31 protein-coding genes and 1 tRNA gene (1 of these 32 running past the window's edge) are annotated in these 57671 nt (G+C 43.0%); 20 read left to right on the top strand and 12 right to left on the bottom strand.

Annotated features, from left to right (window positions below; translation table 11 throughout):
* Positions 1-32, bottom strand: the 5' portion of a protein-coding gene (locus HMPREF9010_RS10810) for an RNA polymerase sigma-70 factor (protein WP_004309601.1). 556 nt of this gene lie to the left of the window's left edge; 32 of the gene's 588 nt are visible here — the first part of the coding sequence; its start codon is at positions 30-32; its stop codon lies beyond the left edge, outside the window.
* A gap of 301 nt (positions 33-333) precedes the next feature.
* Between HMPREF9010_RS10810 and HMPREF9010_RS10815 the strand changes: the two genes are divergently transcribed.
* The 17 genes from HMPREF9010_RS10815 (at position 334) to HMPREF9010_RS0124490 (ending at position 30500) form a co-directional block, all read left to right on the top strand.
* Positions 334-3678, top strand: a complete 3345-nt coding sequence (locus tag HMPREF9010_RS10815; RefSeq protein ID WP_008649442.1) for a PL29 family lyase N-terminal domain-containing protein — start codon at positions 334-336, stop codon at positions 3676-3678.
* Positions 3679-3708: 30 nt separating this feature from the next.
* Positions 3709-6129 (top strand): PL29 family lyase N-terminal domain-containing protein, encoded by a 2421-nt coding sequence (locus tag HMPREF9010_RS0124500; protein WP_225483921.1) that lies wholly within the window; start codon positions 3709-3711, stop codon positions 6127-6129.
* Between the two features lie 12 nt (positions 6130-6141).
* A complete protein-coding gene (locus HMPREF9010_RS10820; RefSeq protein ID WP_004309598.1) occupies positions 6142-7023 on the top strand; it encodes a PL29 family lyase N-terminal domain-containing protein in 882 nt (293 codons plus the stop codon).
* 13 nt (positions 7024-7036) lie between these two features.
* Positions 7037-7975 (top strand): glycerophosphodiester phosphodiesterase family protein, encoded by a 939-nt coding sequence (locus tag HMPREF9010_RS10825; RefSeq protein WP_004309597.1) that lies wholly within the window; start codon positions 7037-7039, stop codon positions 7973-7975.
* Positions 7976-8199: 224 nt separating this feature from the next.
* A complete protein-coding gene (locus HMPREF9010_RS10830; RefSeq protein ID WP_008649436.1) occupies positions 8200-9186 on the top strand; it encodes a FecR family protein in 987 nt (328 codons plus the stop codon).
* 23 nt (positions 9187-9209) lie between these two features.
* Complete coding sequence (locus HMPREF9010_RS10835) at positions 9210-12752, top strand: TonB-dependent receptor (RefSeq protein WP_004309595.1); 3543 nt, start codon at positions 9210-9212, stop codon at positions 12750-12752.
* A 22-nt stretch (positions 12753-12774) separates the two neighbouring features.
* Entirely contained in the window at positions 12775-14526 is a 1752-nt protein-coding gene (locus HMPREF9010_RS10840) for a RagB/SusD family nutrient uptake outer membrane protein (protein WP_004309594.1), read from the top strand.
* Positions 14527-14627: 101 nt separating this feature from the next.
* Entirely contained in the window at positions 14628-15956 is a 1329-nt protein-coding gene (locus HMPREF9010_RS10845) for an MFS transporter (protein ID WP_004309593.1), read from the top strand.
* Positions 15957-16091: 135 nt separating this feature from the next.
* Positions 16092-18737 carry a DNA gyrase/topoisomerase IV subunit A gene (locus HMPREF9010_RS10850; RefSeq protein WP_004309592.1) on the top strand — a complete coding sequence of 882 codons (2646 nt, stop codon included), beginning with the start codon at positions 16092-16094 and terminating at the stop codon, positions 18735-18737.
* Positions 18737-19597, top strand: a complete 861-nt coding sequence (locus tag HMPREF9010_RS10855; protein ID WP_008642868.1) for a DUF3316 domain-containing protein — start codon at positions 18737-18739, stop codon at positions 19595-19597. Before HMPREF9010_RS10850 ends, HMPREF9010_RS10855 begins: the two co-directional genes overlap by 1 nt.
* Positions 19598-19642: 45 nt before the next feature.
* Complete coding sequence (locus HMPREF9010_RS10860; protein WP_008649432.1) at positions 19643-20677, top strand: S41 family peptidase; 1035 nt, start codon at positions 19643-19645, stop codon at positions 20675-20677.
* Between the two features lie 73 nt (positions 20678-20750).
* Positions 20751-20835 (top strand) — tRNA-Leu (locus HMPREF9010_RS10865).
* A gap of 56 nt (positions 20836-20891) precedes the next feature.
* On the top strand, positions 20892-21782 hold the full coding sequence (locus HMPREF9010_RS10870; protein ID WP_008642866.1) for a carbohydrate kinase family protein: 891 nt from the start codon (positions 20892-20894) through the stop codon (positions 21780-21782).
* Positions 21783-21963: 181 nt separating this feature from the next.
* Entirely contained in the window at positions 21964-25029 is a 3066-nt protein-coding gene (locus HMPREF9010_RS10875; RefSeq protein WP_008649431.1) for a SusC/RagA family TonB-linked outer membrane protein, read from the top strand.
* Between the two features lie 64 nt (positions 25030-25093).
* Positions 25094-26626, top strand: a complete 1533-nt coding sequence (locus HMPREF9010_RS10880) for a RagB/SusD family nutrient uptake outer membrane protein (protein WP_008649430.1) — start codon at positions 25094-25096, stop codon at positions 26624-26626.
* A 142-nt stretch (positions 26627-26768) separates the two neighbouring features.
* On the top strand, positions 26769-29078 hold the full coding sequence (bglX, locus tag HMPREF9010_RS0124495; protein WP_004324488.1) for a beta-glucosidase BglX: 2310 nt from the start codon (positions 26769-26771) through the stop codon (positions 29076-29078).
* 18 nt (positions 29079-29096) lie between these two features.
* Complete coding sequence (locus HMPREF9010_RS0124490) at positions 29097-30500, top strand: glucoamylase family protein (protein ID WP_085939307.1); 1404 nt, start codon at positions 29097-29099, stop codon at positions 30498-30500.
* A gap of 27 nt (positions 30501-30527) precedes the next feature.
* Here HMPREF9010_RS0124490 and HMPREF9010_RS10885 read toward each other — a convergent pair whose 3' ends face one another.
* The 10 genes from HMPREF9010_RS10885 to HMPREF9010_RS10930 form a co-directional block, all read right to left on the bottom strand.
* The gene (locus HMPREF9010_RS10885) at positions 30528-33092 is read right to left on the bottom strand and encodes an outer membrane beta-barrel family protein (RefSeq protein ID WP_008649428.1); all 2565 of its coding nucleotides are present in this window, start codon (positions 33090-33092) and stop codon (positions 30528-30530) included.
* A 213-nt stretch (positions 33093-33305) separates the two neighbouring features.
* On the bottom strand, positions 33306-37286 hold the full coding sequence (locus tag HMPREF9010_RS10890; RefSeq protein WP_008649427.1) for a two-component regulator propeller domain-containing protein: 3981 nt from the start codon (positions 37284-37286) through the stop codon (positions 33306-33308).
* A 176-nt stretch (positions 37287-37462) separates the two neighbouring features.
* Complete coding sequence (locus HMPREF9010_RS10895; RefSeq protein ID WP_004322301.1) at positions 37463-38365, bottom strand: glycerophosphodiester phosphodiesterase family protein; 903 nt, start codon at positions 38363-38365, stop codon at positions 37463-37465.
* A gap of 27 nt (positions 38366-38392) precedes the next feature.
* The gene (locus HMPREF9010_RS10900) at positions 38393-40621 is read right to left on the bottom strand and encodes a fimbrillin family protein (RefSeq protein ID WP_008649423.1); all 2229 of its coding nucleotides are present in this window, start codon (positions 40619-40621) and stop codon (positions 38393-38395) included.
* A gap of 17 nt (positions 40622-40638) precedes the next feature.
* A complete protein-coding gene (locus tag HMPREF9010_RS10905; protein ID WP_008649421.1) occupies positions 40639-41538 on the bottom strand; it encodes a fimbrillin family protein in 900 nt (299 codons plus the stop codon).
* Positions 41539-41560: 22 nt separating this feature from the next.
* Entirely contained in the window at positions 41561-43021 is a 1461-nt protein-coding gene (locus HMPREF9010_RS10910) for a right-handed parallel beta-helix repeat-containing protein (RefSeq protein ID WP_004322305.1), read from the bottom strand.
* 52 nt (positions 43022-43073) lie between these two features.
* Positions 43074-44861, bottom strand: coding sequence for a RagB/SusD family nutrient uptake outer membrane protein (locus HMPREF9010_RS10915; protein ID WP_008649417.1), 1788 nt, complete (start codon positions 44859-44861; stop codon positions 43074-43076).
* A gap of 12 nt (positions 44862-44873) precedes the next feature.
* Entirely contained in the window at positions 44874-47870 is a 2997-nt protein-coding gene (locus HMPREF9010_RS10920; protein ID WP_032852734.1) for a SusC/RagA family TonB-linked outer membrane protein, read from the bottom strand.
* Between the two features lie 30 nt (positions 47871-47900).
* On the bottom strand, positions 47901-49076 hold the full coding sequence (locus HMPREF9010_RS10925) for a glycerophosphodiester phosphodiesterase family protein (protein ID WP_032852764.1): 1176 nt from the start codon (positions 49074-49076) through the stop codon (positions 47901-47903).
* Between the two features lie 200 nt (positions 49077-49276).
* The gene (locus HMPREF9010_RS10930; RefSeq protein WP_004316154.1) at positions 49277-50374 is read right to left on the bottom strand and encodes a family 43 glycosylhydrolase; all 1098 of its coding nucleotides are present in this window, start codon (positions 50372-50374) and stop codon (positions 49277-49279) included.
* A gap of 282 nt (positions 50375-50656) precedes the next feature.
* Here HMPREF9010_RS10930 and HMPREF9010_RS10935 point away from each other — a divergent pair, with 282 nt between their 5' ends.
* The 3 genes from HMPREF9010_RS10935 to bglX (HMPREF9010_RS10945) are packed head-to-tail and all read left to right on the top strand — an operon-like array spanning position 50657 to position 56097.
* On the top strand, positions 50657-51649 hold the full coding sequence (locus tag HMPREF9010_RS10935; RefSeq protein WP_004322309.1) for a glycoside hydrolase family 43 protein: 993 nt from the start codon (positions 50657-50659) through the stop codon (positions 51647-51649).
* A gap of 40 nt (positions 51650-51689) precedes the next feature.
* On the top strand, positions 51690-53801 hold the full coding sequence (locus HMPREF9010_RS10940) for a beta-galactosidase (protein ID WP_032852733.1): 2112 nt from the start codon (positions 51690-51692) through the stop codon (positions 53799-53801).
* A gap of 16 nt (positions 53802-53817) precedes the next feature.
* Complete coding sequence (gene bglX / locus HMPREF9010_RS10945; protein WP_008649413.1) at positions 53818-56097, top strand: beta-glucosidase BglX; 2280 nt, start codon at positions 53818-53820, stop codon at positions 56095-56097.
* A 216-nt stretch (positions 56098-56313) separates the two neighbouring features.
* Here bglX (HMPREF9010_RS10945) and HMPREF9010_RS10950 read toward each other — a convergent pair whose 3' ends face one another.
* The gene (locus tag HMPREF9010_RS10950) at positions 56314-56751 is read right to left on the bottom strand and encodes a hypothetical protein (RefSeq protein WP_008649411.1); all 438 of its coding nucleotides are present in this window, start codon (positions 56749-56751) and stop codon (positions 56314-56316) included.
* Positions 56752-57671 lie beyond the last annotated feature (920 nt).

The raw sequence follows: 57671 nt of genomic DNA, 5'->3' as shown, positions 1-57671 counted from the left end.
TCAGTAACAGAAGATAAATCAGTTTTATTCATCGTTTATTCCGAAAAAGATTTCTAGGCAACAAAGCTATAAATAATATAGAAGATATACCAAACCCTATTTAAAATCACATCATATTGTAATATGTAAGGGAGGAGTAAACAGGAAATAGTATGCTTCTGATGACAAAACTATGAAATTAATATGAAAAATTCAAGTCTTATTGAAAATAGTGATGATTAAAAAAAAAGTTCAAATCCGATTACGTACCCCCTCCAAGTGATGTGTTCTTCATTATAGAAACGAGTTATAAATAGCGCGCTATTAACCATTGAATCAAATTATTTAAAAAACATGAGAAATTTTCTACTTTTATTCTTGCTACTCATGCCTGTGATTGGCAGTTGCACCGATGACTATGATGACTCGGCTGCCTGGAAGGACATTGATGGAATCTACAAAGATCTCGATCAACTGAAAGAGAAGCTAAACAGTTTGCAACTACAAGCGAATGCGTTGAGCCAAATTGTGAAAGGAGGAGCAATCACCTCTGTCACAGAAGCTGCTAATGGCGGTTATGTCATTTCTTATAAAGGAAGTGACAATGTAGAGCATAGCTTCACCATCGCTACCACCGATCAAATGGTTTCCAGTCCGATTATCGGAATACAAGAAGAAGCCGGAACTTATTACTGGACTACTACCACCAAAGGACAAACAACTTTCCTGTTGGATACCAACAAACAAAAAATCCCAGTATCGGGTAGCGCTCCTCAAATACGAGTGGATGAGAATGGATATTGGGTTATCAATGGCCAGCAGATTCTCGACAGTAACCAAAAGCCGATTAAGGCCGAAGGTAAAACGGCTTCACTGATTACTAAAGTGGAAATGAACGATAACGGAACTGCCTCAATAACACTAGGCAACGGAGAAATTCTATCGGTCAGTACCTTTACGCTATTTAATGTAGAATTTAAAAATGCAGGCCAACCTGCCATTTCTCCTATTATTATAGAGGAAGGAACGAAAAGCCTTACCTTAAATTATAATATTATCGGGAAAAAGGCAGCACAAACACTGGTGCTCATCACACGTAGCGACGATGGAGTAGAAGTCAAGTTGAATAGCAGCAATAAAACACTGGCTATTACCTTTACCGATGATTTTGAAGAGGGAGTAACCATGATTATGCTCTATGATACTGAAGATAATGTATTAATCAAGCCGGTACGCTTTACTCTACCAATCGTCGAAAACGGAGGCATTGCTACTGCAACAGACTTTAAAGCATTTATAGATGCGGTCACGAATGGAGGTAGTTTACGTAAATTCAAAGACACAGAAGGAAACGTAATCCTACTGAATGATATCGATATGAAAGATATTACACTGACGAGCGGTGTAGGAAGTAAAGTTACAAGTAATACTACCAGTGCTAATACAAAAGTAGTTTATACAATCGGCGAGCAAACCTTCAACGGGGTATTTGACGGTAAAGGACATTCAATTAACAACCTAACTTGTACGTATAATCTTGAAGACGGCAATATCGCCCACGGATTATTTAATTCACTCGGCAGTTCGGGAATTATCAGAAATTTAGTGGTTTCCGGTAATGCCACCATTACAGGTAAAGCTCCGCAAGGGGCAGCTATTGGCGGATTGGTAGGCTATTGTGAAGGAAGCATACTGGCATGCACCAATAAAATAAACTTATCCTTTGAAGGAACAAACGCCGCTAATATCGGTGTTCGAATGGGAGGTTTGGCTGGTGTACTGTATGGAAATAAAATAGGCGACACAACACAAACAAATGGCTGTATAAATGAAGGCAACCTGACTTGCGGCAATATTGTCAACACGGGCTCCGGGGCCTATTCCGCTTTCAACCAAGGAGGAATTGCGGGATATATAGAAATTGATGAAGCCTATATCGGATATGCAATCAACAAAGGAAATATCAGTGCACCTTCCGGACGTGGCGGAGGAATCGTAGGAACTTTACAGGAAGGAACGATTGAAAACAGCACTAACGAAGGACTTATTCAGGATGACGTGAACGATGTATTTGCCTCAAACTCCAAACGATATAATGTGAAACGTATCGGAGGACTTGCAGGGGGAATCAACACAGATAAATACCTCAAGAATTGTATTAACAACGGAAACGTCTACTCTCAAAATGGAAGTCGTGCAGGCGGATTCGTCGGACACAACGCCGGATTTGTTCAATCATGTACAAACAACGGAATCATTCTGTCGGATGCAACCGCAGACGGAGCCAACAAACATGGACCCGGATGGGCTTGTGGCTATAGCGGTACAAAAACTGGCACAGACTATATCACAGACTGCCACATCGGAGGCAAAATCGGAGATTACAGTGTTTACAAGAACAATCCGGAAGATGCTCCGGTTGCCACTTACAGCAATGCCGTCCGCCACGGAGCTTTCTCCAAAGAAGCTAATAACTTCTCTAATCAGGATGAAGCATACTATGACTGGCAGGTGACCGAAGACCGCGAATTGGCATCGGGTATCGTATACAAACACTATTCTTTCACCAATTTCAATCAGAATATCTATGCTATCGAGATTGATATGAACAATCCGAAAGTGACGTTCGAAACAGTCATGGCAGATGAGATCTGCCCGAATCCTAATGGTAACAACAACTCTAATAATGGTAAAATTCTTCGCGAAACATTGTCAGAGACTTGTGTCAGACGAAGAGGAGAAGGAAGAAATATCGTCGTAGGTATCAATACCGGCTTTTTCAATTCTCACGACGGTTTCCCCAGAGGAATGCATATTGAAGAAGGAGAACCTGTATTCGTCAATAATCCGTATGTGCGTTCCACTTTGACCAATCATGTCTGGGGATTCACCTTCTTTGATAACCGTTCCATCAGTTTCGAAAAGAGAGACTTTACTGGTAAATTGAAAGTCGGAACCAAAGAATATGAATATTATTCAGTCAATGACACCATTGTCCGCTTGAATGGCAAGCCATCATACGATGCAAATTTATATACTTTCAGATATGTGAAAGAGCCTCATCCGGGGTTGACCAACCCAATAGGAACCAAAGCTTTGTTTATCATAGGCAAAAATAACCAACCATTGAAGGTTAATTCCGGTGATTTTGAAGCTACAATTACCCAAATCATTGACGGGCGAAGCACTACTGTAGAAGCTCCATACGTAATAGATAAAAATGAATGGGTGTTGCAAGTGACAGGTGACAAAGCCAATGAACTGGCTCAAAGTCTGAAAACAGGAGATAAAGTACAAATTAGTGCCGAACTTAAAATAGGTAGTTCTACCGATCCGATTAAAGTACATAATTCCAGCATGTATCGCTACGTATACAATGGTATATACTCCGCTCCTCCCAAGAAAGAAGATGCAGAGACAATCAACCCGACTACTAATCTTGGAATGACACAAGATAAATCGAAGGTAATTATATTCTGTGTAGACGGAAGAACAGATAACGACAGAGGACTTGATTTTTATGAAGCTTATCGTGTCTGCAAAAAGTTGGGGTTATATGATGTAATCCGTTTCGATGGAGGAGGTTCTACGGTAATGTGGACTTATGAAAATGGTATCGGAAATGTAATCAATCATGTGTCGGATGCGAATGGTGAAAGAAGCTGCATGAACTATCTGCATGTCAGAGTACTTGAATAATGAATCAAACGAATGTTAATCACTGAATATATGAAAAAGTTTATAAGTATATCATTATTTATATCTGCCTGCTTTCTAGGAAGTTGTAGTTCTTACGACGACGAACGAATTTGGCAGGACCTCAACGAAATAGAAAAAACGATTGGAGATTATGAAGCTCAAACCGAAACATTGACTGCACAAATGGCCTCACTGTCCAAAGTGCTCGGAAGTTCGTTTATCACTTTAATCAGTCAGGATGCTGATGGTAACTACATAATATCTTACAGCGACGGTGGTGGGGAAACCCACACCGTTACCATCGCCACCCAAGGAGATGTTATCAAATTCCCAATCATCACAGCAAAGCAAGATAGTGACGGTAAATTCTACTGGGCACAGACTACTGATAAGGGGAAGACTTACACATTCATCCTTGACGGTGACGGAAAGAAATTCCCGATTGGCGGAACGATGCCTGACGTTAAAATAAACGAGAATGGTTACTGGAGTGTGAACGGTAGTAGTACCGGTGTATTGGCTAATGATTTAAGTAATATGTTATTCAAATCAGCCTATATCGATGATAAAACAGGAGAAGCCGTATTTATTCTGGCAGACGGTCAGGAATTGCGGATGAGTTTGCAGGAAGCACTCAGCATCCGCTTCAACAGTCCGGTATACAACGCAGTAACAGACTATACCACTCCCGTAAGTATCCCATACGAAATATATGGTACACAGTCGGAAAATGCATATGTAGACTTGTTTACTGCCTACAATATGGAAGTCAAAATAGACAAGATCTCTTCCACCCTTATCGCCACCATGAAAGAAGGGGCAACTGAAGGGAATATCCTGTTACTGGCAAGTGCTGGTAATAATACCGTATTGAAACCGATATACTTCACATATGGTACTGCTATTCTGGACGAACCAATATATCAAGGTCATGTAGGACCTATCCAACTTAAAGGTACACAAATGAATATTGAGATGCAAATATCTGCGAACATATCCTATCAAGTCAATACAGAAAATGAGTGGATCACCTACAACGGGACCCGCGCACTGGTTACAACCACACACGCTTTCACCATTCTGGCCAATGAAACAGGCGACGAACGTACCGGAAAAATAACATTCTCCAACTCGCTGTATAATATTTCTTCAAGCATTGATGTGATACAGGAAGCAAAAGAAGTGGAAGCTAAGGGAGGAATCAGTACGGCCACTGATTTGGTTAACTTTGCGAAAGCCGTTAATAATGGAACAAATACTTCCCGTTGGCAGAATGATGCCGGAGAAGTAGTTTTGCTGAATGACATTGATATGTCATCCGTGACCAGCTGGACACCGATAGGCGACATAGATGCTTCCAACTATACAACTGCCGAACCTTACGTTTCCGTACATCCGTTTACCGGAACCTTCAACGGACAAGGTTACGCCATCAAGAATCTGAATTGCAGTGCAGATATAACGAACGGAGGGCTGGCATACGGCCTGTTCGGTTCAATAGAAAACGCAACGGTCAAGAATTTGGCTTTAGGAGATGCTGGTACCACTACTATTTGGATCATGAGCGGAACAGCACCTAAATATACTGTTATCGCTCCTCTTGTTTGCTTCGCCAAAAATTCAGTAATAGAGGGCTGTACTAACTATTATAATATCGACTTCACAGCCGATAATAAATCTGGAGAATTTAACGCACTTTCCGGTCTGGTAGGTGCTATTATAAATACGACGATCGGAGGAGAATCCAAAGCACAAGGTTGTGCCAACAGAGGATTTGTCCGCACAGGACACATCAGTAATACAGGCAATGGAGGTACGGGCATGCAGACTGCCGGAATCTGCGCCTTCATGGCTAAAGCAGAAGGTGGCAAACTGAATTACTGTACTAACTATGGTGATATTAGTTGTCCGAGTGGAAGAACAGGCGGAATTGTAGCAACACTGATGTATGGCAACATTTACAACTGCGACAATAGAGGAACCATCGAAGATGATAAGGTAGGACAATTCGAAGGTAAAGAAGCGAGCATAACCTACAATTACAAACGTATGGGTGGAATTGTGGGAGGTACGGATGACCTGAAAACGAAACCAGAATGTACAGTAGAGTCCTGCACAAATTATGGAAATGTCATGACTCACCTAAGTGTCCGCACCGGAGGTATCATCGGTCACTCCAACATACAGATTATCGGCTGTGTAAACAAAGGGGCTGTTCTGGGAGATGTATTTACCGAAGGAAATGGAACCAACAGACATGGTCCGGGGTGGTTATGTGGTTATTCGGGTGCTTCTACTGCAACCTGGACTAATTGCAAAGCTTGTGTATGCGGAGGTTATGTCGGTGATTACAGCAAGTATAAGGACGATCCCACTTCTGCACCGGATGCCACCAACGAGAATGCATTCTGCCATGCAAACCAGAATTTCGATCCCAGTATTAATTTCTAAAAGACACAAGATATGAAAAGAATATATTTTTTCTGTTCGTTGCTTCTTTCCCTCCTGCTAACCAGTTGTGGGGATTATGACGACTCCGCGATTCAGAATAAGCTCAATGATTTCAAAGAGCGAATAACTGCTCTTCAAACAAAAGCGAATAAACTCAACGAAGATATTTCAAAGCTGAGCTATCTGACGGAAGGAAATGTTATCACCTCCGTTACCCGGAACTCGGATGGACAATATGTCATTACCTACAAAGATAGCAATAATGAAGAAAAAGCAGTCGTCGTAGCAACCCAGGAAGATGTAATAGAAGCTCCGATACTAGGTGTACGCCTCAGCGATGATGACCAATTGTATTATTGGACTACAACCATTGACAATGAAACAAACTGGCTCACTGATGATGCCGGGAAAAAAGTCCCAGTCTGCGGCTATACCCCCGAAATGGGGGTAAACGCCGACGGTTACTGGACAGTCAACGGTGAAGTCCTTAAAGATAGCAAAGGCACTCCTATTACAGCTACCACCGACGCGACTGCCATTTTTAAGAATATATCCAAAACTGACGATGGATATCTCAATATCACATTGGGTAACGGAGAAACCCTTACATTGGAAGTATTCAATTCACTGAATCTCAAGTTGAAAGCTGAAGCGGTTACCAAGGTGACTGACCTTGCCAGTCCTCTGAAAATTGAATATGAAGTGACGGGAACATCAGCAGGAGACGCGATAATTACTATTGCTCAGGCAGTAAACGTTAAAGCAACACTCGACAAAGAGACTCATACTCTTACAGTGACATTCGAGAATGATTTTGACGAAGGCCATGTCATCATCACAGCCTACGATCTTCAACATCTTGTGCTTCGCCCTCTTTTATTCAAAAAGAATTAATCCTTAAAATGATATGAATATGAAAAAAAGAATTTTATTCGCCGGACTTCTGCTCTTGCTGACTCTAAGCACTTTTGCAGCCACTCCTGTCACTTCGGGCAAGACAAATGCGCAAAAGATAGTAGAAGCCATCCACAACCCGAAAACAGACTATGTAGTAGTAGTGTCTCACCGGGGAGACTGGAGAGATTACCCGGAAAACTCGATCCCCGCCATTGAATCAATTATCCGAATGGGAGTTGATGTTATGGAACTGGATCTGAAGCTAACAGCCGACAGTGTACTTGTCCTCTGCCACGACGGTACCATTGACCGGACTACTACAGGAAAAGGCAGAGTCAGCGACGTAACTTACGATTATATCAAAAACTGTTTCCTGAAAACTGGACATAACTGCCCTACCAAATACAAGATGCCGACTTTAAAAGAAGCATTGGCTGTTTGCAAAGACCGTATAGTGGTTAATATAGACCAAGGGTATCAATATTATGATTTAGTGATGGCTATTACAGAAGAACTGGGAGTCACAGAACAAATCCTGATTAAAGGCAAAAAACCGGTAGATTTTGTAGATGCACAGGCAAAGAAGTATAAGCACGCTATGATGTACATGCCCATTATTGATATTAACAAACCAAGCGGACAGGAATTATTCCGCCAATATATGGACAAAAAAATCGTCCCTTTGGCTTATGAAGTATGCTGGCAACAAGAAACTCCGGAAGTAAGAAAATGTATGAAGGATATCCTTGCCCAAGGTTCCAAAATCTGGGTAAACACCCTTTGGGCCTCGCTCTGCGGAGGTGAAGAAGCTGGTATATACGATGACTACGCTTTTGAACACGGGGCAGAAGTTTACCAAAAGGTGCTAGATTTCGGTACATCCATCATACAAACGGACCGACCAGAGTTATTAATCAGCTACCTGAAGAAAATCGGACGCCACGATTAGCCTCTCGAAGTTATTACTCTATTTATCAGATAAAGAAACATGAGAAATTTTATATTGCTCCTTCTGACTTCACTATATTAAATAAAAACAAGTGCTTATGAATATGAGATCAGATTAAGAATACGAATCTATCCCCAATAGAATATCTTATTCAGAAATAATCAACATAATATACTCACAGATAAAGAAAAAAAATGCATTTTTGTACTTTAAACAAATACGCTATGAAGATAACTAACGACATATTAAAAGATTATTTCTACGATAAGTGTTCTCACGAGGAAGAAATAGAAATCCAAAAGTGGTTGACAGAAAATGACAATAACCTGATGGACCAGAGTTTCCGTGAGATTATCTCTGAAATTCAAATAGAGGACCGTGAGTTATCTCAAAAAGCCTTTCAGAAATTTCAAAAAGCTATTCAACCCAAACAGGTTCGCATACTACGCCCAAGGCTTCAGCACTCAATCCGCTGGATGCAGCGTGTAGCAGCCGTCCTTTTTATACCACTTTTGTTTTTAGCCGGATATTTACTTCTTGACAAGAAGGCAAATACACACTGGAATGATATCACCGTACCACACGGTATGCATCAAACACTCACTCTTTCGGATGGAACGAAGCTCCACGTCAATTCAGGCACGCGGGTTATTTATCCTTCCGACTTCACAGAAGATAAAAGAGAAATCTTTGTCAGTGGAGAGCTCTTTGCCGATGTGGCAAAGGACCCGGACAAGGCTTTTATCATTTCTGCCGGTGACGTCCATGTGCAGGTACTGGGTACAAAGTTCAATCTCCGTGCCTACGAGAATATTGAGACGGTAGAAGTCGCACTCGTAGAAGGTTCGGTACTGTTCAAAACTCCGACTCATCCTAATGAGATTCTGAAAAAAGGAGAAATGATCCAGTACAACCGTGCCTCACAGAAAATTGTTCGTGAAACATTCCTTGCCAATCTGTACAAGTGTCCGTCAAAAAGCGAAGGATTCTATTTCAGTAATCTTCCCCTTAGTGATATTGTGAAGGAACTGGAATATTATTTCGATACCAGAATCATCATATTAGATCAAAAGTTAAGCGACAACACGTACATTGCTTATTTCACTAACGGGGAAACTCTTGACGAGATTTTATCCAATCTCAATACAGACGGACAAATGTCCATAACCCGGAGTCAGGAAGTAATCATGATTACTTCTGCAACTCCATAAATTTAGCAGTAGTATAACCTGATATGAAGCAAACTAATATTTATAAAAAATATATATCGACAATCTGGTTTGCTTGTGTGATGATATTTTTCTCTCAACCTATTCTAGCACAAGACATAACCTTACAATTAAAGAATGTTACTGTAAAAGAAGCGATAGAAGCTTTACATAAGACCAAGAATTATTCAGTTGTAATCAAATCTTCCGAGATCAACATGAGTAAGAAGGTGTCAATCAATGCCAATAATGCGCCTATCAAGGTCGTTTTGGATCAGATATTCGTGGGACAGAATGTTAGCTATACCATCAACAGACATAGCATCATCATCAGTAAAAAGTCCGATACCAGCCAGCAAAAGTCCGATGAGAAAAAGAAGCAGACAATCACCGGGGTTGTCTATGACGAAGAAGGAAATCCCGTTATCGGTGCTTCGGTGATGAACAAAGAAACCGCACAGGGAGCAATTACCGACTTGGATGGAAAGTTCTCTCTGGAGACTTCCATTCCTTCGACTATTGATATTTCGTATGTAGGCTATGAGGTAGCGACAGTTCATGTAAAAGACGGTCAGACTAAGACAATCCGTCTGGTACCTTCCAGTCTGATGATTGACGAAGTAGTTGTAGTGGGCTATGGTAGCCAACGCAGAAGTAATCTGACAGGTGCTGTATCCACCATTTCAAGCAAAGAACTGAACAACCGCCCGGTAGTATCTGCCGCCAATGCATTACAAGGAGCCGATCCGTCTGTAAATCTGACTTTCGGCACCGGTTCTCCCGAGTCCGGCTATTCATTAAACATTCGCGGAGGGATCTCTGTCAATGGCGGTACGCCATTAGTACTTTGCGACGGTGTAGAAGTTCCACTGAACCAAGTCAATGCAAATGACATCGAGTCGATTTCCGTATTGAAAGATGCATCTTCATGTGCCATTTATGGAGCAAAGGCCTCTGCAGGTGTGGTACTTATCACCACCAAATCGGGAAGTGCTGCAACAAAAGGAAAAGCCAAAATCAGCTACAACGGTCGATTTGGATGGACACAGAACACGACTTCCACTGATTTTATCCGTACCGGATACGATTATGTCACTTTCGCCAACAAGTTCTACCATGCATACAATGGCGTGAATATGTACTTGTACGAAGATGAAGAGCTCCAGAAACTCTATGACCGCCGGAATGATATGACTGAGAATCCGGAACGTCCATGGGTGGAAATCGGAGAAGACGGGAAATATTATTATTATGGAAATACGGACTGGTATGGATACTTCTACAATCGTACCCGCCCACAGATGGAACACAATGTCTCTATCACCGGAGGTGGCGAAAAGGTGAATTACTATATCAGTGGACGTTACTACCAGCAATATGGTATGTTCAACATCGACAAAGACCTTTATAAGGATTATTCGTTCCGTGCCAAAATGGATGCTCAACTAAACAAATGGATCAAATGGTCGACAAATATCGGACTGGATAATAACAATTACAATTATAACGGTACTTCCAACTACGCAATGACTATTGCCCGCCTAGAATCAAATATCAGTCCCTCATTCGTCCCCTTCAATCCGGATGGAACGATTGTGCAATATACCAACCAACTTTATGCCAACTCTCCCTTGGGAGCCGGTGACGGCGGATACCTAACGTCACGAAGAGGTCATAACAGCAAATCCAGAACACTCTTGTCCGTTGTCAATCAGATTGACATTACGTTACTACAGGGACTGACTCTGACCGCCAACTACAGTTACCAACAAAGAAAGCAATTGTACCGTTATCGCAACAATTCATTTGAGTATTCACGCAGTCAGGGAGTGACACAAACTTTCACTTCCGGAAGTATCTTTAATAATTATGAGGAAGACGAATCTTTCCCTGTTACTCACATGTTGAACTATTATGCAACATTTGAACATTCATGGGCAAAGAAACACAATCTTAAAATAGTGGCAGGTAGCCAGTATGAGACTTACCGCAATGTCAACAAAAACACTTCTATGACTAACCTGTCCAATGATAACCTCGACTCCTTCTCGGCAGTAACTCCTGAAAGTGTACTTACCGTATCACAAGATATCAGCGCCTATAAAACGCTTGGTTTCTTCGGCCGTATCAATTATGATTACATGGGTAAATACCTGCTCGAAGTATCCTGTCGTGCCGATGGTTCTTCCCGGTTCGCAGAAGGAGACAGATGGGGAGTTTTCCCTTCAGTATCTGCCGGATGGAGAATCTCCGAAGAGAACTTTTTCAAACCGGTAAGCGACTGGTGGAGCAGCCTGAAGTTACGCGCATCCGTCGGTAGCCTGGGGAACCAGCAGGTAGATTATTACGCTTATCTGCAGACAATCACTTCGGACAATCAGTTCAGCTATACTTTCGACGGAGAAGGCAAAGCATATTACGCAAAGATTTCCAACCCGATTTCTTCCGGACTGACTTGGGAAACCGTTACAACCTACAATGTCGGATTGGATATGTCATTCCTTAGAAACCGTTTAAGTATGAGTGCCGACTATTACGTTCGTAAAACAACAGATATGCTAACTACTTCATTGACGTTACCGGATGTATACGGTGCTTCCACCCCAAAAGCCAACTGTGCCGACTTACGGACAAACGGATGGGAATTATCCGTTTCATGGAACGACTCGTTCAAAGTGGCCAATAAACCTTTCAGGTATGGAATACAAGCTACATTGGGAGATTACCAACGGACAATCACCAAATACAATAATCCGGACAAACTGATCTCCGACCATTATGTAGGCAAGAAGATGGGAGAAATCTGGGGATACCATGTAGACGGATTGTTCAAAACAGATAAGGAAGCAGCAGAATATCAGGCAAAGATCAATGACAAAGTCGTGAACGGACGTGTTTATAGCAGTAAGGTCGACGGTTATCTGCGTGCCGGTGACGTACGCTTTGCTGACTTAAACGGTGACAATGTGATTGGGGCCGGAGCTGGAACAGTAGACGATCCTGGTGATAAACAAATCATTGGAAACACAACTCCCAGATACAGTTATTCTTTCCGTCTGGATGCGAGCTGGAACGGTTTCGACGTATCCGCTTTCTTCCAGGGAATTGGTAAAAGAGACTGGTACCCATCTTATAGTACCACCTCACAGGGAGCAAATTCATTCTGGGGACCATATTCTTTCCCTTCTACCTCATTTGTAGAAAAATCATTTCCGGAAGACTGCTGGACAGAAGACAACAGAAATGCTTTCTTCCCACGTATCAGAGGTTATCAATCCTATTCAGGCGGTTCACTCGGCACCGTAAACGACCGATATATACAGAATATCGCTTATCTGCGTTTCAAGAATCTCTCTATTGGATATACACTGCCTATCAGTAAACGTATTTTTGAAAAGGTTCGTGTTTACGTATCGGGAGAAAATCTATACTATTGGTCGCCTCTGAAGAAGCATAACAAAACTATCGACCCGGAATTGGCAATCTCCAGTAGCACTTACTCATCCAACACGGGTTCGGGATATGCTTACCCGCGTGTTTACACTGTTGGAGTAGATATAACTTTTTAATTAATGACTAATCAGATATAGTATGAAAGCTATCAACAAAATAATAATTCTGGGAATGGCCGTAGCCCTATTCAATAGCTGTGACCTGACACTCCTACCGGAAAATGCAGTGACACCAGAGAATTACTTTCAAAACAAATCCGATCTGGAATTATGGACCAATCAATTTTATACCTTACTGGACGAGCCAGATGCTTCAGCCGGTACAAATGCAGATGATATGATCGACAAAGGCATGGGACAGGTAATTGAAGGAACCCGTTCGGCTGCCAGCGAAACCGGATGGTCATGGACCAAACTCCGCCACATTAATTACTTCCTGCAACATTCTTCCAACTGTGATGATGAAACCGCCCGCAATCAATATAATGGAGTGGCCCAATTCTTCAGAGCTTATTTCTATTTCGTAAAGGTACGCCGTTATGGAGATGTACCCTGGTACGATCAAGTGCTGGGTTCGGAAGATCAGGAATTATTAGTCAAAGCCAGGGATTCCCGCGAGTTTGTGATGAATCAAGTACTCAAAGATTTCCAAGATGCCGCTACCAGTTTGCCGACCAAAAGCACAGAAACTCGGAACACAAGAGTCACTAAATGGGCGGCATTGGCATTTGCCAGTCAAGCTGCACTTTATGAAGGGACTTATCGGAAATACCATGGACTGGATAATTATGAGAAATACCTGGAAATTGCAGCAAGCACTGCCCGGCAGTTTATTGACGAAAGCGGCTTCAGCCTGTATAAAGAAGGAACGGAACCTTACAGAGATATGTTCTGTGCCGACAACGCCAAAACCACAGAAGTCGTACTGGCAAGAGCTTATAACTTCGAAGGTTTGCAATTATCACACTCCGTACAATTCAGCATCGCTAACCTGCAAATGGGATTTACCCGCCGGTTTATGAATCACTACCTGATGGCGGACGGAACACGTTTCACTGATAAACAAGGATATGAAACAATGTTTTACACAGACGAGGTGAAAAACCGCGATCCACGCCTGCAACAAACCGTACTTTGTCCGAACTATATCCAAAAAGGAGAAACAACCGTGACCGCCAATGACTTAACTGCTTATTGCGGCTACAGACCTATCAAATTTGTAGGTACCAAAGATCATGACGGAGCCGCTAAAAGTACCTCCGATTGGCCTTTGATGCGAGCAGCGGAAGTCTACCTGAATTATGCCGAAGCCAAAGCCGAACTGGGAACACTCAAACAAGAAGACCTGGATATCTCTATCAATAAAATTCGAGAACGGGCTAAAATGCCGGATCTGAATCTTACGGATGCCAACAGTAACCCTGATCCTTATCTGGCAGCTTGCTATCCGAATGTTGAGCAGGGAACGAATAAGGGCGTCATTCTCGAAATCCGTCGCGAACGTACAATTGAACTAGTAATGGAAGGGTTGAGACAATGGGATTTATTCCGTTGGAAAGAAGGTAAACAAATGTTCAATCATTACGTACCTTACTACGGTATTTATGTTCCCGGAGTAGGAACATACGATATGGATGGTGACGGGAAGCCTGATCTGGAAATCTACGAAACCACAGCGACCTCCCAATGTGATAATAAAAAGAAACTGGATAAGGATATCTATCTCTCCAACGGAACATCCGGTTATATTATCGGATTCCCCAAAGTTACTTATGGCAAAGACTGGAAAGAGGAAAGAGACTACTTATGGCCTATCCCTGCTGACCAGCGCGTACTTACACAAGGCATTCTAACCCAAAATCCGGGTTGGGAAGATGGACTAAGCTACTAACTAACTCTTTATTTATTTCTTCATCAGAAGGTGTATCGGAAGATAATCGATACACCTTCCCATTACTATCGCCTTTCACTAGGCTATCAAATCCTACCACCATGTTAAAACAACTTATCAAATTTTATCACATCAGCACTCCTGCGACTCCTCTTAAAAAAGACAAGAAAAAACTTAAAAGATTGCAGTGGGCTACCTTTCTTTCCGCCACAGCCGGATATGGTATTTATTATGTCTGTCGGCTAAGCCTGAATGTAGTAAAGAAACCGATTGTTGAAGAAGGAATCTTTTCAGAAACAGAGCTCGGTATTATCGGAGCAGTGTTATTTTTCACCTATGCTATCGGAAAATTCACTAACGGATTTCTGGCAGACCGCAGCAATATCAGGCGTTTCATGTCCACCGGACTGCTAATTACAGCCCTGGCAAACTTATGCCTAGGATTCACCCACTCTTTCATTCTATTCGCCATATTATGGGGAATCAGCGGATGGTTTCAGTCAATGGGGACTGCTTCTTGCGTAGTCGGATTATCCCGTTGGTTTGAAAATAAGAAACGGGGATCGTTCTATGGCTTCTGGTCGGCAAGCCACAACATCGGGGAAGCAATGACTTTCATTATTGTCGCCTCCATTGTCAGTGCTTTAGGATGGAGATACGGTTTCATTGGAGCCGGAAGTATCGGAATAATCGGGGCATTAATCGTCTGGAGATTCTTTCATGATTCTCCGGAAAGTGAAGGGCTGCCTGCCGTCAATCATCCACAAATGCAAAGTGAAACAGGTGATGCTGCCGATTTCAACAAGGCACAACGGCAAGCTCTAATGATGCCCGCAATTTGGATACTTGCCATTTCGAGTGCATTGATGTACGTCAGCCGCTATGCCGTAAACAGCTGGGGAGTCTTCTATCTGGAAACCCAGAAAGGATATTCTACACTGGACGCCAGTTTTATCATTTCTATCGGTTCGGTTTGTGGAATTATCGGTACAATGTTTTCCGGTGTCATCTCCGACAAGTTTTTCAGTGGGCGCAGAAATGCTCCTGCACTCATCTTCGGTCTGATGAATGTAATGGCACTTTGTCTGTTTCTATTAGTTCCGGGTGTCCACTTTTGGGTAGACGCGTTATCCATGGTACTGTTCGGTACTGCGATCGGAGTACTCCTCTGTTTCTTGGGCGGATTGATGGCAGTTGACATTGCTCCCCGGAACGCTTCAGGTGCAGCATTAGGAATCGTAGGTATTGCCAGTTACATCGGGGCAGGTATACAGGATATTATGAGCGGTATTCTCATAGGAGGGCATAAAAGCATTGTCGATGGCAAAGAAATCTATGACTTTTCTTATATCAATATTTTTTGGATCGGAGCCGCATTACTCTCCGTCTTTTTTGCTTTATTGGTATGGAATGTGAAATCAAAGGATTAACAGAACTGTCAGTATCATAAAAAACGTGAGTTCTTTTCGTCCTCATATGAATTTATTTCGTATTTTTGCGTGGACATCCCCTTTTTTGATGTTCAGGAAGATAATTTGTTGTTAAAGCAAAGCGAAGATTGATATATGAGTGACGAAATCAACGAGATAACGGAAGGACATTCAGACTACAAACCGGCGGACACGCGGGACGAAAACGTAAAGCATCAGTTAACAGGCATGTACCAGAATTGGTTTCTGGACTATGCTTCATACGTTATACTGGAACGTGCCGTGCCTCATATCAATGACGGTTTAAAGCCTGTGCAACGACGTATTTTACATTCAATGAAACGTCTGGACGACGGACGGTATAATAAAGTGGCTAACATTGTGGGACACACCATGCAGTTCCACCCTCACGGTGATGCTTCTATCGGAGATGCCCTGGTACAGTTGGGACAGAAAGACCTGTTGATCGATTGTCAGGGTAACTGGGGTAATATCCTCACCGGAGACGGCGCAGCTGCTCCCCGTTATATCGAAGCACGCTTGTCCAAGTTTGCGCTGGATGTTGTCTTCAATCCCAAAACTACCGAATGGAAACTTTCTTATGACGGACGAAACAAGGAACCGGTCACTCTTCCTGTGAAATTCCCGTTATTATTAGCACAGGGAGTGGAAGGTATCGCCGTGGGACTTTCTTCAAAAATTTTACCACACAATTTCAACGAACTTTGTGATGCCTCTATCAGCTATTTACGCGGAGAGGAATTCCAACTATATCCTGATTTCCAGACAGGAGGCTCTATCGATGTAGCCAAATACAACGACGGAGAGCGTGGCGGAGCCGTGAAAGTACGTGCCAAGATCAACAAGATTGATAATAAAACGCTTGCTATCACAGAAATTCCATACGGAAAGACGACTTCGACAGTGATCGACTCTATCCTGAAAGCTGTTGATAAAGGAAAGATCAAAATTCGTAAGGTAGACGACAATACGGCTGCCAACGTAGAAATATTAGTGCACCTCGCACCCGGCACCTCATCAGATAAAACGATTGATGCTCTGTACGCTTTCACTGACTGTGAAGTAAGTATCTCGCCCAACTGCTGTATTATCGATGACAGTAAGCCACATTTCCTCACTGTGAGCAAAGTCCTGAAAAAGTCGGCAGACAATACGATGGATTTGCTGAAGCAGGAGCTGGAAATCAAGAAAGGAGAAATTCTGGAATCCCTGCATTTCTCTTCTCTCGAAAAGATATTTATCGAAGAACGCATCTATAAGGATAAAGAGTTCGAGCAATCCAAAGACATGGATGCAGCCTGTGCACATATCGACGAACGTCTGACACCTTACTATCCGACATTTATCCGTGAAGTTACGAAAGAAGATATTCTCAAGTTGATGGAAATCAAAATGGGGCGTATCCTGAAATTCAACTCAGACAAAGCAGATGAACTGATCGCCAAGATGAAAGAGGAAATTGCCGAGATTGATAACCACCTGGCTCACATCGTGGATTATACCGTCAACTGGTATCAGATGCTGAAGAACAAATACGGCAAGAATTTCCCGCGCCACACGGAATTGCGAAACTTCGACACCATCGAAGCAGCCAAAGTAGTAGAAGCAAACGAGAAACTCTATATCAACCGTGAAGAAGGATTTATCGGAACGACCTTGAAGAAAGATGAGTTCGTAGCCTGCTGTTCGGATATCGACGATGTCATTATCTTCTTCCGTGATGGTAAATATATCGTCACCCCCGTTGCCGATAAGAAATTTGTCGGTAAGAACGTTCTTTATGTCAATGTATTCAAGAAGAACGATAAACGTACAATCTACAACGTAGCCTACCGCGACGGAAAAGAAGGAACGACCTACGTAAAACGTTTCGCCGTAACTTCCGTGGTCCGCGACCGCGAATATGATGTGACACTGGGAACTCCCGATTCACGAATTACCTATTTCAGTGCCAACCCGAACGGAGAAGCCGAAATTATCAAAGTGACATTGAAGCCGAACCCGCGTGTACGCCGCATCATCTTCGAGCATGACTTCAGCGAAGTCAGTATCAAGGGACGCCAGGCACGGGGGATAATTCTCACCCGCTTGCCGGTACACAAAATATCCTTGAAACAGAAAGGCGGCTCTACTCTCGGTGGACGTAAAGTCTGGTTCGACCGTGACATACTTCGCCTCAACTATGATGGACGCGGCGAATACCTGGGAGAATTCCAAAGTGACGACTCCATACTGGTTGTACTGAACAATGGTGATTTCTACACCACCAACTTCGATTTGAGCAATCACTACGAAGACAATGTGAGCATCGTTGAGAAATTCGATCCCCATAAGGTATGGACCGCTGCACTTTATGATGCCGATCAACAGAATTACCCGTACCTGAAACGTTTCTGCTTCGAGGCCTCCAACCGCAAACAGAACTATCTGGGAGAGAATAAGAATAACCGTCTCATCTTGCTGACCGATGAGTACTATCCGCGTCTGGAAGTTATATTTGGCGGACACGACAGCTTCCGTGATCCGTTGGATATCGATGCAGATGAATTCATAGCTGTCAAAGGGTTCAAAGCCAAAGGAAAACGCATCACGACCTATACCGTGGATACGATCAACGAACTTGAACCGACCCGCTTCCCCGAACCTGAACAAGAGCAGCAGGAAAGCCCGGAAGAGGAACCGGAAAATCTGGACCCGGACAGTGATAAGAGCGAAGGCGATATTATTGATGAGATCACCGGGCAGATGAAATTATTCTGATGAAGAAAAAACTAATATATCTGGGGCTGACAGGATGCATCCTGTTCGCCCTTTGCACCAGATTACAAGCGCAGATTGACAGTCTGCAAACCCATCGGTATGTAACACGTGCCACCATGTACGGTGTAGGATTTACCAACGTATTCGACACCTATCTTTCACCGCAGGAATACAAAGGAATTGACTTCCGTATTTCCCGCGAGACGATTCGGATGACTAAGTTATTCGATGGAAATGTGTCTGTGCAGAATTTCTTTCAGGCAGACATCGGTTATACCCATAACCGTGCCGATAACAATAACACCTTCTCCGGATTAGTCAACTGGAATTACGGATTACACTACCAGTTTCGACTGACGGAGAATTTCAAATTATTAGCCGGAGGATTGATAGATGCCAACGGAGGCTTTGTCTATAATCTCCGGAACACCAACAATCCGGCATCCGCACGGGCATACGTCAATTTGGATGCTTCCGGAATGGCTATCTGGCATTTGAAAATCAAACGGTACCCGATGGTATTACGCTATCAAGTCAATCTACCGGTGATGGGAGTAATGTTCTCACCGCACTACGGACAATCTTACTACGAGATATTCTCTCTGGGAAATTCGAGTGGAGTGATAAAGTTCACCTCCCTGCACAACCAGCCTTCACTGCGGCAGATGCTCTCGGTCGACTTACCGATAGGATATACAAAAATGCGATTCAGCTATCTGGCTGATTTGCAACAATCCAATGTAAACAATATCAAGACACATACCTACTCGCACGTATTCATGGTAGGATTTGTGAAAGACCTATACCGTATCCGAAACAAAAAAGGAACAGCTTTGCCTTCATCGGTCAGAGCCTACTAAGAGAACAAAATTTAATGTTGAAACTTCAAGTGAGATCAATTAAGAATGAGAAATAAGATTAGACAAATGCTTTGGCTGCTCTGCTGTCTTCCGGTATTGACCGGTTGCATCGGAGAAGAAGACTACGCCAATGATCCTGTAGGAAACTTCGAACAACTATGGAAGATCATCGACGAACAGTATTGTTTTCTGGAAGCAAAAGGTATTGACTGGGATGCCGTTCACGACAAATATAGCCCACTGATTATTCCGACAATGTCTAATGACGACCTGTTCGACATCCTAAGCCAGATGCTATACATTTTAAAAGACGGACATGTCAATCTATCCTCTGCCAAACGTACTTCTTTCTACGATGAATGGTATCAGGGTTACGACTGGAACTACCGGGAAGATATTCTCTATCAAACTTATCTGGGCAGTGCCAGCACAGGATACTATACATCCGCCGGTTTAAAGTATAAAATATTCGATAATAATATAGGATATATTCGTTATGAAAGTTTCAGTTCCGGAGTGGGCGATGGCAACTTGGATGAAGTTCTCCTCTACCTGGCCACCTGCAACGGATTAATCATCGATGTACGTGATAACGGAGGCGGAAACCTGACCAACTCCACCCGCATTGCCGCCCGGTTTACCAACGAGAAAACACTTACCGGATATATACAGCACAAAACCGGACCGGGACATAATGATTTCTCCAAGATGGAGCCGATCTATCTGGAACCATCCAACAGCATCCGGTGGCAGAAGAAAGTAATCATTCTGACCAATCGTCGTTGTTATAGTGCCACCAATGATTTTGTGAATGCGATGCGCAGCTTAAACAAGGACAACGAAGAGAAAAGAATCATCCAGTTAGGTGACTGGACCGGAGGTGGTTCGGGACTTCCCTTCTCATCGGAATTACCTAATGGATGGAGCGTCCGTTTCTCCGCCAGTCCGCATTTCGACAAAAACAAGCAACCCTTGGAAGAAGGTATTGAGCCGGACATTGCCATCAATATGTCTGAATCAGATCAACTTAAGCACAAAGACACTCTGATTGAAAAAGCATTCGAAATCTTAAGTGAATAACTTTATTGTCGAATTATTTGCCAAATCAGAAAATCTTCCTATCTTTGCACCGCTAAACAAAAAAGCTACACATGCGGATGTGGCGTAATTGGTAGCCGCGCCAGACTTAGGATCTGGTGCCGTGAGGCGTGTAGGTTCGAGTCCTATCATCCGCACCAAAAATAAACTATAAGCCTTCAAGATACTATCTTGGAGGCTTTTTAATTAGTTAAACATGAATAAACATCAACTTTGCTGCATCGGTCACATCACATTAGACAAAGTAGTCACTCCTCAAAACACTGTCTACATGCCGGGAGGAACAGCTTTTTATTGCTCACATGCCATCCGCCATTTTAATGATATCGATTATGCGCTGGTAACGGCAGTAGGTGCCACTGAAATGAAAGTTGTAGAGCAGCTGCGCAAAGTGGGTATTAACGTAACTGCCTTACCGAGCAAACACTCCGTATACTTCGAGAACATCTATGGAGCCAATCCGGACGACCGTACCCAACGGGTATTAGCGAAAGCCGATCCGTTCACAGCCAGTCAGTTGAAAGAGATAGATGCGCAAATCTACCATCTCGGCTCTCTGCTGGCTGACGACTTCTCATTGGAAGTAATCAAAGAACTATCTCAAAAAGGGTTGATTGCAGTAGACTCACAAGGCTATTTACGTGAAGTGCGTGACACCCACGTCTATCCGGTGGACTGGACAGATAAGAGAGAAGCCTTGCAATATATTCATTTCCTCAAAGTCAACGAGCATGAAATGGAAGTACTGACCGGTCTTTCCGACCCGCATGAAGCTGCCCGCCAATTATATGAATGGGGAGTGAAAGAAGTATTAGTCACATTAGGCGGCATGGGCTCACTTATCTTCGACGGAAAAGACTTCTATCGTATTCCGGCTTATAAGCCCAGAGAAGTGGTAGACGCAACGGGATGTGGAGACACGTATACCATCGGCTATTTATATCAACGGGTATCAGGTGCCGGCATCGAAGAAGCCGGTCGTTTTGCAGCCGCCATGTCTACATTAAAAATAGAGAAATCAGGTCCTTTCAATGGCAGCAAAGAAGACGTCATTCAATGTATGACCACTGCGGAACAAATGTTTTAAAACAGGAAAGGCATGAACCACACCGGTTCATGTCTGAACTTTTTCAACAGTCTCCTCACCCTTTTGTGTTAAAAACAAGCATCCTCTCTTTTTTCCCAAATCTTTTTTGAATTTCGTTTGTTTCCTTTGTTACTCTCGCCAAAAGACGGCAGAAAAAAGACTTCAACCTAAATAATAACAAATGGAAAAATTTAATGCAATGAGGACTAGACTTTTACAACATCTTCAGAAAAAAGCCATCAGGTCAAAGAGCATCATGACGCTTGTTTGCCTGCTACTGGCCTCTGCATCAGCCTTTGCACAGACAAAGACGGTGACAGGAACAGTGACGGACGCTGCCAATGAACCATTGATCGGCGCATCGGTACTCGTACAAGGAACTTCCACCGGAACCATCACGGACATGGACGGTAAATATTCAATCTCTGTCACTCCGGAGGACGTACTGGCATTTTCATACGTGGGGATGACTTCGCAAACCATTAAAGTGGGGACACAGAACGTCATCAATGTCACTTTAAAAGAAGATTCACAAGTACTAGCCGAAACAGTCGTTATCGGATACGGTAGTGCAAAGAAAAGAGACTTGACAGGTTCTATCACCAATATCAAAGGAGAAGAGTTAGCCAACAAACCGGCAATGAATCCGCTGTCTTCCCTTCAGGGGAAAGTGGCAGGTGTGCAGATTGTAAACTCCGGACGAGCCGGATCGGACCCGGAAATCCGTATTCGCGGAACAAACTCCATCAACGGATATAAACCGCTGTACATTGTCGACGGATTATTCAATGACAACATCAATTTCCTGAATCCGGAGGACATCGAATCCATGGAAATCCTGAAAGACCCGTCATCTCTGGCTATCTTCGGTGTTCGCGGTGCGAATGGTGTTATCATCATTACCACAAAGAAAGCCAAAGAGGGACAGACACTGGTCAATATCAATACTTCTTTCGGTTTCAAGAAAGTGGTAGATAAAGTGAAATTGGTGAATGGTTCACAATTCAAGGAACTATATAACGAACAGCTTGCCAATCAGAAAGATGACCCTTTCGATTATACCGGCTGGGATGCCAATACCGACTGGCAAGACGAAATTTTCCAGACTGCTTTCATTACAAACAATAACATCAGTATTACAGGGGCTTCGCCCAAACATAGTTTCTACCTGGGAGTGGGCTACTCTTACGAACAAGGAAACATCGAGCATGAAAAATTCAGCAAGGTAACCATCAACGCAAGTAATGATTATAAGATTACGGACTTTTTGAAAGTCGGTTTCCAATTCAACGGAGCACGTATGCTTCCTGCAGATTCCAAACAGGTGTTGAATGCCCTGCGTGCAACTCCTATCGCTCCGGTATATAACAACGAATACGGATTATATACGGCTCTGCCCGAATTCCAGAAAGCGCAGATCAACAACCCGATGGTAGACGTCGAATTAAAAGCGAATACTACCAAAGCGGAAAACTACCGGGCATCCGGTAATATTTATGGTGAGGTAGACTTCCTGAAACATTTCACGTTCAAAGCGATGTTCTCCATGGATTATGCGTCGAACAACGGACGGACATATACACCGATCGTAAAAGTATACGATGCCGCTGTCAACGGAGGGATCTCTACTTTGGGAACAGGCAAGACCGAGGTCAGCCAGTTTAAAGAGAATGAAACAAAAGTTCAGAGTGACTACCTGTTGACATACACCAACAGCTTTGATAATGGAAATCATAACCTGACAGCTACCGCCGGTTTTACTACCTATTATAATTCGTTGAGCCGATTGGACGGAGCACGCAAGCAGGGGGTCGGACTGGTTATTCCGGATAATCCGGACAAATGGTTTGTCAGCATCGGCGATGCAGCTACCGCTACCAATGGAAGTACTCAATGGGAACGCAGTACATTATCCGTACTTGCACGCGTGATCTACAACTATAAAGGCAAATACTTGTTCAACGGTTCTTTCCGCCGGGATGGTTCTTCCGCTTTCTCCTACACAGGAAATGAATGGCAGAACTTCTTCTCGCTGGGTGGAGGTTGGCTGATGTCCGAAGAAGAATTTATGAAAGACATCAAATGGCTGGATATGTTGAAAATCAAAGCATCTTACGGTACGTTAGGAAACCAGAACCTGGATAAAGCCTACCCTGCCGAGCCCTTATTGACCAATGCTTATTCGGCCGTATTCGGTAAACCGTCCATCATTTATCCCGGATACCAGCTTGCCTATCTTCCTAATCCTAACCTGCGTTGGGAAAAAGTAGAAGCCTGGGAAGCCGGATTTGAAACGAACCTGCTTCGCAACCGCTGGCATTTTGAGGGTGTTTACTATAAGAAGAATACCAAAGATTTGTTAGCCGAAGTTCCCGGAATTTCCGGAACTATCCCCGGTATCGGAAACTTGGGAGAGATCCAGAATAAAGGAGTGGAAATGGCTGTCACCTGGCGCGATCAGATTGGTGATTGGGGATATTCCGTCAGTGCCAACCTGACTACTATCAAGAATGAGGTAAAAAGTCTTGTTCAGGAAGGATACTCCATCATTGCCGGAGATAAGCAGCAAAGTTACACAATGGCAGGTTATCCTATCGGATATTTCTATGGTTACAAAGTGGCAGGCGTTTATCAGTCACAAGCAGATATTGACGCATCACCCAAAAATACATTGGCTACCGTTACCCCCGGTGACCTGAAATTCGCCGATGTGAACGGTGACGGAGAAATCACCCCGGAAGACCGTACCATGATAGGTAACCCGACTCCAAAGGTAACTTACGGTTTTTCTCTCGGAGTAGACTATAAGAATTGGTCGTTAGGCATCGACATGATGGGACAAGGTGGAAACAAGATTTTCCGTACATGGGATAACTACAATTTTGCCCAGTTCAACTACCTGGAACAACGTTTGGACCGCTGGCACGGAGAAGGTACGTCCAACACCCAACCGTTGCTGAACACCAAACATTCTATCAATAACTTGAATTCCGACTATTACATTGAGAACGGTAGTTTCTTCCGTATCCGCAACGTACAGTTAGCGTATACGTTCGACAAGAGCTTAATTTCCAAAATACGTCTGCAAGCTCTGAAAGTCTATGTCAACATACAGAACTTGAAGACATGGAAACATAACACCGGATATACTCCTGAACTTGGAGGAACTGCCACCGCATTCGGAGTAGATAACGGTAGTTATCCTGTACCTGCAGTCTACACCTTCGGCATTAACCTAACATTCTAGTGACAAGGTGCCACTGCCAGTTTTCCATGCGGAACACAACTTTAATCTTTAAAACTATCATTATATGAAACTGAATAAATATATATTTGCAACCCTTATTACTTCAACTACATTATTTCTAGGTAGCTGTAGTGACTTTCTGGATCGTAGTCCGCAAGGACAGTTCACGGAAGATGACAATCCGAACGCTCTGGTCAACGGTAAGATTTATAATGTCTATACGATGATGCGTAACTATAATGTGACAGCCGGCCCTCCTGCTTTTGCCATCCACTGTTTTCGTTCGGAAGATTCGGAAAAAGGAAGTATTGCCAGCGATGGCTCTGATGTAGCCGAAATGTATGATGATTTTGTGTATACACCGACCAACGGCCTACTGGGTGCTTATTGGGGACAGAATTATGCCATCATCTACCAATGTAATGAGATTCTTGATGCCATTGCAGAAAAAGAAACAGCCGGACAAACAGAAACTGAAGACATCATCAATAAGGGAGAGGCCTCTTTCTTCCGTGCTTATTGCTACTTCAATCTGGTAAGAGCTTTCGGCGAAGTTCCTTTGGTAACTTATAAAATCAACGATGCTTCGGAAGCCAATATCCCGAAGACAAGTGCTGATAAAATCTATGAGCAAATCGACAAGGACCTGAAAACAGCAGAAGAGTCATTGCCAGAAACATGGAGCAGCGAATACACCGGACGACTGACTTGGGGAGCTGCCCGTTCCTTACACGCGCGTACTTATATGATGCGCAACGACTGGAACAATATGTACACAGCCTCCACCGACGTCATCAAAAAGGGGCTCTACAACTTAAAGACTCCGTATAATGAGATTTTCACGGATGATGGTGAAAATAACGGAGGTTCTATATTCGAGTTGCAATGTACAGCTACTGCCGCTCTTCCTCAAAGTACCGTTATCGGTAGCCAGTTCTGTGAAGTACAAGGTGTACGCGGAGCAGGTCAATGGGACTTGGGATGGGGATGGCACATGGCAACAGAGTATATGGCGCAAGCATACGAACAGGGTGATCCACGCAAAAACTCTACCCTACTCTACTTCCGCCACTCGGACAGCGATCCTATCACACCGGAAAACACCAACGAACCATACGGCGAGTCTCCGGTTTCTCCGGCAATAGGTGCTTACTTTAACAAGAAAGCCTATACCGACCCGGCTTTGCGCAAAGAATATACCAACAAAGGATTCTGGGTAAACATTCGTCTGATCCGCTACGCAGATGTACTGCTGATGGGAGCCGAATCAGCTAATGAAAAAGGTATTCCGGGTGAAGCAATCGACTATTTGGAACAAGTACGCGCACGCGCCAGAGGCACCAATAGCAATATATTGCCTAAAGTGACGACTACCGATCAGGGAGAATTGCGTGAGGCCATCCGCCACGAACGCCGTGTGGAATTAGGGTTGGAATTCGACCGTTTCTATGACCTCGTTCGTTGGGGCATTGCAAAAGAAGTGTTACACGCAGCCGGTAAAACCAATTATCAGGACAAAAACGCACTGCTTCCACTGCCACAGACAGAGATCGACAAGTCTAAGGGAGTGTTAGTACAGAACCCCGACTACCAATAAGAAAGTTCCTCGGTGCCGAACGGTTGTTTCCTCGGTGCCGAAACTACTGTTCCTCGGTGTCGAACAATGTCCTCCTCGGTGCCGAACATTCAACGCATCAGGAGGACTTTATATGAATAGAGATAAAAGTAACTATAATAATATGATATACAAAAAGTTAAGTCTATCCGTCCTGTTGTTTGCCGCAGGTTTTCTAACCGCGTCGGCACAAAAGTCGCCACAGGATATGGATCGTTTCATCGACGTATTGATGAATAAAATGACGCTGGAAGAAAAAATCGGACAGTTAAACCTTCCTGTCACCGGAGAGATCACTACGGGACAGGCTAAAAGCAGCGACATCGCCGCAAAAATCAAGAAAGGCGAAGTGGGAGGATTGTTCAATCTGAAAGGAGTAGAGAAAATACGTGAAGTACAGAAACAGGCTGTGGAAGATTCCCGGCTGGGTATTCCGTTATTGTTCGGGATGGACGTTATTCACGGATACGAAACGATGTTCCCTATCCCGCTCGGTTTGTCTTGCACCTGGGACATGACAGCCATTGAAGAGTCTGCCCGCATTGCGGCTGTAGAAGCGAGCGCCGATGGGATCTCATGGACTTTCAGCCCGATGGTGGATATTTCACGTGACCCTCGTTGGGGACGCGTATCCGAAGGTAGTGGCGAAGACCCGTTTCTCGGTGCCATGATTGCCGAAGCGATGGTGCGCGGCTATCAGGGGAAAAACATGGAACGGAATGACGAAATCATGGCCTGCGTAAAACACTTTGCGTTATATGGGGCAGGCGAAGCCGGCCGCGACTATAACACCGTGGATATGAGCCGCCAACGAATGTTCAATGATTATATGCTACCGTATGAAGCAGCCGTTGAAGCGGGTGTAGGTAGCGTGATGGCTTCTTTTAATGAAGTAGACGGTATTCCGGCCACTGCCAATAAATGGCTGATGACGGATATTCTCCGCGGACAGTGGGGATTCAACGGTTTTGTGGTAACTGATTATACCGGCATTTCAGAAATGATCGATCACGGTATCGGTGATCTTCAGACAGTATCCGCCCGTGCCATCAACGCCGGAGTGGATATGGATATGGTAAGCGAGGGTTTTGTAGGGACACTGAAGAAATCCGTTCAGGAAGGAAAAGTCTCTATGGAAACATTGAATACGGCTTGCCGTCGTATTCTGGAAGCCAAATATAAACTGGGATTGTTTGATAATCCTTATAAATATTGCGATCCGAAACGTCCGGCACGCGACATCTTTACCAAAGCCCATCGTGATGCAGCCCGCAGAATTGCAGCAGAAAGTTTCGTTCTTCTGAAGAATGACAGTCCCGACGGTAATCCGAACGGAAATCCGTTGTTGCCTTTCAACCCTAAAGGAAATATTGCAGTAATCGGTCCGTTGGCAAACAGCCGTAGCAATATGCCGGGTACATGGAGCGTAGCAGCTGTGCTCGACCGTTGCCCTTCTTTGGTAGAAGGATTGAAAGAGATGACAGCCGGAAAAGCGAATATCATGTACGCTAAAGGAAGCAACCTGATTAGTGATGCAAGTTACGAAGAACGGGCAACGATGTTCGGCCGTTCCCTGAACCGTGACAACCGCACCGACCAGCAGTTGTTGGACGAAGCATTGAACGTAGCCCGTCGGTCGGATATCATCATCGCAGCGCTAGGCGAATCTTCTGAAATGAGCGGTGAAAGCAGCAGTCGTACAGACTTGAATATTCCCGACGTACAACAGAATCTGTTGAAAGAACTTTTAAAGACAGGCAAACCGGTGGTACTGGTGTTATTCACCGGACGTCCGCTTACGCTGAACTGGGAACAGGAGCATGTGCCTGCCATTCTGAATGTATGGTTCGGAGGTAGTGAAGCCGCTTACGCCATTGGTGACGCCCTCTTCGGTTACGTCAATCCGGGTGGTAAACTGACTATGACTTTCCCGAAGAATGTCGGCCAGATACCTCTTTATTATGCGCACAAAAATACCGGACGCCCATTGAAAGATGGCAAATGGTTCGAGAAATTCCGCAGCAACTATCTCGATGTGGATAATGATCCGCTTTATCCGTTCGGTTACGGCCTTTCTTATACGACGTTCTCTTACAGCGACATCGACTTGAGTCATTCTTCCATGGACATGAACGGTTCGTTGACCGCGGCAGTGGAGGTTACCAATACCGGAACATGGCCCGGCTCGGAAGTGGTACAGCTTTATATCCGCGACGTTGTGGGTAGCAGTACCCGTCCCGTCAAAGAGCTGAAAGGTTTCCAAAAGATATTCCTGGAACCGGGAGAAATGAAGATTGTCCGTTTCAAGATTGCTCCGGAAATGCTTCGATACTATAATTATGACTTGCAACTGGTTGCCGAACCGGGCGACTTTGAAGTGATGATCGGTACGAACAGCCGTGATGTGAAAACCGCGAAGTTCACGTTAAACTAAACTTTTATCACCTTGATTATGAACGATAAATATAAAAGAATAATAGAAATGAGTGCACTTCCGCTCATGTTACTATTTCTATCCGCCGTTGCCCTGACTTTCCAGAGCTGTAAAGGGAAAAGCAAAAGCAACAACCTTTCCGCAGCCACCGACTCGTTATCGGACGACGCCCTGATGAATACCGTCCAGCGACGGACTTTCCTCTATTTCTGGGAAGGTGCCGAGCCGAATAGCGGCTTGGCTCCCGAACGTTATCATGTGGACGGCGTTTATCCAGAAAACGATGCCAACGTAGTCACTTCCGGCGGCAGCGGCTTCGGCATCATGGCTATCCTTGCGGGAATCGACCGCGGTTACGTCACCCGCGAAGAGGGACTGGCACGAATGGAACGCATCGTTTCTTTCCTCGAAAAGGCAGACCGTTTCCATGGAGCCTACCCTCATTGGTGGTATGGTGATACGGGCAAGGTGAAACCATTCGGGCAAAAAGATAATGGGGGCGATCTGGTAGAGACCGCTTTCCTCATCCAAGGGCTGCTGGCCGTACACCAATATTACGTCAACGGAAACGAGAAAGAGAAAGCCCTCGCCCAACGGATCGACCAGATTTGGCGGGATGTCGACTGGAACTGGTATCGGCAAGGCGGGCAAAACGTTCTTTACTGGCATTGGAGTCCGACGTATGGCTGGGAAATGAATTTCCCTGTACACGGTTACAACGAATGTATGATTATGTATATTCTTGCCGCCGCTTCTCCTACACACGGAGTACCTGCGGCTGTCTATCATGACGGTTGGGCACAGAACGGAGCCATCGTTTCTCCGCATAAAGTGGAAGGAATCGAGTTGCACCTCCGCTATCAGGGCACCGAAGCCGGACCGCTTTTCTGGGCTCAATACTCTTTCCTCGGACTTGACCCGGTGGGACTGAAAGATGAATACTGCCCCAGCTACTTCCACGAAATGCGCAACCTGACACTGGTGAACCGTGCTTACTGCATCCGCAACCCTAAACATTACAAAGGTTTCGGACCGGATTGTTGGGGACTGACCGCCAGCTATTCCGTCGATGGATATGCAGCTCATTCGCCCAATGAGCAGGAGGACAAAGGAGTAATCTCCCCTACCGCCGCACTTTCATCCATTGTCTATACACCGGAATATTCCATGCAGGTAATGCGCCATCTGTATGGTATGGGAGATAAAGTGTTCGGTCCTTTCGGATTCTACGATGCTTTCAGCGAAACGGACAATTGGTATCCGCAACGTTATCTGGCTATCGACCAAGGTCCTATTGCTGTCATGATCGAAAACTACCGGACCGGATTATTGTGGAAACTCTTCATGAGCCATCCCGACGTACAGGCCGGATTAACCAAACTTGGTTTTAACACCAACAAGCAAGACGTGAGACAGAAATAAGAGGAAATCTCGGTGTGCGGAAGTGGTCTACTGACCACCTCCACCACCGGTGTTTCCACCTCCTCCGCCGCCACCTTTCACATCGTCATTGTCGATGCTTCGTGCGGCTTTCTTCACACTGGCTTTCAACTCTCCAAGCCGATAGCTGATACTGAAACCGTAATACCGGCTCGGATATTTGCTCGAACTCTTCGAAATAAAGTTAGCTCCTTCTGTGTGGTTATTGTAAGTTCTGTATTTCTCCAGAACATTGCTGCAATAAATATTCAAAGAAAGACGTTCTTCTTTCAGGAAAGAACGGCTCAATCCCAAACTATAATAACTATATCCTGAACCTTTTCCCTGCAAACTGATTCGGGGTGTGCTACCTCCGCCGTTCAGGCTCAAACGTACTTTTCCCGGTAAGGTCTGCTGAATTCCTCCATAAGCAGAAGCATTCCATCCATAATTGTGCAACTCTTGGGCAGGACTCCGCAAATCGCTATAATTGCCACGTCCATTGACGTAAATTCTCGTTTTAGGAGAAGCGTTCCAGTTCAAATAAAAGTTCAATCCTGTTTCCCGGCTCTTTCCGATATTACCGTATGTGCTATACAGTGCACCGTAGGGAGCTTTATGCCCATCTTCAAAGATTTCTCCGTCTTTATCAGTAATCAAACGGCTGATTCTTTCAATTCCATTGTTATTGAAAGAATGACGCAAAGAAAGATTGATGTTGAACTTGGACGTAAAACTGCTGTAAGACAAGTCGAACGAATGACTCTTCTCACTCTTCAGGTTCGGATTTCCCTGATTGATAAACATCGGATTCTGATTATCGAAATAAGGATTCAAATTCCAGATACCCGGACGCCAGATACGCATATTATATCCACCACGCAAATTCTGCGTCTTTCCTAGTTTTATTCCCAAGGAAACGGAAGGAACCAGATCACTAAAATTCGAATCAAAGTTCTCGCCCGGACCCACCAGATACTTCACCTCTTGTATGGTTTGCTCATAACGTAATCCCGGTTTGAAAGTAAATCCCTTGTATTTCAGCGTATATCCGGCATAAGCAGAGAGAATATGATTCAAATGACGGTACTCGCTACTACGATTCTCATTATATGCATAGTTTTCACTTGCTCCCTCGGCTTCATAAAACCGATTATCACTGGAGTTACGTCGGAAAATATATTTGGCACCGGTTTCAATTGTATGCAGCTTTCCAATCGGAGTAGTATAGTCCACCTGGAAAGTCTGCTCCATCGTATTTGTCTTTCCGTCCGAATGGAAATTCTTTAATGACAATTCTTTAATGATATCCAGTTTATTCTCATCAGGCTCGATGTCCAGATAAGTATTATATGAATCATTCGTTTGGGGTTGGGAATTGATTTTATAAGAAAACGTAATCATCCGTTCTTTATTTTTTCGGGAAGTACGTTGATAGTCTATATTTCCGTTGATAGAATACCATGACCCTTTTCCATGATTGTCGGTTCTATAACGGTACGCAAAATCCTGTCGATCAGCTCCGTGCATAATCGTATTTCCGCCACTGTTACTTTTGTCACTGCTACCGTACATTCCGAAAGCCACGGTCAGCAACCTCAACGTATCAATCTCGTAACTGGCTTCCAAATTGCCATACTGGAAATTCCCTTTCGACTTGGAGCTACTTTCCGATTCCAGATATTTTTCATTCTCTTTATCCGGTTCGTAGTTTTCGCGATAACTGTCGGAATAGCTGCGCGGGCTATTATTATAATTGTAGTTATAGTTGGCAGAAACAGTCAGTTTACCTTGTTTCACCATTGCGTAAGTGCCGGCACCTACTCCGTTATTATTAGCATTTCCTCTGAAAGTAGCCGTGTATCCTTCAAATCCGGAACCTACTGTGACGATATTCAGAATACCTCCGATACCTTCCGCATCATATTTAGCTCCCGGTGAAGTTATCACCTCAATATATTTGATCGTGTTTGCCGGCATACTTTTCAGTACTTCCTTCGGATTATTACTCATCATATTATTGGGCTTTCCATTTACATGTATCTTGAAACTGCTACTGCCGTTTACTTGTACATTGTCTTCTCCATCCACCGTTACCAAAGGCACTTTCCGAAGCATCTCCAATATACTGTTCGATTTTGAGTCCGGGTCATCTTCAATATTATATTCAATCTTATCCACATCTACCTTTACCAAAGGTTTTTGTGCAACTACCTCCACTCCTTTCAATACGTTATTGGCCTCTGAAGAAATCATTGTGCCCAAGTCAACCTCCTTCACGGACGGTTTTAGAGTAAATTCCTTTACTATCGGCGCTTTACCAATCGAAGAAATAGTGATGATGTAATTGCCCGCAGCGACATTCAGTTTCTCCTGAAATTTACCATTCGCCCCAGTCACCGCCATCTTGACTGCTTTATCCGGAGCATTTTTCTTTGCTATTTTGATGGTAGCATACGGTTCTCCCTCTTGTGTTAAAGAATCAATAAGTACTCCTTTGACTGTATAAGAAGGAGCTGTGGATTTTTGTGCCCACCCCGCCGCCACGGAGGTAGCGAATACGAATAGAATTAGTAGTAACAGTCTGTGTTTCATGACTAGAAATATATTAGTTTATGTTTATTAGACGCAAGACATTCAAAAATGCTGCAAATTCGAGAGCCAAAAGTAGTTGGTTTATCTACACTTACGAATTTTTCGGAGTTAAGAATATAAAACGAATGGATAAAAAATCTTACTACAGTATATTTCTTGCATTTTTAAACTTCATTTACCCTCCCCTTATTTTTCCTATCATGAAAAGACTTGTTATCTATAATCTTTTGGCAACATTCCGAATTTCTCTTTAAAACATTTTGCAAAATGGGAAGAAGAAGCAAAGCCTAACCGTTCTGCAGCTTCAGCTATTCGAACACCATTTGCTATTAATTCAGCTGCTTTGTTTAAGCGGAAATTCTTAACATAGTTATTAGGAGGCATACCAAACAAACTTTTCATCTTCCGGTAAAGATTAGAATGACTCATATTCATTTGATCTGCCAATGTTTCAATTGAATAATTTTCATTAACAACCTGCTCCAATAAAATTGCATTGATCTTGTCTATAAATTCTACATCTTTTTGAGAAATGGCAAAATCCGAAAGTGAAGAGGATGAACCAATTGTGATGTCCGTCATCTGTTTATGAAACGCCAATCGCAGTTTTAATAAATTCTCGATCTGTTTATGGAGCTGCTTAATAGAAAACGGTTTCTCTAGATATACATCAGCACCACTTTCAAGTCCTTCCACTTTAGATTCCAATGTCGTTTTTGCAGTCAGCAAAACAACAGGAATATGAGAATAAGCCATATCGGATTTTACATGATTACAAAGTTCAAGTCCATCCATTTCAGGCATCATAATATCACTGACAATAACATCTACACCCTGGTGTGCAAGTATTTCCAGTGCTTCTTTTCCATTACCGGCACGTATCACCTTGAACCAAACACTTAAAGCTTCTCGAGTTAAATTTAACAATTCAATATTATCCTCCACCAATAAAACTGTGAATTTCCTATTACCGAATTCAGAAACAGAAGTCACTTCTTCTCCAACACCTACAACATCCGTTTCAGTCAATCCATCAGATGCATCTTCCGTTTCTACAACTCCCAATGGTAAAGATAACACAAATGAAGCCCCCTCCTCGGAACTATCTTCCAGAAACAAATTCCCATGATGGGCTTCTGCCAAGGATCTTGCAAATGCCAAACCAATTCCGGTACCCTTAGATGATGCCACCGGATCGTCAGGCAATTGATAAAAAGCTTGAAATATTTTATCGTGTTGGTCCTCCGGGATGCCGGGGCCATCATCAGTAACCACTATCCTCACCTCGTCATCTACTGATAATACTTTCAATTCAATCCTGGATTTCGCATATTTCATCGCATTTCCCATCAGATTTACGAGAATCTTACTTATCTTCTCCGAATCAATCATCGTATTAATTTCTTCACGAGGCAAGCAAAGATGTAATGTCAGTCCTCTCAACTCCGCAGAACCGCTGAATTGATTAAAAATATCACTTACCAATGCATTAACATTGCATTTCCTCAAATTCAACTGCAAAGCACTACTTTCCAACTTCTGAAAATCAAGTAACTGATTGATGATTCCCAATAGATAATCTACATTCTTTTCTATCACAGAAATATACTTGTTCTCTTTCCCTTTGATTTCCTCTTCTCTCAATTTCTCCAACGGCAAACGAATCAAACTTAGCGGAGTACGTATTTCATGTACCAGATTAATAAAAAAATTGATTTTCGATTTATACATTTCTTTTTCTTTGGTAGTCTGATACTCCTCCATCCGACGTTTATACTTACGCCTGACATACAAATTCCAACGCCAACCAAGAAATACGATGACGGCAAGTAACAACAATGCATATACGACATAAGCAATAGTAGTCCGCCACCAGGGAGGAGTAACCACAATCCATAAAGAAATTGCCTTTTCATTCCAATAATGGTCATTATTCGAACCACGAACCAAAAACTCATACTCCCCCGGAGGAAGATTGGTATAGGAAGCCGTATTATTAGAAGAGTTGTTAATCCATTCCTTATCTACTCCGTTCAAAATATACGCATAACGGTTTCTAAGAGGATCTTCATAGCTAAGTGTCGCAAAACGGATGGTAAGACTGTTATTCTTATAAGGTAATCTTATCTTATCAACTGTATAAAAAGGCTTATCCAGCTGGAGCAGCCGCCTCACTTCCCGCTCATTATTCAAATTAGGAAAACTGATATCCATAACATAAACAGGAGGAAGGTAGGTGTTATCTGCAAATTCTTTCGGTTCAAAAACATTAAAGCCGTTCACTCCTCCAAAATACAACTTCCCTGTCGATGAAGCCAATGAAGATTGCGCCGTGAACTGATTCCCCTGCAAACCGTCATTTATAGTAAAAAGCCGGTTCTCATTCTTATTTATCGGATTAAACTGATATAACCCGGAATTACAGGAAATCCAAAAATTACCTGCCTGATCCTGCTCTATCGAATAAATAACCTTATCCGGCAACCAGACATTTTCCGGATCAAAATCAACAAAAGTTTCTGTTTCTTTGGAAAAAGAGCATAATCCTCCACCATTGGTTCCAAACCACATCGTACCTTTCCTATCTTCAAATAATGTTATCACGGAGTTACTAGTAATAGTAGTCAGGTCCTCCCGGATATGTTCAAAATGCTTCCACTCTTCACCAACTGTATTATAACAGAAAACGCCACGATTTGAGGTCGCAATCCAAAGATTATTGTACATATCCTCATAGATATCAGTTACAGAAGCCATAGCACCGACATTAATCACAGTTATAAAATTATCCGATTGCGGATTATAGCGACATAATCCCCAGCTTGTTCCGATAAAGATTTCTCCTTTACGGTCTTTAAAAAGGCTTAGTACATCATTACTGCAAAGCGTATTCGGGATATTACGGGAATAAGTATAACTTTTAATATTCCCGGTTTTCAGATTCAATACATGCAATCCTTCAGCATAAGTTCCCACCCAAAGATTATCGCCCTCCAACAACAAGCTACGTACATCGTATCTTATATTCGATTTCTTCAAAGAATACTCATAAAAAGAATGAGTTTGTGAATTGAAAAACCACAATCCATTCCGGGTTCCCACCCAAACATTCTTCTCCCGATCTTCACAGAAAGGTCCTATCCCCCTATCTGCTTTTTCCATCCCCGTCAAAGACAGGGAATAAGTAGAAAAACGCTTCGACTGTTTAGACATATAATTTATTCCGCCGGAATTAGTCATTACCCAAAGCGTGCCTTCATTATCCCACATCATCGCGTGTACAGTCGGATCACTCAAAGTCCATAAACCAAACGGAGAGTCTCCCCTACGAAATGTTTTACGCTCACGGTCAAACAAATAAACGCCATTGTCCGTACCAACCAGCATTTCTTTCTCGCTATAGTCCATCAGACAAAGAATAGAACTGAAACTCTCTGCAGATGTATCATATATTTTTAATTCCCGACTTCCTTCCTGATAACACCCTAACGAATTCGTCCCCACGCCACACCAAATCTCATGTTCAATACTATGGAGACAGTTAATCCTTTGATTGCCAATACTCAATTCGGATGAAACCGGATAGTTCTGCAGAAAAGTTCCCTCTTCATCAAAGCAAAGTAACCCCTCCTGCATAGAAGAAACATAGACAAGAGAATCCGTACCCTGGCAAATATCCCAAGCAAAAAAAGTCCGAATACTATTTTGAGTCAAAACATCTTTTGCCGGATCATAAATAAAGATGCCTTGCCCCAAGGTAGCGATCCAGATCAAGCCATTTTTCGTTTTTACAATTTTCTTGACTTCGCAACTAATAAACACTCCATATTTGGTTGTCTTATCAAAATACAAGAAATGATCGTCAGAGCGATCATAAATGTATAGTCCGGAACTTGTTCCTATCCAAAGGTCTTCACCCTCTTCCATCAGAGAACTGACAAAGTTGTTCCCTAAAGAATATTTGTCATTTAAAACATTCCGATAAATTTTATTTCCGCTACCATAATAGCAGTTCAGCCCGTTACTTGTCCCTATCCATAAAAAGCCATAGCTATCTTGAATTGCACACCAGGTTGTGTTATGAGACAGTCCGTTTTCTACCTGATATTTCTTAAAGGAAAACTCGGCAGATGCCATTAATGGCTCAATACAAAGAGTAATAAAACTGATAAATGCTATTATTGACTTTTTCATATTATATACCCATGTCGATTCAGTGAGCCAAATATAGCTATTTTAGTAACCTAAGCCAAATCTCAAATTTATTTTCATTTGGAGAATAGATAAAAGCAACACAGATAACGTCTGTTTATATCATCGACGTTATCTGTGTGCCAAACAATACATTTTACCTCATTGTCTTCAGACGATTAATCATGCAATCCCTTTTTTCTCAAATAATCCAGCATGAATCCCGGACGATCAGTCTGAAGAATCCGTGCCCCTAGCTCTTCAATCAGATATCCATAGTTTCCATCCGGATCTTTTAAAGCCTGATCGTCTTCATGCCCTCCCGCAAGAGAAGCCCACAACGTATTGTACCAGATCCGACTCTTTCCCAGAATAATCGATTTCACTTTTCGAGGCAAAGGACTGGAAGAATCCGAATAAACCAATTCGAAGGCAGCAGGATGCAGCTGTGTCATATAGTCCCTGACCTTCTTTTCGCCATCCTTTCCGTCAAGTCCTATCACCGGTATGTAAATCACTTTATCCAGATAATCTCCAAACTCACTTTTGACAGTTTCCACCGGCTGGCCTCCTTTCATTATCACCAAACTGGCAGTTCCGGTTTTCTCGAGCACAGCGTATACCTCGTCAAACACAGAATACGCCTTATCCAAGTTAAACATAATCTGACCTTTGCCTGCCAACAATGCCTCTTCCAATGTTGGAACAATATGTTCTGTCAGATTTCCATCCTTATCTTTCAGTTTCAACTTCTTGATTTCTGCCAATGTATAATCCTTAATCAATCCTTTACCATTGGTTGTCCGGTCTACACGGTCATCGTGCATCAATATTAATTGTCCGTCTTTAGTCTTGTGAATATCAATCTCCACAATATCCACTCCCATTTGTATGGCACTATCAATTGCCGCTACGGAATTTTCCGGTGCACTCCGCCAGTTCCCCCGATGTGCCACGACTAACACCTGATCGGACTTCGGATCTAAAAATGCCTTACGGATCGTTTCTCCCCGTTGTGCAAACAATATAAGAGGTTGCAAACAACAGAATATCCCTAACCATATCAGTTTGTAGTTTTTCATTGTCATTCGTTTAAATAAATTGTATCATTATTCTTGATAAGCTCCCGGCCACATCGCATTTTTATCACGCGGATTCCCCAACTGGTCAGTGGAAAAAGCATCCATCTCTTCCAACCATTTTCCAAACTCCTCACCTAAATTCTGGAAAGGACAACTATCCGGTTTAAAGCCGGTTGTGATCGCATTCTTAACAGCGTCGGAAGCAGTCCGGGTAAACTCATTCACATTCCCGTCCCAAGTATAGACAGAACGATTGGCATCCCATACGACATTTAAAGAGCTAATCGTACTGTTATACTTATCAAACTCTGATGTTGTAAACTTGTTGGTTGATGCAGGCATGATCGTACCGCCCATCAGATTATACCCTTTGGATGTCAAATGGCGAGTATCATCACCGGACATTTCAACAACCGGATTAGCTGCATTTTTATTCAGGATGATATTATTCATCAAGAATGATTGCCGGGCCGGCCAGGATTCACAACGAATAACAGCCCCGCTATTTTGAGCACCATCCTCGATAATGGTAGAGTTTACAATCAACATACTCCCCGCGCCGTTAATGGTTCCATCTCTACCACTATTATTGGTAACAGTTGTATTATTCATACATAAATGACCGTTTGACATTTGAATAGCATAACCGAACTGTCCGCCTTCATTGCCTGTAATGGAGCAATTATTCATAAAAAGAATACTCCCACTGTCATTGACGCGAATTGCGCCTCCACGCGAAGATGCCTTGTTGTTTCTCAACTGCACATGATTTAGTTTGGCTGTCCCCTTATACATGAATATACCGGAACCACCAGCCTCACCTGAACCATTTACTCCCGCATTATAGCACTTTTCAATGATACAATGATTCAACTGTAATGTTGCATTGCCACTGCTACCATTCGCAATCAGGAATCCACCGCTATAGCCATTTATTTTCTCATTGGGATGATAACCGCAAGAGAACGTACAACCTTCAAATGTAATATCTATCTGGTTTCCTAATGTAAACAAGGAATAATCACCCGCATCCGCAATGCCGTTATTATTTGCATCTCCTGTGAAAGTAGTCAGATACCGGACAGGATCACGCTTGCTTAAATCCTTCCGGGTACTTTGAGGATCATATCCACCCACAACCTTTATTTCGACTTGTTTGCTATATCCGCTATACTCTATTTTCAGACCGGCTTCCTGATCTGCTATCAAATAGGTACCGCCTGCCACATAGATATTCTTACCATCCAATTTCTTAGCATTCGCAGTCGTGATCGCACTGTTAGTGTTAGTTCTCAATAGATTGCGTAACCCGTCTACTCCCATTGCATTATCCCAATCCATACCGGTAGCATTCCCTGTAGCATGCTCTTTCACATAATAAGCGTCCAATTGCAATTCCGTTGCATCTCCCCCATTGATTGTACCAGTCTCCCATGGAGTGACAATCGGTTCACTCAATCTAATGACCGAACCTTCTACTTTCAAAGTAAATTCATAACAAAATCCGGCCTTTATTGCAGGAATGCCCGGCAATACCAGATCTTCCCCCTTGTAATTTAAAGAAACGAAAGTACTATTAGGATTTGCAGCTCCCGGAGCTACGATCGCCGTATATTTACATCCGCTTTGTCCGGCTTTCCCTCCTTCAGGAATGGTGACATACGGTGAAACAAGTGCAGTTCCCGATGAAACATTTCCGTCCGTATATCCCTGATAGGAACCGATTTTAACTCCTAGAGCTTTACTTTGTGAGTCTATATCGTCCAATGTCATGATAACTTTCGCCATTCTCCGGTTCATATTCAGATGAAGGACACCTGCTCCCTCATTTACAGCATCCTCTACTGTGCAAGTCATGTAGTCTGCGCTCGCCAGATTTTCCAAACTCTGCTGATTAATAGGAAGAGAGAAGTTGGCTACGCTTGTTCCTTCAGTCACCGGATAAAAGGCAGAATAAGTAACAGGTTCATTTCCCCACCTAAGATAATAGTTATCCGTAGGAGCCCATTGCCCTCCAGACAACATATAAGTCACACTACCATCTTCGCAACTCAACAGAATCTGGTCTCCATTATTAAATTGCATTTGCTGTTCATTTGTTCCTGTAGGATTACTACGGGTATATGCAGCATCAATAACAGCATTGATCTTGATTGCACCGGAGTCTTCATTGAACACGGCTATCTCTTTATCCGTATCACAAGCTGCCATACCCGTTAATATACATGCAGCCAATATATGTTTAGTAATTTTCATAACTCATCTCCTCCTTTTTATTTCTGATCGATAATCTGACCGGTTGCCCGATATTTCATTTGCATGGTAGCCAACCGTGCCGTTTCATTTACATTCAGTGTCAGCGTATGCTCTACTCCCTTTTGCAACTCAATGGGCTCTTCGGCAGTCCATATATACAATTTTCCGTCATAACTGAAATTGACAGAAAAGCCTTCTATTATTGTTTGCGGGAGAAGAATGCATTCATACCCATCCGTACCCTTATAGGGGGCGATAGTTGTAGCTACAGCATCTTCCCGTGGAATGACTACCGGTTCCGGCACTGACAAATCACAAATACCACCCGCTATTGTACCATTTACAGCCATATCGCCCAGTTTACTGATCGCCGCATCTTCCATACCATTATTTACCGTCACTTTTATAATCAGCTTGCTCATGGCATGATCCAAAGTAACTTTCAATCTACCATCTGCGGTGAGATCCTGTTTCGGATCAACCGTTGATTTAGTCAACAGGAAATCAGAAGCAATCACCTTTTCTTCGGTAGTCTGGTTGCTTTGTATGTTGATAGCTAACGGAGTGTCCAAACCAGCTTCCGAAATGTAAGGAGCATACGCTATTACTGTTACCGGAGTTCTTGCGTTATCCCAAAGCATTTGTTGCCCGTCCGCCGTATTCCAGTCATTATTAGATTTTACCATTTGCGAATTATAATCATAAGCAATGTTTTCACTGTTATGAATGATCAGTCCGAAACTCTCCAGATTACTTGCATCATATCCGGCACGCGACACAGGCGCATTCACTTCTGTCACAATACGGATTATATGATCTTCGGGAAAGTTGCCGGTCGGCTGCGTCCCGTCTTCAATGTTTGAACAGCCTGTCAGACTAATGACCAAAGCGGTCATTATATAAAATTTGTTTTTCATATCACAATTACTTTTTAAAGATTCAGTTGGACAATACAGCATCATAAGCTCCCATTTGCATCTTATCAGGATTGCGTGTCACGCCACGCTGATCCAATCCGAAAGCATCTTCACCCATCCATTCCACGAATACCTCACCTAAATTAACCATAGGAGAAGCAGCAGGATTGAAACTTTTCACAGCATTGATTACAGCTTGTTTGGTAGCATAACCACCCACCTGTCCGATCTGGTCAATATTCCACTTATAAACACCCTCTTCCGTCAGGTTGCCATTCACGAGGGTAGGATAAGCAGTATCAGAAACGCCCATTGTGAAATTATTAACTCGCTGATACAAGTTATATCCCATGGAGTAAGCTTCTTTATTCGCTCCGTTCAAAATGAAGCTTGGAGCGGTAGAATTCTCGGAAATCAACAGGTTATTAATAAACTTAGTATCACCATCAATAGAGGTTTCACATCGAAAGGCGCCATACTCCTGATCAATATCATGCCCTACAATCGTACTATTAGCGAGCATGAAACTACCTCCCCCGTTTAAAGCAGCACCTTTTCCCGGATTTCCGACAATGGTTGTGTTATTCATACAAATATGTCCCGATGATATCTGAATACCGACCCCAAAAAGTTCTCTTACTGAATTGCCAGTTATCAGGCAATTATTCATAAACACAACAGCCTTATTGCTGTTACACCGTATTGCTCCGCCACGGCTATCCGCCGCATTATCCAGGAACTTCACATTGTTCAGTTTCGAGCTCCCGGAAGCAATAAGAATAGCTGTACCTCCCGCTACTCCTCCTTGCCCGTTGACAGCTTCCGTTTTACAATCCCTGATAATACAATCCGTTAATTCGACAGAGGTGCTATTGACGTTACCATTGATATAAATTCCGCTACCACACTCGTTAGACTTGGCATCATTATTAGAAAGGTACCCATATTGAAAAGTAACTCCTTCAATCCCAATAATCCCTCCTTTCACCAACAATAGTCCGCAATCACCGGAATCAGCCTGATTATTACCGTTTACATCTCCGCTGATCACTGTCTTATACGTATCAATACGACGATTAGTCAGATCTGTCCCTTCGCTCAACAAACTATATCCTCCTTTGATCGCTTTAATGTCTTTGCGGATAATCACCCCGAGTCCTCCGGTCTCGGACATCACATATTTTCCCTGGCTCATGTAAATAGTACTCTTGGACAGATCGATAGATCCACTCAATAATTTGCGAAAACCAGCTACATCCATTGCCTGATCCCATGAAGTACCATCCATGTCCCCTTCACCGAATTGAGTTACAAAATAACTTTCCAGTCCTTTTTGCAAGACAACTTCTTCATCCAGATCATCATCATAATCAGTAATCATCGGAGGATCAACCATCTCATAATCTTCCTGACACGCCTGGCTCACTAAAATAGTGAAGGCCAAAAGCCCAATCTTTGATATTGTGAGCAACTTATTTTTCATTTTTCTTCATTTTAAACTTGTACACTAAATTGAAATAATTACAGTTCACCGCTTAACGGGCAATATCCGGATAACCGGGATTCTGTTTCAGATATTCATTCTGCTCCAATTGGGTCTGTGAAAACGGGAACAATTCATAATGAGTATCTGCATCCCGTTTCTTGTCCCACCATGCATCCTGAAATCTTCCGAAGCGGATCAAATCCGTCCGACGACGGCTCTCCGCAAGAAATTCCCGTCCCCATTCATCAAGCATTTCTTTTAGATCAAGTACCACGTTACCTTCCGGCTGATAAGCGATATCTGCAGTAAAGTTTTCATAGTTGCGTTTACGCACGCTGTTCAACAGCTTGCCGGCCTCGCCTGCCTGTCCGAGACGAAGAAGGCATTCCGCCTGCGAATAAATAATCTCCGCCAAACGGATTTCCGTATAATCCGACTCTATAAAATATCCTCCATCAAACGGATAGAAAGGATACTTCACACAGTAAAGCCCCGAGTTGAAATCTCCGTTTCCCAGTTTAGACTCCTGATAATTCGGGTTGGCAATATAACCGGATTCTGCGTTACCTTCAAAACGTCCCACTTGATCAAGTAGGTAAAGGACATATTGATTATCCGGATTCTTGGCATATCCCCCACTTATACTGGAATTAGCGATTTTCCCTTCCATGAAGAACATACCTTCCCGTGTATTATTACTCGTATTTACATATTGTTTATAACGTTTATCGCCCGCATACTTGGCGAATTTCTGCGTAACCATGCCCAATTCATAGTCGAATATCTGCCGGGGACGTTGGTTATCAAAGCTTGGTGAAATTGCATATTTCGGATTACGGCTCCCATCGCCTTCTATTTTTAGGAAATACTGACAACCATACGGAAGTCCTCGTCCATAAACAGTTCTGTTGTCACCGTGTTCCCCACTTTTCAGATGCCAGCTGGTTGTTCCATAAGAACCGGAGAAACCAAAGATTACTTCATTACACATTTCATTGTTCCAGTCGAAGGGTTCGTACCAGTTATCCGCAATTGCATAATAACCAAATTCTCCTCCGATGATACGTTTACACATATCAATACATTCTTGCCATTTAGGCTGCCCAATCCATTTTTCTGCGTTCAAATAAAGGCGTACCAGCAATGAAGCGGCAGCAGCTTTGGTAAACTGTCCTTGCTGATTGCCGTTACCGGATTGTCCGGTCTTGGATGGCAAACTCGGTAAACAGAAATCTTTTAATTCACCCTCGATGAAATCAAACATAACTTGTGGAGATACCTGTTTCCGATTCTCCGGTCGTTCATTTACAGCTTGATCGGAGCTTGTTGTTAGAACACAGTTACGGTAGCTATTGAACAGACGAAGATAACAGTAGGCCCGCATACAACGTAGTTGTGCCTTAAAACTATCAAATTCACTCTCACTTAGATTGAACTTGGAAGGATTCAGTTGGGCCAGTTCATCCAACACCAGATTACATTGACCAATACCAGCATACATGGACTCCCATCCGGATGTCCAATCTCCGGAATTAATGTCATCGTACTGATGATAATGATATTTTTCCCATTTACCGCCATCATACCACCAAGTTCCCCGAGTAGGCGTTATCAACTGATCCCCTGTCAGTTCTTCGTGTTCATGACGTCTGACAATGGATTCATAGATATGCTCAAACGGACGAAAAACGGCGTTGATAACATCCTGTTTGGTATTATAATAGTTTTGAGACATGACCTGATCATACACCGTTTCCGACAGATCTGTACAGGATGGCAAACTAATGACTGTACCTGCCATTATCCCTAATCCAATGATATATTTTGTTATTTTCATAATCGTCTTTTATTAGAAACTTACTTGTAATCCTAAAATAAACTGAAAAGCAGACGGATAATAGTTATATCCTCCTCCGAAAGTACCCGGTGTCAGTCCGTTCACTTCGTAGGTAGAAGGATCTACACCGGTAAACTTCGTAAACGTATAAAGATTGTTGGCCGTACCGAACAAACGTATCTTTTCAATATATTTCTTATTCAGGTTCATGGTATATCCTAAAGTGACGTTGTCTATCTTCAGATAATCACCTGGTTCAATGAAGTAGTCGGTAATCACATTCTTACCTGTCGTGATATGTGCATTCTTCGAATAAGCGGTCGTCAACTGGTTGGTAGTCATGCTCTGCAATCCGAAATAGAAATCATGCACGTTGAATATGTCAAACCCGGCAGCACCACGGAAGGCAACAGACAAATCAAAGTTCTTATAAGTGAAGTTATGCGTCATAGAGCCGGTGAATTTCGGCAAACCGTTTCCGGTCACAGACTTATCCTCTTCCGTACCTTGGGCTACAGGAATCACATTCCCCTTTTTATCATAAATCAGCCAGTCACCTTTTTTATCCACTCCTGCATAACGATATGTAAAGTAGTTACCAATACGTTCCCCCTCTTCAATCCGCTGCAAATATCCCGGATTATTCGGATTCGCCATGCTACAGGTAGAGTAATATTTTTGTCCTTTATATATATCGTTGGAAAAACTGACAAACTTATTGTTATTAGTAGCCCCCACTAATGTGAAACTATAAGTGAAATCCTTTGTCCGGACAGCATTTACTGTAACATCAAGTTCGAAACCGGTATTACGCAATGTACCTACATTGGTATAGATGGTGGAGAACAAGTTAGGTGGTACCGGTACAGAATAATCTCCGAGCAAATCACTTTGTTTACGATGGAAATAGTTAAATGAACCGGTCACTTTGTGTGAGAAGAGTGAGAAGTCCAAACCCACATTCTGATTATGTCCTTTCTCCCAGCGCAATTCCGAGTTCGTATTTTTGCTCGGTCCCCATACATGAAAACGGTTACCATTGTATTGATACCAACCGAAAGCCCGGTAAGTAGCCAGAGAATTATAATTTCCTATTTCCTGATTACCTGTCACCCCATAATCATAACGTACTTTCAAGTCATCAATCCATGAAAGTCCTTTCATAAACTTCTCATCCGAGATACGCCAACCGACAGATACAGCCGGGAAATTACCCCATTTATGATTCTCGCCAAAGCGGGAAGACCCTTCGTGGCGTAAAGAGAAAGTAAACAGGTAGCGCTCTTTCCAATCATAATTAACACGTCCGAAGAAGCTGATTAACTTATGGTCATTCTTATAGGAGCCCATCATTGTTTTTCCATCTTTTGCCGCTTCCAGCCCGGAACCCAGATTATTATACGTCAATCCATCCGAAGAGAAATTCCAGTTTTCAGCAGACATTCCGGAATTTACACCATAATTATAGCTATACCCCACCATTGCACGGACCTGATGATTCTTGATACGTGTAGAGAAATTTGTTACCCATTCCAGATTGTTAGTCGTACTTTTGTCGAAGTCACGGCTGGCTTTTCCGGTGACACCATCATTTACATTAGAACCATAAGTAGACGGTATAAACCATCCGTTAAATTTATCAACTTGATATTGAGAAATAGTGACCTGCGACTTCAATACCATGTCCGGATTCTTCGGATTAAACAGAGGCAGCAGATTAACGGCAGCCGTAGCATTCCATTCCAGCAACTTAATTTCCGTACCATTCTCTTCTTCATTCAATTGCTCTACGATATTAGAACCTTCCGTTCCACTGGGAAAACGATAGTACCCATTAGCCGATTCCGAATCATAAATAGGCATTGTCGGATTGTTTTTAATAGCATTGCTATATACATTGGCTGATTTGTTCCGGTCGATAACACGAGGAGTTATATTAGCAGAGAACGTGAATAGCCCGTCTTTGGTTGTATGGTTAATATTGGCACGTGCTCCATATTCACGACGGTCGGAACGCAAATCAATACCACGGGCATTACGATAGTCGGCGGTCACCCGATAGTTGGTTCTCGCATTACCGCCGGAAAATGTCAATGTATGCATGTGAGTCACCCCCAATTGAGTAACGGCATCAAACCAGTCTGAATCAGCTCCCATATCGGAAAGCGGATTAGACACTGTGCGATAAGCACGGTATTCTTCCGCATTCATTATGTCGAGTTCTTTTTTAGCTTTATTAAAAGTAACGGAAGTACTATAGGTTGTATGAACCTGTCCATCTTTGGTCCCTTTCTTTAGATTAATCAGGATAACCCCGTTACTACCCCGCGTACCATAGATCGCAGAAGCAGCACCGTCTTTCAATACATCAATCGATTCAATATCGGCAGGGTTAATATTCGTCATATCACCTCCCGGCACTCCGTCTACCACAATTAACGGTCCTAAACCTGCATTACGGGAAGAGACACCACGAATCTGAATACTTCCTTGATTGTTCGGATCGGCCAGAGCTGTGTTAGAAACCGAAACGCTGGAAACTTTCCCCTGCAAAAGCATGGAGGCATCGAGGCTGGATATCTGATTCAGATCTTTCGCACCTATATGCGAAATAGCCGAAGTCATTTCTTTCCGTTTCATCGTACCGTAACCCACCACTACCACTTCATTCAAAGCGGTCGATTCTTCTTTCAATACGATCTTCAATAACTGGCGGTTTTTAACAGCCACTTCTTGTGTTTCATAACCGATATAAGACACTTTCAGGTGTCCATTCTTAGGTACGTTCACCAGAAATTTACCGTCTATATCTGTAATAGTACCCTGTTTCGATTCTACGACTACTACGGAAGCGCCAATAACTGGTTCGCCCTTTTCGTCCGTCACCGTACCTGATATCTTACTTTCCTGCTGAACTTCCAAAGAAGCTCCCTTTACCTGTATACCGGAAAACAGTATCAGCAGTATACCTAACAGACAGGTACACGTTTTGAAATGAATATTCTTCATAAATAAATGATTTTATGTTAGATGATAAAGTTAACGCAATCCTCTTGCTTGTAAAGCGGAGATTAATACTTCCGGTGCATCTGTCTGTATCATACGTACTTCAGGATAAATCTGAAGAAGCTCATCCAGATAAGTCGCATTTATATCATATTCAGGTATTAATCCGGATAATACATGAAGCATATTGACTGTAGGAATCATCCCCTCACTGATAGCAGTCCCTATGGGAGTACTTTGTCCGTCGGGAGCATAAGAATATTGCACGAAATAATTGCCCGGAAGCCCAACCAGAGGTTTGTAAGCGCTTTGTGCCCATGTGTACACGTGTGCCTTTTTAGAAATAGACAACACTTCTTCTGCTTTCTGGCTACTGTTACAATAGAAAAAGACTTGTTCCATCATATCCAGTTCCTTGACAACATTCATCACCTCTTGGGTAGAGGCTGTACGTGGAGAATAATCCAGATTGAAATATATTTTTCCACGCCCTGCTTTCAGAAACTCTTCCAATGTGGGCATCTTCTCATCGGTCACCCTTCCATTCCGGTCCAACAGATTATATTGCTGAATTTCAGCATAAGTCATTTTCGTAATATCCCCTGTGCCGTTAGTCGTAGCATTGATTGTCTGGTCATGGCACACCATAACTACTCCATCGCTTGTGAGATGAGTGTCACATTCAATCACATCCGCTCCTGCATTGATGGCAGCTTCTACAGCAGATACCGAATTTTCGGGAATAGTCTTGTCTGTTGTATGAGAGCGATGCGTCATAGCCCATACCATTTTGTTATCTGCATCCCTGAATTGCTTCATGGCTTCTGTCAGTGCCAATAAGTCGTAAATACGGATCCTTTTCTGTACTGCATGCTCACCCGCTGTCACTAACATCGTGTAGTCACCACTTTGTGTATAAGCATGAGTGATAGACGTAGCTGCTTTCCCTTCCTTGACTGTTCCGTCACCAAAGTCGACAGTAACGTCAGTATTACTGTCGATATTGTTAAACACCACTTCCACTACCTCTTTCAGCATAGCACGGGTGCTCGTTTGCAGATAAGGATTCTTTTTTACGGGATCATCATCTGAACATGCCATAAAACTAATTCCGCATAAAACAATTAAACTGTATGCATATTTTATAGCCAGTAATTTTAAAATTCTTCTCTTTATAAGAAGAAAGGACAATAGATTTTCATTTCTCATTGCGCGTTTTACATTAGTTGATTTATTTAATAGATTACGTTGCAAACATAAGTAATACGCACTAAAAAAAGGAAAAAAACATTCAATAAAAGATGAGAATTTTTCTTTTCGTGAAAAAGAAGACCATTTAAATAAGAAAAGAAAGAAACGGGCTCTTTTTGAATAAAACGGGCGTATTGCAAAAAGTACGCCCCCTATTTTCATTTGCGTTCAGGAGTGCCTGACGGTTTGCGAAGCGGGAATCCTTCTTTCTGCGGAATTCCTAAAACAGGGATTCCTTCCTTATCCCACTCTATTTTCTGCATACGCGGCGTCCGGCTATCCAAAACAAGCATATCATACAAACTCTTGCGGGCGTGATAAAGCATATACCATTCCTTACCGTCAGGTGAAGGAATAAAACAGATACTACCGGGTCCATATACATGATTTTCCGGTGCTTGCTTAAACACAGGCTCCGGTGCCTTTTTCCAAGAAGCCGGATTCAGCAGATCGCTGTCAGTATCGGCAGTCAGCAGTCCTACACAGTAGTAAGGAGTCCAATTACCACTTGCCGAATAATAAATCAATAACTTATCTTTCTTCAAAGAATAGAAGAATTGCGGTGCTTCATTGACACGAATCGGATAGGCAGTTTTATTACCATCTATACTGATCCACTGACATTCCCATTCATATTCTGGTTCGGAAATCAAAATACGGTCAGAAGCCAGTGTCCATGGGTTCTCCATTTCGGCAATATAAATACATTGATTTTCCTGATAAACTCTACGTTTCTGCCATCCACACCAGATTAAATAACGCTTTCCTCCATGTTCAAAAGTACTGGCATGAATTGCCCAATTATTATCTTCATCAGTTGATATTCTTCCCTTCATGACAAATTCCCCTTTCATCGGGTCAGCAGACTCATTCTCAAGCACATAAATCTGACGATTATCAATATTTCCATCATCCGCACAACAATAAATATACCATTTATTATTAATGTAATGTATTTCAGGTCCCCAAAGATGAAATGCGTTTGACGAATTTTGAGGTACCCACACATCTTTCTGGGATGCTTCCGCCAACCGGGTTATATCATCTGTTGCCCATAAAGTGATGCGGTCGCTCATACTTTGGGTATAATAATATATTCCGTTATGGAATACCGCCCATGGGTCTCCTCCTCTTGACAAAAGCGGATTCGTATAAACAGGTACGGAATCGAGGTCTACCCGCTCATGTGTTTTTTTATTCTGACCGGATGAGCAACCCACTAAAAGAATAAGGAGAAAATACAATAAAATTCGCATAGTAATACTTATAATATATATAAATAATAGCCTGTTAAATGACCAATTAAGAAATTCAAGACAGATACAACGAAAATGGGACGGCAATATATAACAAAAGTGTTGAACCTGCAAACAAAGAAAGTGAAAAAACAAATCAAAACAGCCCTTTACAAGCAGTAATATATGAAATAATTATTTTTCCGGCAATTTGGTTGATTCTCGCTATTTATTGGCAAATAATCAACCTTTATTTCATTGATTTTTCATCATTTTTGTGGCATAACTTTAATATTTATAGACATGAATTCCAAAATAGTATTCTTTTTCATGATTATGTGTTGCTGTTCAGTAACCTTATTTGCTCAAACAAATACGGGCAAAAAACAGACAAGTACTAATCCGGTTTTTGACGGTTGGTATGCAGATCCCGAAGGAGTCGTTTTCGGTGATAAATACTGGATTTATCCGACTTATTCAGCTCCTTTCGAACAACAATTGTACATGGATGCCTTTTCTTCCCCAGATTTGGTACACTGGAGAAAACACCCGAAAGTCCTTTCTGTCGAAAATATCAGCTGGTTAAGGAATGCTTTATGGGCACCTGCCGTGATAGAAGCAAATGGGAAATATTATTTCTATTTTGGAGCAAACAACATATATCATGAGAGTGAAGTGGGAGGTATAGGTGTGGCTGTAGCCGATCGTCCGGAAGGTCCTTTCAAGGATGCGCTCGGAAAGCCGCTGATTGGCAAGATCGTGAACGGAGCGCAACCTATTGACCAGTTTGTTTTCAAGGACGATGACGGTCAGTATTATATGTATTACGGCGGTTGGGGACATTGCAATATGGTGAAGATGGGATCTGATCTAATCAGTATCGTACCTTTTGAAGACGGAACAACTTATAAAGAAGTGACTCCGGAAAATTATATAGAAGGACCTTTTATGCTTAAACACAATGGCAAATATTATTTCATGTGGTCAGAAGGCGACTGGACAGGCCCCGATTATTGTGTAGCGTATGCCATTGCGGATTCGCCTTTTGGTCCGTTCAAAAGAGTCGGAAAGATTTTGGAGCAGGACACTAAAATAGCTAATGGTGCCGGACATCATTCCATTATCAAAGGTCCGGGAAAGGATGAATGGTATATTGTCTATCATCGCCGCCCTTTGGGTGAAACCGATGGGAACTACCGCATTACTTGCATTGACCGAATGTATTTTAATAAAAACGGTACTATCAAACCTGTAAAAATGACCTCCGGCGGAATAAAAGCCAGACCACTGCGCTAACCTGTTATTTATTATAGCGATGAAACTTAAAATAATATCCATGAAAAAGTCCTTATTAGTCTTAGCTTTATTGTTTTCGTTGGTATCCTTTGCTCAATCTCCGGCCGATAAATCTTTTCCTCCAGAAGAGTTGTTTGCTCTAGGATCTTACTATTACCCCGAGCAATGGGATTCCTCCCAATGGGAACGTGATTTGAAGAAAATGTCGGAGATGGGAATCAAGTTCACCCATTTTGCGGAGTTCGCTTGGGCCATGATGGAGCCGGAAGAAGGAAAGTATGATTTTGAGTGGCTGGATCGTGCCGTCTCTTTAGCAGAGAAATATGGTCTGAAGGTAATTATGTGTACTCCTACTCCCACACCTCCCGTCTGGCTGTCAAAAAAGTACCCCGACATATTGATTCAGCGGGATAATGGAGTTTCTATTCAACACGGACGGCGTCAGCATGCTTCCTGGAGTAGCGACCGTTACCGTCGTTATGTAGAAAACATTGTTTCCCGTCTGGCAATGCGTTATGGCAATCACCCTGCTGTTATCGGCTGGCAGATTGACAACGAGCCGGGACATTACGGAGTAGTGGATTACAGTGAAAATGCACAAATAAAATTCCGTGTCTGGTTACAGAAGAAATACGCTACTATTGACAAACTGAATGATACATGGGGAACCTCTTTCTGGAGTGAAACTTATCAGAACTTCGACCAAGTGCGTCTTCCCAGTCAGCAGGAAGTACCCGATAAGCCCAATCCTCATGCCATGCTCGACCTGAACCGTTTCATGGCGGACGAATTGGCGGGCTTTGTTAATATGCAGGCAGATATACTCCGGCAGCATATTAATAAAGACCAATGGATCACTACCAACCTGATTCCTGTTTTCAATCCGGTTGATCCGGTACGGATTGATCATACGGACTTCCTGACCTACACCCGCTATCTGGTGACTGGACATAATCAGGGAATAGGTAGCCAAGGTTTCCGGATGGGGATTCCCGAAGATCTCGGATTTTCAAATGATCAGTTTCGTAACCGTGTCGGCAAAACATTCGGAGTGATGGAACTACAGCCCGGTCAAGTAAACTGGGGAGTGTATAACCCTCAACCCTTACCCGGCGCTGTGCGTATGTGGGTGTATCACGTTTTTGCAGGTGGTGGGAAGTTTGTGTGCAATTACCGCTTCCGTCAACCTCTGAAAGGCAGTGAGCAATACCATTACGGCATGATAATGACCGATGGGGTGACTCTTTCTCCGGGCGGTGAAGAATATGTACGTATTACGCAGGAGATGAAAAAGCTTCGTGCCGCCTACGATAAGAAAAGCCGTATGCCCAAACAGCTGGCTTCCCGACGCATTGGACTGCTTTTCGATATGAACAACTATTGGGAAATGGAGTTCCAGCGTCAGACAGACCAGTGGCGGACGAGGCCGCACATACATAAGTATTACAACCTGCTAAAGTCCTTCGCCGCTCCCGTCGATGTGATCTCGGAGAAGGAGGATTTTTCAGATTATCCCTTCCTGATTGCACCGGCTTATCAGTTGCTTGATAACAATTTGGTAAAACGTTGGACTGAATACGTGAAGAATGGGGGACATCTGATTCTGACCTGCCGTACCGGTCAGAAAGACCGTGACGCCAAATTGTGGGAGGCTCCTTTAGCGGCTCCTATTCATCAACTGGCCGGAATAAACAGCTTGTACTATGACCATCTGCCTCACAGTCTCTACGGAAAAGTAGATTTCGGCAGTGAGGAATACGCCTGGAACAATTGGGCGGACGTACTAACCCCGGCTGCCGGAACAGATGTGTGGGCTGTCTATACAGACCAGTTTTATAAGGGAGCTGCTTCCGTGATACACCGTAGACTGGGTAAAGGAACGGTCACCTATATCGGAACGGATACCGATGACGGCAAATTGGAGAAAGAAGTAGTACGTCGTGTATATACGGAAGCCGGCGTACCGACTGAAGATTTACCGTACGGAGTAGTGAAGGAATGGCGTGACGGTTTTTACATCGCCTTGAATTATACGTCGGACATTCAGGAAATAGTCATTCCCGATGAGGCAGAAGTACTGATTGGCAGTGCACGCCTTGAACCTGCGGGAGTAGTGGTGTGGAAAGAAAAATCGGACAACAAGTATAAATAACCCAATAACAAGAAAAATGAAGATAAGAAATCTTATATCTTGCGCCCTTTGCGGGCTTACTCTCTTTGCCTGTTCACCGTCCGGGGGAGGGAAAGATAGGGAAATGGACCGTTTCATTACCGACTTAATGGACCGGATGACTCTCCGTGAGAAACTTGGACAATTAAACCTGCCTTCGAGCGGTGATCTCGTGACAGGTTCGGTGATGAACGGTGAACTTAGCGATATGATTCGCAAACAGGAAATAGGCGGCTTCTTCAATGTCAAGGGGATCCAGAAAATTAATGCCCTGCAACACCTTGCGGTAGAAGAAAGCCGGTTGAAAATACCTCTACTTGTAGGTGCAGACGTTATCCACGGTTACGAAACTATTTTTCCAATCCCATTGGCACTGTCCTGTAGTTGGGATACGCTGGCCGTCGAACGTATGGCACGCATCTCCGCCATTGAGGCCAGCGCAGACGGTATTAACTGGACATTCAGCCCGATGGTCGATATTTGTCGTGATGCCCGTTGGGGACGTATCGCAGAAGGGAACGGAGAAGATCCTTACCTGGGTTCTTTAATGGCAAAAGCGTATGTGCGTGGTTATCAGGGAAACAATATGCAAGGCAACGATGAAATACTTGCCTGCGTGAAACATTTCGCACTTTATGGGGCGTCCGAATCGGGACGCGATTACAATACAGTGGATATGAGCCGACTACGTATGTATAACGAATATCTGGCTCCTTATAAAGCTGCCGTTGACGCTGGTGTAGGCAGCGTCATGAGCTCGTTTAATATCGTTGACGGTATTCCAGCCACAGCCAACAAATGGTTACTGACCGACCTGCTCCGGAATGAATGGGGCTTCGGAGGACTATTGGTAACAGATTACAATTCGATAGCCGAAATGTCCTCCCATGGTGTCGCCCCTCTGAAGGAAGCCTCCATTCGCGCTTTACAGGCAGGAACGGATATGGATATGGTTTCATGCGGGTTCCTCAATACATTGGAGGAATCCCTGAAAGAAGCGAAGGTAACGGAAGAGCAGATTAATATGGCTTGTCGCCGTGTATTGGAAGCCAAATATAAACTGGGACTGTTCTCCAATCCGTATAAATATTGCGATGCCCTGCGTGCCAAAGAGAAACTTTATACGCCTGAACACCGTTCTGCTGCACGTGCGATTGCAGCTGAAACATTTGTTCTGTTGAAGAATGACAACAACCTGCTTCCACTTGAACAAAAAGGCAGGATTGCCCTGATCGGTCCAATGGCAGACGCACGTAACAATATGTGCGGTATGTGGAGCATGACATGTACGCCGTCCCGCCACGGAACATTGCTGGAAGGAATCCGTTCGGCAGCGGGTGACAAAGCTGAAATTCTGTATGCGAAAGGCTGCAACATATATTATGATGCGGAAACAGAAAAAGCAGCTACGGGCATTCGCCCGCTGGAACGTGGAGACAACCGGGAACTGTTGGACGAGGCTTTACGCGTGGCTTCCCGTTCAGACATCATTGTTGCCGCTTTGGGTGAATGTGCGGAAATGAGCGGTGAATCGGCTTCACGCACCAGTCTTGAGATACCCGATGCACAACAGGATTTATTGAAGGCTTTAGTGAAGACGGGCAAACCTGTCGTACTTCTTCTGTTCACGGGACGTCCTTTAGTCTTAAACTGGGAGGATGCGAATGTTCATTCCATATTGAATGTCTGGTTTGGCGGTAGCGAAACAGGGGACGCGGTTGCCGATGTATTGTTTGGCAAGATCACTCCAAGTGGCAAACTGACAACTACCTTCCCGCGTTCGGTGGGACAGCTGCCGTTATTCTACAATCATTTGAATACGGGTCGTCCTGATCCCGACAGTCGTATGTTCAACCGCTATGCCAGCAATTATCTGGATGAGAGCAATGAACCTCTGTATCCGTTCGGATATGGTTTGAGTTATACGGACTTTGTTTATGGTGAGTTGCAGATTAGCTCGGAAACCTTGCCTAAAAATGGTGAGTTGACTGTGTCTGTCACTGTAACAAACAAGGGGAACTACGATGGTTACGAAACTGTACAACTGTATCTTCATGATATTTATGCGGAGATCGCCCGTCCGGTGAAGGAGCTGAAAGGTTTTGAACGCGTCTTCCTGAAGAGCGGGGAAAGTCGCGATGTTAAGTTTGTTATTACGGAAGATGACTTGAAATTCTATAATTCCGAATTACATTATGTTTACGAACCCGGAGAATTTGATGTTATGGTAGGACCGAACTCCCGTGATGTACAAACAAAAAGTTTCCAAGCAAAATAAAATAACATCTGATAAGTTACACCTATAATATTTATCATCTTCCACGTACAGATGGTTTAAGTTCCGGGTAAGATAAACATGAAACATTTACCAGATACGGATTATGCGGTCTTTTGATTGGCTAAAACTGTGTAATCCGTACCTGAAAAATAGTTATTGGAAATTTCCGGTACAACTCCGATATACTTTTTATCAGATGCTTGCCTCCATTCTTTGTCATCGTATCAGGCGCCTCAAGCCAGCACACAACCTTCCCATCCAACAAACACTAAAGTTTTTCTCATATTTTGCAAAAAATTTCTCGCAATCCCGAATCCGGTTATTTTGTCTTTTCATGACTATTTGTATCTCTTTCATTCGAGCGATTTGCCCCCTTTGATTCAGGAGTTCTTTATCCTGATAACCAATGATTTCAGCATATAAAATACAAATCTTTGTCTTTCCAATACACAGGTCCTCTAATGTGTCGATATACTCGGCTGTAACTCGATCCTTATTCTGATGCAGGAATCCGATAAGGCTTTCTTCATCGACAGTGGTGATACCTTTCTCATACGACATCGGAAATCTTTTCATATCCGCCCAAAGCCAGATTACTTCTTTGTTGATTCCATACTTGGCCGCCGCTTCTTCTACGCTAATCCATTTTGGCATAATGCTTTTGTTTTAATGTGTTCCACAATAAAGATTGAATATTATTTTGTTTATGTGGAGCAACGGGCATTCACTTTTTCTATATTTCGGGCGGACGGGAAATTGTTTAGGTTAGACTTTTTGGGGTAATCATAACCGACCGGACACAAAAAAGACGTGGATGCTGTTGCACCATTATCTACCTCCTAAGGCTAGCAATACCCTTGTACTAGACAATGATAACAACAGACACCCACGTCAATCGTTTATATATAACACATCTTTACCGGATATGTTGATATACAGTCGTTGACGTGGAGTATCTGTCGAATCATCTCTCCGTACAAAAGTTGCTAATTTTAGGAAGAGAGAGATAATACACATATACTCAATTAAGTAATATATAGCGCCTTCTACTAGTTTCATCACGCTGATGAGCAGAAAGCGTACGACAAAGATATACATATTTTTTTTATGTGGTGGAAATATGGGAATAAATGCTGGAAGTTATGTATATTCAGCAAACCGGCCCAATTGTAATTCCTGGGAGATTTGGTTCAGGACAGCCATATCCCTGAAATTTGATTCATTCCAGACTGTTTTGAATAAAATAATGGAGTATTCTGAAAACGTTGTGATAAATCAGAAAAAGACGATTGAGTTTTTAAGATTCCCCGTTATCTTTTTATTATAAGATATGGGTCAAAGGTGAGGGATGGTGAGGGTAGATTTATAACCCTTTATTTTATTATTTTCTATACTATCTCCTTTTTTATCTATAAAAAAAAATACGAAAGTTATAAATCTACCTCACCATCCTCACCCTTCGACCCACTTCATTAGCGCAACGTTTAACTCGTTTCTGCACAAACAGTACGTACTGTTTTCTACACCTCATTCAGTTAAAAGACAACTATACTTATACTTTCCTTTTTTAAAAG

Source organism: Bacteroides sp. 3_1_23 (assembly GCF_000162555.1).
Classification (GTDB): domain Bacteria; phylum Bacteroidota; class Bacteroidia; order Bacteroidales; family Bacteroidaceae; genus Bacteroides; species Bacteroides ovatus.
The sequence above is the reverse complement of the archived record's forward strand: the minus strand, read 5'-3'. Positions and strand labels throughout refer to the sequence as shown.

Excerpts from the sequence above, each read along its gene's own strand:
- HMPREF9010_RS10815 (WP_008649442.1), top strand. The coding sequence starts at position 334 with ATGAGAAATTTTCTACTTTTATTCTTGCTACTCATGCCTGTGATTGGC.
- HMPREF9010_RS0124500 (WP_225483921.1), top strand. The coding sequence starts at position 3,709 with ATGAAAAAGTTTATAAGTATATCATTATTTATATCTGCCTGCTTTCTA.
- HMPREF9010_RS10820 (WP_004309598.1), top strand. The coding sequence starts at position 6,142 with ATGAAAAGAATATATTTTTTCTGTTCGTTGCTTCTTTCCCTCCTGCTA.
- HMPREF9010_RS10825 (WP_004309597.1), top strand. The coding sequence starts at position 7,037 with ATGAATATGAAAAAAAGAATTTTATTCGCCGGACTTCTGCTCTTGCTG.
- HMPREF9010_RS10830 (WP_008649436.1), top strand. The coding sequence starts at position 8,200 with ATGAAGATAACTAACGACATATTAAAAGATTATTTCTACGATAAGTGT.
- HMPREF9010_RS10835 (WP_004309595.1), top strand. The coding sequence starts at position 9,210 with ATGAAGCAAACTAATATTTATAAAAAATATATATCGACAATCTGGTTT.
- HMPREF9010_RS10840 (WP_004309594.1), top strand. The coding sequence starts at position 12,775 with ATGAAAGCTATCAACAAAATAATAATTCTGGGAATGGCCGTAGCCCTA.
- HMPREF9010_RS10845 (WP_004309593.1), top strand. The coding sequence starts at position 14,628 with ATGTTAAAACAACTTATCAAATTTTATCACATCAGCACTCCTGCGACT.
- HMPREF9010_RS10850 (WP_004309592.1), top strand. The coding sequence starts at position 16,092 with ATGAGTGACGAAATCAACGAGATAACGGAAGGACATTCAGACTACAAA.
- HMPREF9010_RS10855 (WP_008642868.1), top strand. The coding sequence starts at position 18,737 with ATGAAGAAAAAACTAATATATCTGGGGCTGACAGGATGCATCCTGTTC.
- HMPREF9010_RS10860 (WP_008649432.1), top strand. The coding sequence starts at position 19,643 with ATGAGAAATAAGATTAGACAAATGCTTTGGCTGCTCTGCTGTCTTCCG.
- HMPREF9010_RS10870 (WP_008642866.1), top strand. The coding sequence starts at position 20,892 with ATGAATAAACATCAACTTTGCTGCATCGGTCACATCACATTAGACAAA.
- HMPREF9010_RS10875 (WP_008649431.1), top strand. The coding sequence starts at position 21,964 with ATGGAAAAATTTAATGCAATGAGGACTAGACTTTTACAACATCTTCAG.
- HMPREF9010_RS10880 (WP_008649430.1), top strand. The coding sequence starts at position 25,094 with ATGAAACTGAATAAATATATATTTGCAACCCTTATTACTTCAACTACA.
- bglX (WP_004324488.1), top strand. The coding sequence starts at position 26,769 with ATGATATACAAAAAGTTAAGTCTATCCGTCCTGTTGTTTGCCGCAGGT.
- HMPREF9010_RS0124490 (WP_085939307.1), top strand. The coding sequence starts at position 29,097 with ATGAACGATAAATATAAAAGAATAATAGAAATGAGTGCACTTCCGCTC.
- HMPREF9010_RS10885 (WP_008649428.1), bottom strand. The coding sequence starts at position 33,092 with ATGAAACACAGACTGTTACTACTAATTCTATTCGTATTCGCTACCTCC.
- HMPREF9010_RS10890 (WP_008649427.1), bottom strand. The coding sequence starts at position 37,286 with ATGAAAAAGTCAATAATAGCATTTATCAGTTTTATTACTCTTTGTATT.
- HMPREF9010_RS10895 (WP_004322301.1), bottom strand. The coding sequence starts at position 38,365 with ATGAAAAACTACAAACTGATATGGTTAGGGATATTCTGTTGTTTGCAA.
- HMPREF9010_RS10900 (WP_008649423.1), bottom strand. The coding sequence starts at position 40,621 with ATGAAAATTACTAAACATATATTGGCTGCATGTATATTAACGGGTATG.
- HMPREF9010_RS10905 (WP_008649421.1), bottom strand. The coding sequence starts at position 41,538 with ATGAAAAACAAATTTTATATAATGACCGCTTTGGTCATTAGTCTGACA.
- HMPREF9010_RS10910 (WP_004322305.1), bottom strand. The coding sequence starts at position 43,021 with ATGAAAAATAAGTTGCTCACAATATCAAAGATTGGGCTTTTGGCCTTC.
- HMPREF9010_RS10915 (WP_008649417.1), bottom strand. The coding sequence starts at position 44,861 with ATGAAAATAACAAAATATATCATTGGATTAGGGATAATGGCAGGTACA.
- HMPREF9010_RS10920 (WP_032852734.1), bottom strand. The coding sequence starts at position 47,870 with ATGAAGAATATTCATTTCAAAACGTGTACCTGTCTGTTAGGTATACTG.
- HMPREF9010_RS10925 (WP_032852764.1), bottom strand. The coding sequence starts at position 49,076 with ATGAGAAATGAAAATCTATTGTCCTTTCTTCTTATAAAGAGAAGAATT.
- HMPREF9010_RS10930 (WP_004316154.1), bottom strand. The coding sequence starts at position 50,374 with ATGCGAATTTTATTGTATTTTCTCCTTATTCTTTTAGTGGGTTGCTCA.
- HMPREF9010_RS10935 (WP_004322309.1), top strand. The coding sequence starts at position 50,657 with ATGAATTCCAAAATAGTATTCTTTTTCATGATTATGTGTTGCTGTTCA.
- HMPREF9010_RS10940 (WP_032852733.1), top strand. The coding sequence starts at position 51,690 with ATGAAAAAGTCCTTATTAGTCTTAGCTTTATTGTTTTCGTTGGTATCC.
- bglX (WP_008649413.1), top strand. The coding sequence starts at position 53,818 with ATGAAGATAAGAAATCTTATATCTTGCGCCCTTTGCGGGCTTACTCTC.
- HMPREF9010_RS10950 (WP_008649411.1), bottom strand. The coding sequence starts at position 56,751 with ATGCCAAAATGGATTAGCGTAGAAGAAGCGGCGGCCAAGTATGGAATC.